Annotated in this window: 47 protein-coding genes and 1 riboswitch (2 of these 48 cut by a window edge); of the genes, 12 read left to right on the forward strand and 35 right to left on the reverse strand. The window is 32.0% G+C overall.

Annotation, left to right across the window (positions count from 1 at the left end):
- Positions 1-302, forward strand: partial view of a GNAT family N-acetyltransferase gene (locus tag AC2D8K_RS08335; protein ID WP_002452177.1) — the 3' portion only. 331 nt of this gene lie to the left of the window's left edge; only the last 302 of its 633 coding nucleotides appear in the window; the start codon falls outside the window, past its left edge; it ends in the stop codon at positions 300-302.
- Between the two features lie 21 nt (positions 303-323).
- Entirely contained in the window at positions 324-1,484 is a 1,161-nt protein-coding gene (locus AC2D8K_RS08340; RefSeq protein WP_002452176.1) for an acetoin utilization protein AcuC, read from the forward strand.
- Positions 1,485-1,519: 35 nt separating this feature from the next.
- Here the strand turns inward: AC2D8K_RS08340 and ccpA are convergent, their stop codons facing one another.
- The 10 genes from ccpA to AC2D8K_RS08390 form a co-directional block, all read right to left on the reverse strand.
- Positions 1,520-2,509, reverse strand: a complete 990-nt coding sequence (gene ccpA / locus AC2D8K_RS08345; RefSeq protein ID WP_002452175.1) for a catabolite control protein A — start codon at positions 2,507-2,509, stop codon at positions 1,520-1,522.
- 305 nt (positions 2,510-2,814) lie between these two features.
- Positions 2,815-3,906, reverse strand: a complete 1,092-nt coding sequence (locus AC2D8K_RS08350) for a bifunctional 3-deoxy-7-phosphoheptulonate synthase/chorismate mutase (RefSeq protein ID WP_484698462.1) — start codon at positions 3,904-3,906, stop codon at positions 2,815-2,817.
- A 338-nt stretch (positions 3,907-4,244) separates the two neighbouring features.
- Entirely contained in the window at positions 4,245-5,699 is a 1,455-nt protein-coding gene (locus AC2D8K_RS08355; protein WP_484698464.1) for a smooth muscle caldesmon, read from the reverse strand.
- Between the two features lie 77 nt (positions 5,700-5,776).
- Positions 5,777-6,268 carry a DUF948 domain-containing protein gene (locus AC2D8K_RS08360; protein ID WP_484698466.1) on the reverse strand — a complete coding sequence of 164 codons (492 nt, stop codon included), beginning with the start codon at positions 6,266-6,268 and terminating at the stop codon, positions 5,777-5,779.
- 74 nt (positions 6,269-6,342) lie between these two features.
- A complete protein-coding gene (gene murC, locus AC2D8K_RS08365; protein ID WP_484698467.1) occupies positions 6,343-7,656 on the reverse strand; it encodes a UDP-N-acetylmuramate--L-alanine ligase in 1,314 nt (437 codons plus the stop codon).
- A gap of 21 nt (positions 7,657-7,677) precedes the next feature.
- Positions 7,678-11,526 carry a DNA translocase FtsK gene (locus AC2D8K_RS08370; protein WP_484698469.1) on the reverse strand — a complete coding sequence of 1,283 codons (3,849 nt, stop codon included), beginning with the start codon at positions 11,524-11,526 and terminating at the stop codon, positions 7,678-7,680.
- Positions 11,527-11,546: 20 nt separating this feature from the next.
- Entirely contained in the window at positions 11,547-12,149 is a 603-nt protein-coding gene (ytpR, locus tag AC2D8K_RS08375) for a YtpR family tRNA-binding protein (RefSeq protein WP_002452169.1), read from the reverse strand.
- Between the two features lie 14 nt (positions 12,150-12,163).
- Positions 12,164-13,024, reverse strand: a complete 861-nt coding sequence (locus AC2D8K_RS08380) for a DUF1444 domain-containing protein (RefSeq protein ID WP_002452168.1) — start codon at positions 13,022-13,024, stop codon at positions 12,164-12,166.
- Positions 13,025-13,123: 99 nt separating this feature from the next.
- Positions 13,124-13,435, reverse strand: a complete 312-nt coding sequence (locus tag AC2D8K_RS08385; protein WP_037552591.1) for a thioredoxin family protein — start codon at positions 13,433-13,435, stop codon at positions 13,124-13,126.
- An 18-nt stretch (positions 13,436-13,453) separates the two neighbouring features.
- Complete coding sequence (locus tag AC2D8K_RS08390) at positions 13,454-14,530, reverse strand: M42 family metallopeptidase (protein ID WP_002452166.1); 1,077 nt, start codon at positions 14,528-14,530, stop codon at positions 13,454-13,456.
- 85 nt (positions 14,531-14,615) lie between these two features.
- On the opposite strand from AC2D8K_RS08390, the gene AC2D8K_RS08395 reads away from it, so the two are divergent.
- Positions 14,616-14,930 (forward strand): PepSY domain-containing protein, encoded by a 315-nt coding sequence (locus AC2D8K_RS08395; protein ID WP_037552589.1) that lies wholly within the window; start codon positions 14,616-14,618, stop codon positions 14,928-14,930.
- 91 nt (positions 14,931-15,021) lie between these two features.
- On the opposite strand, the gene AC2D8K_RS08400 is transcribed toward AC2D8K_RS08395, so the two are convergent.
- From AC2D8K_RS08400 to AC2D8K_RS08435, 8 genes are all read right to left on the reverse strand, one after another.
- Positions 15,022-15,858 carry a YtnP family quorum-quenching lactonase gene (locus AC2D8K_RS08400; RefSeq protein WP_002452164.1) on the reverse strand — a complete coding sequence of 279 codons (837 nt, stop codon included), beginning with the start codon at positions 15,856-15,858 and terminating at the stop codon, positions 15,022-15,024.
- Positions 15,859-16,033: 175 nt separating this feature from the next.
- On the reverse strand, positions 16,034-16,678 hold the full coding sequence (gene trmB / locus AC2D8K_RS08405; protein ID WP_002452163.1) for a tRNA (guanosine(46)-N7)-methyltransferase TrmB: 645 nt from the start codon (positions 16,676-16,678) through the stop codon (positions 16,034-16,036).
- A 13-nt stretch (positions 16,679-16,691) separates the two neighbouring features.
- Positions 16,692-17,483 carry a phosphotransferase family protein gene (locus AC2D8K_RS08410; RefSeq protein ID WP_243590400.1) on the reverse strand — a complete coding sequence of 264 codons (792 nt, stop codon included), beginning with the start codon at positions 17,481-17,483 and terminating at the stop codon, positions 16,692-16,694.
- Between the two features lie 360 nt (positions 17,484-17,843).
- Positions 17,844-18,692, reverse strand: coding sequence for a D-amino-acid transaminase (gene dat / locus AC2D8K_RS08415; RefSeq protein WP_002452161.1), 849 nt, complete (start codon positions 18,690-18,692; stop codon positions 17,844-17,846).
- Positions 18,693-18,695: 3 nt separating this feature from the next.
- A complete protein-coding gene (gene pepV / locus AC2D8K_RS08420) occupies positions 18,696-20,105 on the reverse strand; it encodes a dipeptidase PepV (protein ID WP_002452160.1) in 1,410 nt (469 codons plus the stop codon).
- 169 nt (positions 20,106-20,274) lie between these two features.
- Positions 20,275-20,700 (reverse strand): YtxH domain-containing protein, encoded by a 426-nt coding sequence (locus tag AC2D8K_RS08425; protein WP_002452159.1) that lies wholly within the window; start codon positions 20,698-20,700, stop codon positions 20,275-20,277.
- A gap of 21 nt (positions 20,701-20,721) precedes the next feature.
- Positions 20,722-21,414, reverse strand: a complete 693-nt coding sequence (locus AC2D8K_RS08430) for a pseudouridine synthase (RefSeq protein ID WP_002452158.1) — start codon at positions 21,412-21,414, stop codon at positions 20,722-20,724.
- Entirely contained in the window at positions 21,411-23,072 is a 1,662-nt protein-coding gene (locus AC2D8K_RS08435) for a putative polysaccharide biosynthesis protein (protein ID WP_002452157.1), read from the reverse strand. Before AC2D8K_RS08435 ends, AC2D8K_RS08430 begins: the two co-directional genes overlap by 4 nt.
- A 318-nt stretch (positions 23,073-23,390) precedes the next feature.
- Between AC2D8K_RS08435 and AC2D8K_RS08440 the strand changes: the two genes are divergently transcribed.
- Positions 23,391-24,659, forward strand: coding sequence for a BaiN/RdsA family NAD(P)/FAD-dependent oxidoreductase (locus AC2D8K_RS08440; RefSeq protein WP_484698475.1), 1,269 nt, complete (start codon positions 23,391-23,393; stop codon positions 24,657-24,659).
- A gap of 43 nt (positions 24,660-24,702) precedes the next feature.
- On the opposite strand, the gene AC2D8K_RS08445 is transcribed toward AC2D8K_RS08440, so the two are convergent.
- The 5 genes from AC2D8K_RS08445 to AC2D8K_RS08465 form a co-directional block, all read right to left on the reverse strand.
- Positions 24,703-30,240: a DUF1542 domain-containing protein gene (locus AC2D8K_RS08445; protein WP_484698477.1), complete on the reverse strand. Its 5,538-nt coding sequence runs from the start codon at positions 30,238-30,240 to the stop codon at positions 24,703-24,705.
- Between the two features lie 250 nt (positions 30,241-30,490).
- A complete protein-coding gene (locus AC2D8K_RS08450) occupies positions 30,491-36,835 on the reverse strand; it encodes a SasC/FmtB family protein (RefSeq protein ID WP_484698479.1) in 6,345 nt (2,114 codons plus the stop codon).
- A gap of 304 nt (positions 36,836-37,139) precedes the next feature.
- The gene (locus tag AC2D8K_RS08455; RefSeq protein WP_002452153.1) at positions 37,140-37,451 is read right to left on the reverse strand and encodes a rhodanese-like domain-containing protein; all 312 of its coding nucleotides are present in this window, start codon (positions 37,449-37,451) and stop codon (positions 37,140-37,142) included.
- Positions 37,452-37,475: 24 nt separating this feature from the next.
- Positions 37,476-39,890, reverse strand: coding sequence for a leucine--tRNA ligase (gene leuS, locus AC2D8K_RS08460; RefSeq protein WP_002452152.1), 2,415 nt, complete (start codon positions 39,888-39,890; stop codon positions 37,476-37,478).
- A 283-nt stretch (positions 39,891-40,173) separates the two neighbouring features.
- Entirely contained in the window at positions 40,174-41,364 is a 1,191-nt protein-coding gene (locus AC2D8K_RS08465; protein ID WP_049425515.1) for an MDR family MFS transporter, read from the reverse strand.
- A 106-nt stretch (positions 41,365-41,470) separates the two neighbouring features.
- Between AC2D8K_RS08465 and mnmL the strand changes: the two genes are divergently transcribed.
- Both mnmL and mnmM read left to right on the forward strand, forming a co-directional pair.
- Entirely contained in the window at positions 41,471-42,424 is a 954-nt protein-coding gene (gene mnmL / locus AC2D8K_RS08470; RefSeq protein WP_002452150.1) for a tRNA modification radical SAM protein MnmL/YtqA, read from the forward strand.
- The gene (mnmM, locus tag AC2D8K_RS08475) at positions 42,421-42,984 is read left to right on the forward strand and encodes a tRNA 5-(aminomethyl)-2-thiouridylate-methyltransferase MnmM (protein WP_002452149.1); all 564 of its coding nucleotides are present in this window, start codon (positions 42,421-42,423) and stop codon (positions 42,982-42,984) included. Before mnmL ends, mnmM begins: the two co-directional genes overlap by 4 nt.
- Positions 42,985-43,036: 52 nt before the next feature.
- Here the strand turns inward: mnmM and AC2D8K_RS08480 are convergent, their stop codons facing one another.
- Both AC2D8K_RS08480 and AC2D8K_RS08485 read right to left on the reverse strand, forming a co-directional pair.
- Positions 43,037-43,438, reverse strand: a complete 402-nt coding sequence (locus tag AC2D8K_RS08480; RefSeq protein WP_002452148.1) for a transcriptional regulator, SarA/Rot family — start codon at positions 43,436-43,438, stop codon at positions 43,037-43,039.
- A gap of 402 nt (positions 43,439-43,840) precedes the next feature.
- A complete protein-coding gene (locus tag AC2D8K_RS08485) occupies positions 43,841-44,668 on the reverse strand; it encodes an alpha/beta fold hydrolase (protein ID WP_002452147.1) in 828 nt (275 codons plus the stop codon).
- Positions 44,669-44,899: 231 nt separating this feature from the next.
- Here AC2D8K_RS08485 and AC2D8K_RS08490 point away from each other — a divergent pair, with 231 nt between their 5' ends.
- Positions 44,900-45,901, forward strand: coding sequence for a proline dehydrogenase family protein (locus AC2D8K_RS08490; protein ID WP_002452146.1), 1,002 nt, complete (start codon positions 44,900-44,902; stop codon positions 45,899-45,901).
- A gap of 266 nt (positions 45,902-46,167) precedes the next feature.
- Here AC2D8K_RS08490 and ribH read toward each other — a convergent pair whose 3' ends face one another.
- The 7 genes from ribH to AC2D8K_RS08525 form a co-directional block, all read right to left on the reverse strand.
- The gene (gene ribH, locus AC2D8K_RS08495; protein WP_002452145.1) at positions 46,168-46,626 is read right to left on the reverse strand and encodes a 6,7-dimethyl-8-ribityllumazine synthase; all 459 of its coding nucleotides are present in this window, start codon (positions 46,624-46,626) and stop codon (positions 46,168-46,170) included.
- Positions 46,627-46,638: 12 nt separating this feature from the next.
- Positions 46,639-47,820 carry a 3,4-dihydroxy-2-butanone-4-phosphate synthase gene (gene ribB, locus AC2D8K_RS08500; RefSeq protein WP_002452144.1) on the reverse strand — a complete coding sequence of 394 codons (1,182 nt, stop codon included), beginning with the start codon at positions 47,818-47,820 and terminating at the stop codon, positions 46,639-46,641.
- A 14-nt stretch (positions 47,821-47,834) separates the two neighbouring features.
- The gene (gene ribE / locus AC2D8K_RS08505) at positions 47,835-48,467 is read right to left on the reverse strand and encodes a riboflavin synthase (RefSeq protein ID WP_002452143.1); all 633 of its coding nucleotides are present in this window, start codon (positions 48,465-48,467) and stop codon (positions 47,835-47,837) included.
- Positions 48,468-48,473: 6 nt separating this feature from the next.
- Positions 48,474-49,517, reverse strand: a complete 1,044-nt coding sequence (ribD, locus tag AC2D8K_RS08510) for a bifunctional diaminohydroxyphosphoribosylaminopyrimidine deaminase/5-amino-6-(5-phosphoribosylamino)uracil reductase RibD (RefSeq protein WP_002452142.1) — start codon at positions 49,515-49,517, stop codon at positions 48,474-48,476.
- A 161-nt stretch (positions 49,518-49,678) separates the two neighbouring features.
- Positions 49,679-49,809, reverse strand: a riboswitch (FMN riboswitch).
- 201 nt (positions 49,810-50,010) lie between these two features.
- Entirely contained in the window at positions 50,011-51,507 is a 1,497-nt protein-coding gene (locus AC2D8K_RS08515; protein ID WP_243590396.1) for an FAD/NAD(P)-binding protein, read from the reverse strand.
- Between the two features lie 317 nt (positions 51,508-51,824).
- Complete coding sequence (gene sagB / locus AC2D8K_RS08520) at positions 51,825-52,679, reverse strand: peptidoglycan release complex glucosaminidase SagB (protein WP_002452140.1); 855 nt, start codon at positions 52,677-52,679, stop codon at positions 51,825-51,827.
- Between the two features lie 260 nt (positions 52,680-52,939).
- Entirely contained in the window at positions 52,940-53,164 is a 225-nt protein-coding gene (locus AC2D8K_RS08525) for a hypothetical protein (RefSeq protein WP_002452139.1), read from the reverse strand.
- 192 nt (positions 53,165-53,356) lie between these two features.
- Between AC2D8K_RS08525 and AC2D8K_RS08530 the strand changes: the two genes are divergently transcribed.
- Positions 53,357-53,845, forward strand: coding sequence for a sigma-70 family RNA polymerase sigma factor (locus AC2D8K_RS08530; protein ID WP_002452138.1), 489 nt, complete (start codon positions 53,357-53,359; stop codon positions 53,843-53,845).
- A 4-nt stretch (positions 53,846-53,849) separates the two neighbouring features.
- A complete protein-coding gene (locus AC2D8K_RS08535; protein WP_002452137.1) occupies positions 53,850-54,296 on the forward strand; it encodes a competence protein ComK in 447 nt (148 codons plus the stop codon).
- On the opposite strand, the gene AC2D8K_RS08540 is transcribed toward AC2D8K_RS08535, so the two are convergent.
- Complete coding sequence (locus AC2D8K_RS08540; protein ID WP_002452136.1) at positions 54,271-54,726, reverse strand: hypothetical protein; 456 nt, start codon at positions 54,724-54,726, stop codon at positions 54,271-54,273. The two genes, AC2D8K_RS08535 and AC2D8K_RS08540, sit on opposite strands and share 26 nt — an antisense overlap.
- 204 nt (positions 54,727-54,930) lie before the next feature.
- Complete coding sequence (locus AC2D8K_RS08545; protein ID WP_002452135.1) at positions 54,931-55,644, reverse strand: transaldolase; 714 nt, start codon at positions 55,642-55,644, stop codon at positions 54,931-54,933.
- A gap of 255 nt (positions 55,645-55,899) precedes the next feature.
- Here AC2D8K_RS08545 and AC2D8K_RS08550 point away from each other — a divergent pair, with 255 nt between their 5' ends.
- The 3 genes from AC2D8K_RS08550 (at position 55,900) to AC2D8K_RS08560 (ending at position 57,062) form a co-directional block, all read left to right on the forward strand.
- Positions 55,900-56,205, forward strand: coding sequence for a hypothetical protein (locus AC2D8K_RS08550; RefSeq protein WP_002452134.1), 306 nt, complete (start codon positions 55,900-55,902; stop codon positions 56,203-56,205).
- A gap of 138 nt (positions 56,206-56,343) precedes the next feature.
- Complete coding sequence (gene crcB / locus AC2D8K_RS08555) at positions 56,344-56,706, forward strand: fluoride efflux transporter CrcB (RefSeq protein WP_037552583.1); 363 nt, start codon at positions 56,344-56,346, stop codon at positions 56,704-56,706.
- On the forward strand, positions 56,706-57,062 hold the full coding sequence (locus tag AC2D8K_RS08560) for a fluoride efflux transporter FluC (protein WP_232133553.1): 357 nt from the start codon (positions 56,706-56,708) through the stop codon (positions 57,060-57,062). Before crcB ends, AC2D8K_RS08560 begins: the two co-directional genes overlap by 1 nt.
- 58 nt (positions 57,063-57,120) lie before the next feature.
- On the opposite strand, the gene AC2D8K_RS08565 is transcribed toward AC2D8K_RS08560, so the two are convergent.
- Positions 57,121-57,671: the 3' portion of an aldo/keto reductase gene (locus AC2D8K_RS08565; protein ID WP_002452131.1), read on the reverse strand. The gene runs 286 nt beyond the window's last position; the window shows 551 of its 837 coding nt (coding positions 287-837); the start codon falls outside the window, past its right edge — the gene reads right to left on this strand; its stop codon occupies positions 57,121-57,123.

Below are 57,671 nucleotides of genomic sequence, written 5' to 3' on the forward strand. Positions count from 1 at the left end.
ATCTAGGTGGTCGATTAATACAACTTAGTCTCTCTGGAGACGAGTTTGAAGATTTTATTGTACTTACTACTGAATATTATTGGCATTGGGATTTGAAATATGCACAATTAGACGTATTCGAATATAAACGACTCATGCAGAAGTTAATGCAAAAAGGTGATCTAGAAGTGTTTGCTACTGATGATCCTGAAATTACCAGTCACCCCGCTAATTGTTTAATGGCAAGAATTGGTAAACGTATTACTTTGGATCAACAACATGCATTTGATGATATTAGATTTCAAAACCGCTTCTTCTATTAGTTGTTTGAAAGAGATGAGCTTATGAATACTAAAAATAGAACAGGTTATGTATATTCAGATGATATTTTAAAATATAGATTTAATAACGAGCATCCTTTCAATCAAATGCGTTTAAAATTAACGACTGAGTTGTTGTTAGATGCACAATTTTTAACAAATGAAAATATTTTAGAACCAAGAATTGCGACAGATGATGAAATTGGTTTGATTCATAAATATGATTATATACAAGCCATCAAACATGCATCTCATGGTATATTAAGTGCTGAAGAAGCCAAAAAATATGGATTTAATGAAGATACTGTACCATTTAGGCATATGCATCGACATTGTGCACGAATTGTCGGTGGTGCGCTCAATTTAGCAGATAAAATAATGGATGGTACTTATATCAATGGTTGTCATTTAGGCGGCGGCTTACACCATGCCTTAGCAGGCCGAGCAAATGGATTTTGTATTTATAACGATGTCGCTATTACAGCTCAATATCTCGTTCATCATTATAATCAACGTGTGATGATAATAGATACAGATGCACACCATGGAGATGGAACTCAATGGAGTTTTTATACTAGTAATGATGTTTTAACTTATTCTATTCATGAAACAGGTAAATTTTTATTTCCAGGATCAGGTCATTATACTGAACGTGGTGAAGATATAGGATATGGTTATACAGTCAATGTACCATTAGAACCCTATACAGAAGATAAATCATTTCTAGAATCATTCAAATCAACAGTTGAACCTGTTATTGCTGCATTCAAACCCGATATTATCTTAAGTGTTAATGGCGTGGATATCCATTATAGAGACCCATTAACACACATGAATTGTACCTTAAGTTCGTTATATCAACTGCCATATATAATTAAAGATTTAGCTGAAAAGTATACAGAAAATAGAATAATTATGTTTGGTGGCGGTGGTTATAATTTATGGCGTGTTGTTCCACGCGCATGGAGTCATTTATATTTAAGTTTAATTAATGAACCGATTCAACAAGGCTATTTACCTCTAAACTGGATTAATAAATGGAAGCATTATAGCTCAGTTACATTACCTAAAAGATGGGAAGACCGTTTAAATGACTATACTTATATTCCACGCACTACTGAAATTTCAGAAAAAAATAGACGTATTTCAAAATTAGTTGCCAGTTGGTATGACCTTTCAAATTAAAAGCACACCGCATAAACGGTGTGCTCTATTTTTAATTATTTAGTTGTTCCTCTATATTCAATTCTATGTGGTAGAATCACGTTTGGTTCATCAATTTCTTCTTCGTTCATATATTTCGTTAGTAATCTCATACCAACAGCACCGATGTCATATAATGGTTGAATCACACTAGATAATTGTGGTCGAACCATTTCAACTAAACGCGTATTATTGAAACTTACAATTTGTAATTCTTCAGGTACTTTAATACCTGCATCTAGTGCACCATGTAAAATACCTATCGCTTGTTCATCACTAATTGATAAAACGGCATCAGGTAGATTATCTTTAATTTTATCAAAGACTTTCATACCTTCTTTGTAGCTTTCAGCTCCTGATAAATGAAGTGAATCATCTAATTGTAATTGATTTTTAGATAATACTTTATTTAAGCCTGAAAGTACGTCTTCTTGTGCCTTTTTAGAGTAATCGCCACCTACTAATGCAAATGACTTAGCACCTTGTTCTATAAGTTGTTGCGTAACTTCTTCAGCTGCTTTTTCAAAATCAATATTTACAGATGCAACATGGTCATCTTTACCATTTGTACCTGATACAACAACTGGAACTGAAGATTGATTGATGAGCTCTTTGATTTCCTCTGAAATTGTACCACCTAAGAAAATAATGCCATCAACTTGTTTACTTAAAAGGTTATTAAATATCTCTTTTTCTTTTTCTGAATCATTATCAGAATTTGAAATAATAGAATGATATTTGTACATCGTTGCAATATCTTCTAAGCCACGAGCAAGTTGAGAATAATAAACATTAGAAATATCTGGGATAATTACACCTACAGTTGTTGTACGTTTACTTGCTAGTCCACGTGCAACAGCATTAGGTCGATAGTTTAATTTTTTTATAACTTCGTTTACCTTATTTCTAGTTTCTGGTTTAACATTTTGATTTCCGTTAACTACACGAGAAACCGTTGCCATCGACACTCTAGCTTCTCTAGCTACATCATATATTGTTACAGTCATAGTATCCTCCTTGAAAGCGCTTTATACACTTTGGTATCATGTTTTCATATTATTTTCAAAGTTTACCATATTTGGAGATTCAGTGAAATAAATTTGTTTTGACGTTCACATTTCTGTCAGATTTTAAGTATCATTACTCATTTATTGAATTACGTCATTTCAAGGACTAGAAACACTGTCAAAACTTAATATAGTAATGATAATAATATTATACATAAAGAAGAGGTTGAGATATAATGTTTCTACTCTGGGAAACCGATTAACATCGTCCCAACAGCAAAACTATATCCCAACCTCTTTTTGCTTTATTTTAGTTTTTTATCATTATATAAGTCAGCTAAAGGTTTTAATTCTTTATAGAATTCATTGAATTCATTTAAATCCATTTGTTGGCCTGCATCACTTAAAGCCACTGAAGGATCTGGATGCACCTCAGCCATAACGCCATCAGCGCCAACCGCTAATGCTGCTTTTGCTGTTGGTAACATAATATCTTTACGACCTGTACTATGTGTTACATCAACCATAACTGGTAAATGTGTCCCTTGTTTTAAAATAGGTACTGCAGAAATATCTAATGTATTTCTAGTCGCTTTTTCATATGTTCTAATACCACGTTCACACAGAATAATATTTCTATTACCTTGAGAGGCAATGTATTCTGCAGCATATGTGAATTCTTCTATCGTTGCTGATAATCCACGTTTTAAAAGAATTGGTTTATTTGTACGACCAGCTTCTTTTAATAATTCAAAGTTTTGCATGTTACGTGCACCAATTTGGAAAACATCAAGATATTCGTCAGCAATTTCAAAGTCATTTGGATTCACGATTTCACTAATGACATTTAAATTAAACTTATCTTTAACATTTTTTAAGATCTTAAGTCCTTCAACACCTAAACCTTGGAAATCGTATGGTGATGTACGAGGTTTAAATGCCCCTCCACGAATGAACTTTTCACCTTTAGCTTGCAAATCTGCTGCTACAGCATCTACTTGCTCTTGTGATTCAACTGAACATGGTCCGAATACAAAAGATTTATGTCCTTCTCCGAACATGCCACCATTGTCAAAATGAACAATTGTATCTTCAGGTTTTAATTTACGAGATACGTATAAATGCTTTTCATTTTCTGATTTTTGTAAGTCTGTAGAGGCTTTAAAAATTTCTTTAAATAATTGTTTAATAACATTGTCGTTGAATGGCCCTTTATTTTTATCTAAAAGATCATTAATCATTTCTTTTTCACGTTGTGGATCATATACTCGTGTTCCTTGCTTGATTTTTTCTTCACCAATTTTTTGTGCTAATTCGCCTCGACGGGATAGCAATTCTAAAATTTGATCGTTAAGGGAAACAATTTTTTGTCTGTACGTTTCTAATTTATTACTCATAGCTACTTCACCTCTATCTAATAGTTGCACATTTATATGTATCACTTTAAAGCGATAAATTAAATGTATTTACGAATCATTCTAACAATTAACATTTTATAGTTCAAGCTCTAATTGTTAGAATTGATTAAATTTTCTAAAAATATACTAATATTCTAAAGCGATGTGACTTTAATTTTTCTAAAATAAAAAGAGCAGAACGTCATCTATCCTGATATTGAATAAATGATGGGTCCCACTCTAAAATGATACATTTAATTTCACTTTAAAAATCAAATACTAATCAATGAGTGCTTATATTTATATCATAATATTAACTGATATTAAATACAAACCAATTAGTCATTGAAGGTACGTTTTTCAATTTTGCTAGTCGTTTTTTCTACTTTTTGTTGTTTTTTACCTTGTTGCTTTTGGTTTTTATTTTGACTAGGTGTTTTTGTTGATTGTTTAGACGATTTTGTTTGGGTCTTAGTTTTGTTATTTGATTTAGTTGATTGATTATTTTGACGTGTTACGACACCTTTGTCAAATTGTGCTTTATTTTGTTTTTTTGAAGGTTGTTGATTAGTTGTTTGACTAACATTATTACCTTTTGTTTCATTCGTTGAAGATTTAGTCACTAAGTTAGGCACTTTTGTCATTTTAGATTTTGCAATAGGTGCCTCTGCTAATAAAGCGTTTGTTAATTGTGATTCTTTAGAACCTTTAGTTAACTTCGCTTGTTTTTCTTTGGCTGCTGTAGCTAATCTATTAGCAAATGAACCATCATTTGCTTTTGATGCATTATGATTTGATTGATTTAATAAGTTTGGTGTAGTTTGTTTGTTGCTTTTAGCTACGTCTTGTTCTTTAGTTAAATCGCTAGTATCTGATAATACTTGTGAATCATTGTTCATTTTTTGTTTCTTTGTGTGAGCTGCACTAGCTAATTTATCAGCACTAGATGTTTGAGCTGCTTTATCTTTAGTTTGAGATGGATCTGATAACGATGATTCTTCTTTAATAGCAGATTGTGCCATTGCAATTTCTTTATCAGAAACATGCTTATTATTGTCAATATTAGAATCTACTTGAGTACTTTTAGCTTCAGCTTTTGCTTCCTGGATTTCTTTTGCCTGTGGTGATTGATCTGCTAATGTGTCATGATTCGATTCTGCTTGAATCGCATTCTGTTGTGCTGCAAGTTCCTTTGATGAAGGTGTTGCAGTTTGTTGATCATTACGCTTAGCTTCAACTTTTGCATCTTGAATTTCACGCGCTTGTGGTGATTGATCTGCTAATTGGTCATGATTTGTTTCAGATTTGATTGCATTTTGTTGTGCTGCTAATTCAGTCGCACTCGCACCAACTTTAGAATGAGCATCAGCTTCTAATTTTGCTTCTTGAATCTCTCTCGCTTCTGGAGATTGGTCTGCTAGATTATTATCACTTACTTCTCTTTGAATCGCTACTTTTTGAGCAGATAATTCATCAGAAGTAACACCATTATTAGATTTATTTCTAAAGTTTTCTACTCGTGTTTTAACAGTTTCAATATGATGTTCAGCTTGTGATTTATAATTTAACGCTTTTTCACGTAATTCTTTTTCTTTTGCAATAGCTTGATCTGCTTTTTCAAAGACTTTCATCTTATAGTATAAACCTAAAGCAGACCCTACAATTGCTCCTGTAATAAAGCTAACTACGAAATCTTTACGTTGTGGTGTTTGATCATTTATACGAGTATGTCGGCTGTATAAATCATTTCCAGTATTATTTCTTTCAAAATCATCACGATTATAGTGTTCCATGATTTATTCCTCCCTATAACAAATGCACTTAAACAAGTAACAACCTCATTTAAGTGCATTTAGTTCATTCTTATTAATTATTTATCAACACGAGTAGTGTAACTATGATCTGTATCATTTGTTACTGTGTTTGCTTTGTAATTTGCACTTCCTCGACGGTAGTGTCTATTTTGCCATTTGTCAGCAATTTCCATTGCTACATTTGACCATTGTACTACTTGAGAAATTTTATCTTCGTTTTGAGAAACATTGTGCGTAATTGAGTTAGTTACACGGTCAACTGAACCGTTTAATGTTTGAACTGAGTCACCGATACCTTTAACAGCATCAACTACAGAATTCAAACGATCAACTTTACCTTGAATGTCTTCAGTTAAACGGTTTACTTTGTGAAGTAAGTCCGTAGATTCTCTTGTAATACCTTGTACTTGACCTTCAACACCATCTAGTGTTTTAGCCACGTGATCTAAATTTTTCTTAACAGAAATTAACACTACAACGATACCGATACATAAAATTAAGAACGCTATCGCAGCGATAATTCCGGCAATTGGTAAAATCCAATCCATTAAAAACGCCTCCTAAATACCTAATTATAAAATTCATTAATATTTAATACCCTTGAGAAATCATTATAAACATATTAGAAATCTTTTTTTACACCAATTTTATTTAAATACGCTTTTTGCATTTTTTGAATGTCACCAGCGCCCATAAATAAGATAACTGCATTTTCAAATTTTTCTAATACATCAATACCACTTTCATCAATTAATTCTGAACCATCAATACGGTTAATTAAATCTTGTATTGTTAATTCACCAGTATTTTCTCTTATAGATCCAAAAATTTCACATAAGAAAACATGATCAGCTGCACTTAAACTCGTTGCAAATTCTTCTAAAAATGCTTGAGTTCTAGAAAATGTATGTGGTTGGAATACTGCAATAACTTCTTTTTGTGGATATTTTTTTCGAGCTGTTTCAATTGTAGCATTAATTTCTCTTGGATGGTGAGCATAATCGTCTACTAATACTTGATTTGATACTTTTGTTTCATTAAAACGACGTTTTACACCACCAAATGTTTCTAATGCCTCTTTAATATTATCAACATTCATTTTTTCAAGATAACTAATCGTAACAACCGCTAATGTATTTAAGATGTTATGGTCACCATATTGTGGTGATAGGAATTGACCATAGAATTCACCATTGATGTAAACGTCAAATTGAGAACCTTGTTCTGTAATTTGAATATTTTTAGCATATACATCGTCTGTTTCATTAAATCCATAATAATAAATAGGCACATCTGCTTCTAATTTTCTAAGGTGTTCATCGTCACCCCATGCAATAATTGCTTTTTTAACATTATGAGCCATTTCTTGGAATGCATCAAATACATCATCAACATCTTTGAAGTAATCTGGGTGGTCGAAATCAATATTCGTCATAATTGCATAGTCAGGATCATAACTTAAAAAATGTCTACGATATTCACATGCTTCAAATGCAAAATAATCACTACCAGGCAATCCCATTCCAGTACCATCACCAATTAAGAATGATGTCTTTTTATCACCATTCATAACATGTGATAGTAAACCAGTTGTAGATGTTTTACCATGTGCACCTGTAACAGCGACAGATGTGTATTGATTAATTACATGTCCAAGAAAATCATGGTATCTAATCACATCTAATTTAAGTTGATGTGCTTTAACAATTTCTTCATGACTATCAGGAAAAGCATTCCCTTGAATAATCACCATGTCTTCTTTTATATTATTCGCATCGAACGGTAGAATTGTTATGCCTTTGTTTCTTAGAGCAACTTCAGTGAATACATAAGTTTCAATATCTGAGCCTTGCACCTCATGTCCAAGATCATGCATAATTTGTGCTAATGAACTCATGCCGGAACCCTTAATACCGACAAAATGATAGTGTGTCATTATAAAACTCCTTACTAAATTTTAATCTTGATTTAAATCCGCCTCAGTAATATAAACATCTCTAGGTTTAGAACCGTTAGCTCCAGAGATATATCCCAATTGTTCTAACTGATCTATGATTCTCGCTGCTCTATTATACCCAATTTGGAAATGTCTTTGTACTAATGAAGTAGATATATGTCCTTCATTAATCATGAACTCACACACATCATCAAATAGATCGTCCTGTGCTTGAGTTTGTGTTTTCTTTAATAATTCCTTTTCTTCAAATAAATACTCTGGTTCACGTTGTTGTTTAATGAAATCTACAACGTCATCTATTTCTTCATCTGAGACAAATGTACCTTGAACACGGATTGGTTTATTCATACCGCCTCCTAGATATAGCATGTCACCATATCCTAATAGACGTTCTGCACCACCGCTATCAAGTATAGTTCTAGAATCTACACTAGATGATACCATAAATGCAATTCTAGTTGGAATATTAGCTTTTATTAATCCTGTAATGACATTTACTGATGGACGTTGAGTGGCTACTAACATGTGAATACCACATGCGCGCGCTTTCTGAGCAATTCGTGCTATGGATTGTTCAACTTCTTGTGGTGCCATCATCATTAAGTCGGCTAATTCATCTATTACAATAACAATTTTAGGCATTCTTTGTTCATAAGATGCTTTTTTATTAAATGCAGTAATATTTCTCACATGATATTGCGCAAATAATTTATATCTGCGTTCCATTTCTTCAACTGCCCATTTTAAACTTTGAGTGGCAGCTTTAACATCTGTAATAACGGGTGATACTAGATGAGGTAAATCATTATACGGTGCTAATTCCACCATTTTTGGATCAATTAATAATAGTCTCAATTCTTCTGGGTGATTTTTATACAGTAAGGACATCAAGATACTATTAATACATACAGATTTACCTGAACCAGTAGCACCTGCAATCAAGGCATGTGGCGTTTTCGCTATATCCATTAACAATGGCTCATTGTTAATTCGATATCCCATGGCTACTGTTAATTTAGATTCTGCGTTTTTAAATTGTTCTGAATCTACAATTGATCTCAAATTCACTTTAGCTGGGTTTTGATTAGGCACTTCAATACCAACAAGGCTTGTTCCTGGTATTGGTGCTTCAATACGAATATCTTTGGCAGCTAGCGCCATTTTAATATCATCTTGTAATGCAGTAATTCTTGATACTTTTACACCTTTTTCAACTGACAGTTCAAAGCGTGTCACACTTGGACCTTCAGTGACATTTTGCACTTCAGCTGGCACATTGAAGTAATATAATGCATCGTTTAATTCTTGTTTCTTATCATCGATCCATTCTTCATTGACTTCATGCGGCTCGGGTTCTTCAAGTAAATCAAAACTTGGCAGCTTAATATTAGGCCCTTTTCGAATTGTAGGCTTTTGTACTTCTGTTTCTTCTGAATGATTTGGCGTCTGTTTCTTATGATGTTCATTCATTTCAATTTGACTATTATCTTGATGATTATTTGTGAAATCACTGTCATTAGCATATGATGCACTATTTTGTTTGTTTATCACAGAATGATTTTCATCGGAATGACTTGTTTCTGTAGTCACTGTATCTTCAGATTCAGAATGAGTAATTGGTGTTGAATGACTCGTTTGAACACTTTCAGAAGAATGACTTGCTTCCTGATTAGAAAACGGCTCCGATGTACTAGTATGATGTGACGATGATGTTGACTTAGTATCTTCGCTAGAATGAGTTGCTTGTTTCTTATCTTCTGGCGTTAATTCAGGAACATTAACTCTTTTACCTTTATTCTTATCCATCATTCGCTTTTTATCTGATGGTGTCATTACAACATTAAACGGTTTACCACCTGTAACACGCTTCTTAGGTGAACGAGATTGCTGAGCTTGTAGTGAGTTGGATTGTTTATCTGAACTACTTGTATTTTCAGAATTTGATTCAACTTGTTCTTTAGTACTAGATTGTATTGATTCAGATGTTGAATGATGTGAAAGACTGTCTAGATGACTACCATCATCTGAAGGACTCATTGACTCATATTGATGTTCTGATGAATTTACCATATCCATTGGCTTAGTTGATGACATACTTGTATTATCATTAGAAGTCTCGTCATTATTTTCAGTTGAGTCACTTTGATTTTCTGAAGCGCTATCTGGTTCTGATGATGTTTCACTTTTTATATCGGATTGACGTTTACGCTTCTTAGCATATTCAGTTTCATGATCAACACTTTGTGTAACAGCATTATGTCCGCTTCTTTGTTGCCATTGTTGCTCATTAGGTTTTTGTTGAGATTCACTCAATTCTTGTGACGATGACATTGGTTCTGAAGTTACATGATTTGATGATGGGATACTTTCATCTATTTCACGATAATCTGCATCATCAACGTTATTAAGTGATTTAGATGTGTTATCATTCGTTTCAAAATCTCTGTATCCACTGTCAAAATTTTGCGTGTTGGACTCAAATTCTTGATTCACTTTTCCATCTTCAACTGTACTATCTGTTAAAGCATACTCATCTCTACCTTGAGCTGAATCATTTTCAATATCAGAATCGTGATTGACAGCGTCAGAAACCGTAACATCATCATGATTTACTTCGTGTCTTTGAGTGATATCGCTTAAATTTATTTCTTCGTAATTATAGTGATGTTCAGATTTTTCTTGGTTATCTATGTCTAATTCAGTAGCGTCATTTGATACATTTTTATCTACATCGCTATTTATATTCTCAGTGCTATCTTTAAGTTCTTCTTGATCATCAATGTCTAATGAACTATCACCTACGTATTGCTGAGCTTGTTTAGCATACATTTCATCTATTGCTTTTTGGATACTATCTTCATTAGATTCTTGATTTTGTTGTCTCTTTTCTTGTAATGCCTTTTTAAATCGACGTTTCTGAAGGACTTTACGTTCACGTTCTCTACGAATTTCTTCGACAATTTGTGATGCATAGATATTATTAATATTTATTGTATTATCTTTTTTAGAATGATTAGGTGTAGTCGTTGTTTTTACATTTTCATCATCTGTAGATAAATCATTATTAAAAGTATTATGATTTATTTCTTGTGACTTTTGTTTTTCAGGTTGAGATTGTGTCTTATAACCGGATGAAACCTCTCTTGAATTACTATTTAACTTATCACTATCACTTCGATTATCTTCCGTTACATGTGCGCTACTTTTCTCACCATCTTTAGGCGGTATAACACCATTTTCAATTGGACGTCTTTGTTTAGTACCGAAAATAGCAGATGGTACTTCAGATGCTCTAAAATCACTTTTGTGATATGTATACTCAGATTGAGTCTTATAGTTTGATTTAAATCGCTCTGATTGTAACTTCATTCTAGGTTGCGTATTGGATGATGTTTTATGATTATTCGTACTTGAACTCCCAAGTGATGTAGGAGAAATTTGACGGTGTGTTGATGTCGTAGTATAAGGGTTGGAATCTTTTTTCTTTCTAGATTGGTAACCCTTAGATTGATAACTAGAATCAGCAATACCATCATCATTGGCATGATTTCTTCTACGACGATGTCTTTTATTGTCTTGAGTACGAAATTCCTCTATATCATGATTGACATTAGACTGGTACACATCTTGAGTAGTTGTGTTTTCAGACTCCGCATTTCCTGATTCAAAACCTTCCATAGGAAAGCGAAACTTCCCTTTTGGACGATGATAGATATCATTATTTTGTGGCAGTAATGAGTCATGATTAGTATCATTCGATTGATTTGCCTGGCGTCTTTTATTTTTATTGCGCAATATATCTTCATTTGAATCATTATCTTCGCCAAATAATTTATCAAACCAGCTCATACTTTCACTACCTTCCTTTATTATTCAAAAAATGCTTGTCCAATTTCATAACTATCATCTAATACCATGATGCCTTTTTCTTTAGGTGCATTTGGTAAATTGAGTTCTTTCATAGAACAAATCATTCCACTAGATGCAACGCCTCTAAGTTCTGCATCTTTAATTACCATACCGCTTGGCATAACTGCACCAACTTTTGCAACAACCACTTTTTGGCCTTGTTCAACATTTGGAGCACCACAAACAATTTGTAATGTATCATTCCCCACATTGACATTTAGAACACTTAATTTGTCTGCGTCAGGATGTTTTTCCTTAGTTTCAACGTATCCAACTACAAATTTAGGTGATAAATCTGCATTCAATTCATATGTGAAACCATTATTTTTTATCATTTGTTGTAATTGTTCCACAATATCTTCAGTTAATTTGATATGACCATTACCCTCAATTTGAATGTGATTTGAAATATTGAAGAAATTATATCCAACTACTTGGTTATCATCTTCCTTAGTAATTTCTACAACATCGTTATTTTTTCTATAATTAAATTCACCTTCTGAAGGTTCAATTTGTAAGAAAGCAACGTCTCCTACACCTTTGGGGTTATAAAATAAATTCATACTTTTTCTCCTTTTTATTTATTTTTATCATTAAATTTTTTACGATTTGCTTCTAATCTTTGAATCACGTTTGGGTCTCTTTTTTGTTTATTATTTTTACCTAAAATGAATATAGGTTCAAGATGACCTTTATCATAACCAAATGATAGTGACGTGATAGGCACAAGACCTTTAGTGAAAAATTCCATAGTTAAATGTGCCATAACATCATAGCCTGTTTTATTACGAATGTCCGCAATAACTAATACATCTTGATGAGGCACTGCTACTAACATTTCACCTTCACATTGATCTTGAATGTCATTTAAAAATGATGTGTTTAAAATACGACTTGCATCATAGCCATCATTAGAGTTAATAAAATAAAAGATATTACCCTTAACTTCATCTGTACTAAATTGATTGTTTAACTTTCTAACATTGAATAAAGACATTTCTTTCACTTGTTGCTTTGTCATATTTAATGTTTCTAACATACTCTCTTCTATGAGTCGATAAGATTTACCTAAATCTAATGCATAGTAAATATTTGTTTCTGCGGTGTGATGTTCAAAAATGAAAGCATTGCCCTCTTTAGTCTTCTTGTCGAAACTTGTAGCACGGATTACTGGCATAATTTGAATATCTTTTAGTTGTTCAAGCCCTTGATCAGCCATTTGTTCAATAGCTTCGTCTATATAATAAATAATTTCATCGACTATTTTTTCTTCTTTTTCTTCATATTTTGCGACAATAGCATTTAGTTTAATTGTGACACCTTTATGATTGTCTTTTCTATAAATTCTTAATGTTTCGTCTTCACGATCAAATTTATAATTGACGTCTAAATGGTTTAAACGCTGTTTAATTTTATCTCTCATTTGAAAGACATTCATCTATAACACTCCTATTTCGCACCTCTTAATAGTTTACAATAAAACAATGGATAGTAACAGAAAAAAACAGGTTTTTAAATATATTTTTCAACTAATCAATTAAATATATTGTGATAAAAATGTATCGATTTGTTCGATGGATTTTCTTTCTTTACTAATATAACTTCCTAACAATTCACCATTTCTATAAACTAAGAAACTCGGAATTCCCATAATACCATTATCAATACAAATATCTATAAATTGATCTCGATCTACTGAGACGAATTTAAACGAGGAATATTTTTCTTCTAATTGTGGTAATTCAGGTTCAATAACTTTACAATCTGGACACCAATCAGCAGTAAATTCAAATACCGTATTGTTTTGTTTTAATTCTTCAAATTGTTGTTCTGATTCTAGTTTTAACATCATCTTCACTCCTGTTAGTTAATAATATTGTAATGTTTCAATTTGTGTTTCATTTAAATTTACGATTGCTTTATTTAATAGTTGTCTTGCTGCAAAGTAATCTCTAATATCAAATACAGCATCTGTGCTATGAATGTAACGTGCACAGACACCTATAACGGCTGTAAGAATTCCTGTATTCGCTTTATGAATCTCGCCCCCATCAGTTCCGCCTGGAGACATATAATATTGATGAGGAATATCATATTGATTGACTAATTGAAGTAAATAATCTCTGAATGATGGTCTAAGAATCATTGTTCCATCTTTAATACGAATCAATGTCCCCTCCCCTAACGCACCAGACAACTGATTAGGACCTTTAATATCATTTGCTGGAGAGCAATCAACTACAAATGCAACATCTGGTTGTACAAGTTCAGCAGATGCTTTAGCACCACGTAGCCCAACTTCTTCCTGTACATTTGCCCCAACATATAAATCTACATCTAACTCGATGTCTTTCAATAATTCTAATATCTCAATCGCGATGAGACAACCATATCGATTATCCCATGCTTTAGCGCTAAATCGATACTTGGATAATTGAGTGAATGTAGTATCTGGTACAATCGTATCGCCTATTTCAATACCTCTTTGTCTCACTTCATTAGCCGATGTCGCACCAATATCTAACATTAAATCACTAATTTGTGGAACAACTTCGTTTCCTGTTCTAAAATGTTTTGGGATATTAGATACAACTCCTGTAATTTCTTCGTTGTTACGATTTTTTACTTTGAGTCTTTGTCCTTGCCAAATATCATTAGCAACGCCACCAAGATTTGTAAATTGGATCATACCATTTTCAGTAATATGTGTAATCATAAAACCAACTTCATCCATATGTGCAGCTACCATTACACGTTTTGCATTCGGCATAGATGATTTTTTCACTCCAAAAAAGCCACCCATTCTGTTTTCTATAAACTCATCCACAAATGGCGTCATTTGATCTTTCATATATGCTTTAATATCATCTTCAAAACCTGGCGCACCATGTAATTCAGTAAGATGCTGTATTCTATCTATTGTTTTACTTTCATTTATAGTCATTTAACGCTTCACTCCTTATAACTTATTATATCATCTTCATTATGGTAAACTAATAATATGAATTATGAAAAAGGGAGATACAATGATGAAGTGTTTAAATTGTAAAAATTTATCTATCATAGGTGCTTGTACGGTTGTAATCATTTCAGCTGGTGTCATTACATACCTAGCTAAGAAAAAATATTATAATCCCGATAAATTATTAAATGAAGTTAAAACATATTTTATGGACGTTAAAGGCTCTTATATCGTACATCAACCTCTTAATGATCCTAACATTAATGCTCACAAACCAGTTTATCTCGGTGGCATAACTGCATCTAAAAATGGACAACTCGTAGATTATGATTTTTATGCAGATGCCTATTCAGGTGAAGTATTAAATATTATAGAGTTATAAATTACTCATTTATATAAAAATTAAAGGTTATAGTAAGTTCATGCCTCAATTTTGAGATTCTTGAACAAAGCTATAACCTTTTTTCATTGATTTAATATTGTCTATATGCACGTTTAACTGTCTCTTTAACGTTGTGTTTATCTAAATCAAATTTAAGTGCAAAGTATTCCTCGTCATGATAAAACAAGAACCAATATTCATTAAAAATATAATAAGGAATGCATCTTTCCTTTTCTTCAATCGATGTCATTGGGTAATCATCATATGCTGTAACCCATAATGGATTACGATGTGCTAAGGTTGGGAAAATATCAGCCATATGTACTGCTTTTTGCCCTTCGCTTTCAATAGTTATGATACAGTGTCCATTACTATGTCCACCTGTATGTATCATTCTAATACCTGGAACTGGTTCGATGTTATCTTTAAATAAAATAACTTTTTCTTCGTAATCTCCTTGATTTTCCTTCCAATACGTCGCCTGACTACGTATATTCGGTGCTAAAAATTCATGCCATTCATCTTGTTGAATATAGTGTGTAGCATTTTTAAATAGTGCATGCCCATGTTCATTGGTAAGTCCCGCAGCATGGTCAAAGTGTAAATGAGTCATTAAGACCATATCTATATCATCTGGTGTCAATCCAAAATATGCTAATTCCTCTTTAATAAAACTTTCTTGTGTAACACCACTATTTCTTTTTTGCTTGTCTGTTAATTTATTATTACCAATACCTGCATCTATTAAAATATTGTAGTCTGGGTGTTGAATAAGAATTGGATGCGTAGGCGTATGAACCTGATTCTTGTCGTTTACTTTATATTTTCTTGTCCAAAGTGGTTTGGGTACAACACCAAACATCGCGCCACCATCTATATGCGTATTGCCTCCATTTATATCATCTATTGTCAATGCACCTAACCTCATCAAATCACTTCCCCATTTTAGTCTTGAAACAGTCAAACTTAATTATAATCTATAATATTTTTAGGACATTAGCAATAATTGACATTGCTCTATTATGGTTAAATACCGTGACGACTCTGAACATCTTTGATTCACACAAAAAGACAAGCACCAGTTAAGGTGCTTGTCTTTTTCATTATATATTTTTATGAAATTTAGCTTCCATTCGATAGATTCTAGAACCTTTTTCAGAAAATTTCTGTTCATATTCTGTTAAAATATTATCTTCGTCATCTTCTTCATGTAAGTTTAAATTCATCTTTGTAAAGTACATGCCAAATTGAGACATACTTTCTAGACTGTACGCAAAAAGACCTCTATTATCTGTTTTAAAATGGATTTCTCCGTCTTCAACTAAAATCTGTTTATATAGTGCTAAATATGTATGATATGTGAGTCTTCTTTTAGCATGACGTTTTTTAGGCCATGGATCAGAAAAATTAAGATAAATTCTTGAAACTTCACCATTTTTAAAGTATTCGTTAAGTTCTATCGCATCATTACAAATCATTTTCAGATTAGACAAGTTTTGTTCTTTAACTTTATCTAATACCTTATACATGACGCTTTTTTCACGTTCCATTGACACGAAATTAATTTCTGGATGTTGTGCGGCAAGTGTTGTGATAAATTGCCCCATTCCTGAGCCAATTTCAATATAAATCGGTTGCTTTTGTTCAAACCATTCATCTATATGTCCAGCATGCGAACCATCCATGTCAACTAAGTCTGGATGGTCTTTCAAATAATCTTCCGCCCAAGGTTTGTAGCGAACTCTCATACTCAATTTCTCCTTATATAAATAAGTTGCTATTCATCACTTCATTTAAAAATTCAAGCCATGTATTCATATCTTTAAAACGCTTTTGTTCTTCATACCATTGAACCATACCAATAGATTGAATAACCGTATACCACTTCATACGTTTGTTTAGATTTAAACTTTCTTGAACACCATATGTTTCAAACCATTTAGACCATTTATTTTCAGGAACGTAGTTGTAAAGCAGCATGCCAATATCAATAGCAGGATCTGCAATCATTGCACCTTCCCAGTCTATTAAAAATAGCTCATCACGATCTGATAAAAGCCAGTTATTATGATTGACATCACCATGTACAACAGTGAAAAATCTTGAATCTAAATTAGGTATATGCTCTTCTAAATACGTTAATGCTTTTCTAACAACATGATGTGTTAAAACTTCTCTTGAAAGAGATGCATTGATTTTATTTAGCATAATATCTGGTGTAATTGGTTCCATTTCCATTCTTTTTAGCATGGTCAATAATGGTTTAGAATTATGGATTTTTTTCAGTATTTTGGCTACTCTAGGCTGTTGCATTTCGTTCGCTGTTAATTCGCGACCGTTTTTCCAATGTTGCGCCGTTACGACTTCACCAGTTTCAATTCTTTTCGTCCAAACTAACTTAGGTACAATACCCTCTGCAGATAAAGCTGCTATAAAAGGATTAGTATTTCGTTTTAAAAACAACTTCTGACCATCTTGTTCAGCCATATAAGCTTCACCAGAAGCACCGCCAGCTGAATCTAATGTCCACCCTAACTGATAAAACTGCTCCAACACGTTCACCTCACTTTCAATTAGAAAATGGCTCCAGAAATATGTTTTTCAAGAGCCATATATTCTAATTTATAGAAACCGTATAGTCATTTCTACACGCTTGTTTAAATTTATTTTACAGTTTTGTGAGTTGGCTAATTTTTATATTTTTGTCCCTAAAAATACGCTTTAAAATTGCGTCCTCATTTTTTATCACTCATAGAAGATTTTATAATTTTTACCATTACATTTCAACTAAAAATGAGAAACTAAAAGACACATTTTACTAGTCCACTCGTTTAAAAATTATAAAACTACTTTGACTTAGATTATAACATATTTAGAGTGAGATAGTTGGAGAAATTTTGATAATTATTCAACTTATAAACTATGTGTTTTGATATATTCGTTAAATCCATCTTGAAGTTGTCTCGTAACTTCACCTACATTGCCATTTCCGACATCTTCTCCATCAATCTTAACTACAGGCATGACCTCAGCTGATGTACTAGAAATGATCACTTCATCTGCATTTTTTAGGAAATCAACAGTAAACGTTTCTTCAATAAATGGAATATTTTTATCTTCAGAAATCCATTTAATAACTTTTCTTGTAATACCATTCAAAATAAAGTTATTCACAGGATGCGTGTACACTTTTCCATCTTTGATAGCATAGACATTACTTGAAGCACCTTCTGTAACTGTTTCACCACGATGTTGAATTGCTTCACTAGCATTATATTTTACAGCAAATTCTTTAGCTAATACATTTCCTAAAAGATTCAAACTTTTAATGTCACAACGTAACCAACGAATATCTTCTGTTGTAACGGCATAGACACCTTTTTCTAAATCGTCGAACGGTCTATCATAACTCTTTGTAAATGCCATCAATACAGGTTTTACCGGTGGTGTTGGGAAAGAATGTTCTCGTGGTGATGCACCACGTGTTGCTTGAATATAAATCCCACCATTTTTAACACCGTTAACCTCTAATAATTTACGCACTAATTCGATTAATTCATCGACTGTATAATTCAGATCTAATCCAATTTCATTAGCACTTCTTAAAAATCTTTCAAAATGTTCTTTAACTGTAAATAACTTACCTTCGTATGCACGAATGTATTCATAGATACCGTCACCAAACACGTATCCTCTATCTTCATATGATACCTTTGCTTCTTCTTGTTCTAGGAATTCACCATTAATAAAAACTTTTGTCATAAATTATCCCTCCACACATAATGAGTATATCGCCTCGAGATATATACTCGTTGCATTAAATAGTTGTTTTTTCGTGATGTATTCGTTTTTCTGATGCATTAAGTCTTCAGAGTCGCTAAACATAGCACCAAAAGCGACACCTTTGTCTAAGTTTCTTGCGTAAGTACCGCCACCAATTGTATACGGTTCTGTCATATCTCCAGTTTGGTTTCTGTATGCAGTCACTAATTTTTGAACAAATGGATCATTTTTATCCACATAATGAGGTTTTTGTACTTTACCCATTTCTATTCTAAATCCTAATGTTTCAATCTCTTTTGAGAAACGATCAATAGCTTCTTCAAATTCAAATCCTTGAGGATATCTCAAATTCACACCAAAGCGACCAGCATTTTCATTATCATAAGTCATCACACCAATATTTGTAGTGACATCACCCATAATATCAGTATGGAATTTCATTCCCATTTTTTCTCCAAAGTGAGATTCGTGTAAATATTGGTTGCTAAAGTCCACAAAATCTTTTGCACTTTTATTTAAATTCAACGTAGCTAAGAATTCTAAAAGATAAAGTCCTGCATTAATTCCTAAAGAAGGGTCCATACCATGAACAGCTTTACCTTCAACAGTTAAAATAAGAATACCACTATCTACAGTGCTTTCACCTTGTAGATGATGTGTTTCTAAAAAGTATTCAAAGTTCTGTATCACATCAGTCATGTGTTCTTTGACTAATACTTTAGCTTCTGCATGATCAGGCACCATGTTATAACGTTGTCCAGAATTAAACGCTAATAATTCATAATCTGGTTCATCTACATCTTCAGCCATTTCATTTTGTACTAAGTCAAATGTCGTAATACCTTTTTCACCGTGAATCGCAGGAAATTCAGCGTCTGGCGCAAATCCTAATGCAGGCATTTCTTCAGTTTGAAAATAACGATCGGTACATTTCCAATCAGACTCTTCATCTGTACCAATAATAATATGAATACGTTTCTTCCAATCTACTTTCATATCATTTAATATCTTCACAGCATAGTAGGCCGCAATCGTAGGTCCTTTATCATCTAGTGTGCCTCTAGCAATGATAGCATTATCAGTAACTACTGGTTCGAACGGATTTGAATCCCATCCATCACCAGCCGGTACAACATCAACGTGACAAAGAATACCTAATACATCGTCACCTTGGCCTGCTTCAATTCTACCAGCTATATGATCAACATCATGTGTAGAAAAGCCGTCTCTTTCTGCAATTTGATACATATAATTTAATGCTTCTTTTGGGCCTGGACCTACTGGTGCATCATCGTTTGCTTTACTGTCATCTCTTACACTCTCTATTGATAATAATCCATTTAGGTCTTCAATGATTTGGTTTTCGTATTCTTGAACTTTTTCTTTCCACATTCGAATTCGACTTCCTTTTTTAATAAGTTATTTTCCATTTTACATGAAGTTACTGCGAAACTACAGTAAGATGTTAGAAAAATTACTAAATTTTCTAAATTTTTATTACAAAAAAACACCTATACACGATTTCTTCGAGAAATGTGTATAGGCGTTTAGCTTATTAAAATTATTTTTTATCTTCTAAAGCATTTTTATTATTTTTTAGATCTTCTTCTGATACGACACGTAAATTATTATTAGCTGTAGCGCCACCTTCATCATCAAATTTACCTTCTTCTAAATCATCAGCTTTATTTTCATCTAAATTTGTGAATCTAGTTTTTTCTTCCTCGAAGAATGCTTTAGGGTCATTTTTAATTCTTTCTACGTAACCTTTTGGATTACTTTTAACATCTTGAATTGTTTCATTAGCTTTAGAACTAATTTGATTTGCGAAGTCTTTAGCATTCGCTTTATATGATTCTGGGTTTTCTTTGTATTGATTATATTGATCTTTTAATTTATCTCTGCTTTCTTTACGAGATAATAGAACTGCTGCTGCAGCACCACCTAAACCTAATACTACTCTAAATAAATTTGTTCCTTTTGCCATATTCAAACACCTTCTCTTTCTTTAGTTTAAAAGTAATTTAAAATCATTTTCTGTTAATAAACGAAATTCGCCTAATTTAAGAGATGTATCCAACTCTAAATTAGCAATTTTAATACGTTTTAATTGTAATACCTCATTTTCTATCTCATGAAACATTCTTTTAACTTGATGATATTTACCTTCGTATATCGTAACACGTGATCGTCGATTTTCAATGATTTCTAATTGTGCAGGTTTTACTAACCCATCAGACAATTCTAATCCTTCTTTAAATCGCTCTACATCGCTTTGTGTTACATCATTTTTTGATACTACTTCGTAAGTTTTAGGCACGTGTTTATTTGGACTCATCAAATCATGGTTAAATTGACCATCATTAGTGATTAGTAGTAAGCCTTCTGTATCTTTGTCTAACCTACCTACAGGGAAAATCTCCAAGTGTTGATACTCAGGGATTAAATCTATAACAGTTTGATGTTTATCATCTTCAGTCGCTGATACTACACCAGATGGCTTATTTAACATGATATACACTTTATCGATATATATTATTTTTTCATCATTAACTGTAATGATATCTTCATTAGGATCAATTTGCGTTTTTGGAGACTTGATCACTTCATTGTTCACTTTAACGTAACCTTTTTTTAAACTTTGCTTTACTTCATTACGTGTACCTACGCCCATATTAGCTAAAAATTTATCTAGTCTCATCTTAAGAAACCAACTTTACGTCTGATTTTCTCAGGAATATCACCTAAAAACTCATCTGCAAATTTAGTCTTAATTGTAATACCGCCGTATATTGCTGCACCTACAACCACACCTACAGCAATAATAATTAAATAGCCTATTTTGCTAGGAGCTAGGAATAACTTTCCAATAAAGAATACTAACTCTACACCTAGCATCATAATAAATGAGTATAAAAAGATTTTACCGAAATGAATCCAACTGTAACTAAACTTGAACTGTGCATATTTCTTCAAGATGAAGAAGTTACATCCAATTGCAAAGAGTAATGCAATGGATGTACTTAGTACAGCTCCTGGTGTATGGAATAACATAATAAGTGGATAGTTAAGGATTAATTTTATAGCAACTGCACCTAAAATTACATAAACTGTTAACTTCTGTTTATCAATACCTTGTAACATTGACGCTGTAACACTTAACAGTGAAATTAGAATTGCAACAGGTGCATAGATAAACAGTAATCGACTACCATCAAAGTTAGGATCATGACCTTGAACTACTGGATCATATCCATAAAAGACTGTAAATAATGGCTGTGCCAATGCCATAATTCCAATACTAGCTGGAACTGTAATGAACATCAGTACACCAATTGACGTTCTGATTTGTCGATGCATTTCTTCAAAACGACCTTCTTCATACGTTTTGGTAATATATGGAATTAAACTTACTGCAAAACCAGCACTTAATGACGTTGGAATCATAACAATTTTATTTGTCGACATATTTAACATATTAAAGAAAATGTCTTGCAATTGTGATGAAACACCCACTACAGATAATGCACCATTGTGTGTAAATTGATCGACTAAATTAAATAATGGGAAATTTAAACTTACAATTACAAATGGGATACTATATTTTATGATTTCTTTATACATATTGCCATAAGAAACATTGATATCGGTATAATCTGACAATACCATTTTATCAATATTTTTCTTACGCTTTCTCCAGTAATACCATAAAGTAAGAATACCTGCTATAGCACCAATAGCTGCAGCAAATGTTGCGATACCATTAGCCATTAATACTGTTCCATCAAATACATTTAATACTAAATAACTACCTACTAAAATGAAAATCACTCGAGCTATTTGTTCAGTTACTTCAGATACAGCTGTTGGTCCCATTGATTTATATCCCTGGAAGATACCTCTCCAAGTTGCTAATACCGGTATGAAGATAACTACCATACTGATGATTCGAATAATCCAAGTGATATCTGCGACAGACCAGCCATTTTTATCTGACGCATTACGAGATAAAGTTAACTCTGAGATAAAAGGTGCTAGGAAATATAGAATTAAGAATCCTAATACACCTGTTATACTCATGACAATAAAACTTGATTTATAAAATTTCTGACTGACCTTATACGCACCTAAAGCATTATATTTAGCTACATATTTTGAGGCTGCAAGTGGTACACCTGCTGTAGCTACAGCTATCGCAATATTATACGGTGCATAAGCATACGTGAACGGTGCCATATTTTCTTGTCCACCTATTAAATGGTTAAATGGAATAATAAATAGTACACCAAGAACTTTGGTAATTAAAATACTAAGTGTAATTAAAAAGGTCCCTCGAACCATTTCTTTACTTTCGCTCATTAACTATCTTCCTATCTTTAAAAGTTTATTAAACCTAGTTGAACTCATGTTGTGTTCGTTATCATTAGCTTACATTATTATAAAATATATCACAAAAAGACTAACATGGGGATTGATTTTATAATAATTTTAAATGTTTAAAAGATGAAAACGAATTAATCCTTTATTATCCGTTTGAATAGATTATGTATCTAAGATACTTCAAGTTTTCTATTATAGTTATTATTTTATTCATTGTCATCTAATTATACAACTTCTATAGCATATATTTTTTGATTCATATACAATAGTGTTGAATATTCATTGGAGGAAGTTAATATGTATCAAACAATCATCATCGGTGGTGGCCCAAGTGGTTTAATGGCTGCAGTAGCTGCTAGTTCTAATAGTAATCAAGTTCTTATATTAGAAAAGAAAAAAGGTCTAGGTAGAAAATTAAAAATATCAGGTGGTGGTCGTTGTAATGTTACCAATCGCTTACCCTATGCAGAAATAATTAAAAATATACCAGGTAACGGTAAGTTTTTATATAGTCCTTTTTCAATATTTGATAATGAATCCATTATTGATTTCTTTGAAAGTCGTGGCGTTAAATTAAAAGAAGAAGACCACGGACGAATGTTTCCTGTTTCAAATAAGGCCCAAGATGTCGTTGACACGTTAGTAAGCACAATTAACGAACAACAAGTTACTGTTAAAGAAGAAACAGCAGTGACTCGTCTATCTGTAAATGACAATGGTATCTTTACGGTTGAGACATCACAACAAACATATGAAGCAAATAGTGTGATTATAGCAACAGGTGGCACGAGTGTTCCACAAACTGGTTCGACAGGTGACGGTTATCGCTTCGCAGAATCTATGGGACATACCATAACTGAGTTATTCCCTACCGAAGTGCCAATCACATCCCCTGAGCGCTTTATCAAAGATAAAACTTTAAAAGGATTAAGTTTGAAAGATGTAGAATTATCCGTTTTAAAGAAAAATGGCAAAAAACGAATTAGTCACCAAATGGATATGATTTTTACACATTTTGGTGTCAGCGGTCCTGCCGCCTTAAGATGTAGTCAATTTGTATATAAAGAACAAAAGAATCAAAAGAAAAACGAAATTCTAATGTCTCTTGACGCTTTTCCAAAGTTAAATCAAGAAAAACTTACGCAACAAATTCGACGTATGTTAAAAGAACAGCCAGATAAATTCATTAAAAATAGTTTACACGGTCTGATCGAAGAACGTTATTTATTATTTATATTAGAACAAGCTAATATTGATAACGAGACAACGTCGCACCATTTATCCAATCAGCAATTGACTACAATTGTTAATTTATTAAAAGGGTTTACATTCAAGGTTAACGGTACCTTACCTATTGATAAAGCCTTTGTTACTGGTGGAGGCGTTTCATTAAAAGAAATAGAGCCTAAAACGATGATGTCTAAATTAGTTACTGGGCTATTTTTATGTGGTGAGGTGCTAGATATCCATGGTTATACTGGCGGATATAATATCACAAGCGCGTTAGTCACTGGTCATGTTGCTGGTTTAAATGCTGGCAAACATAATACTTTAAAGAACAATTAATAAAACAGAGTCTAGATTCCTCTAGACTCTGTTTATATATTATTTATTTTAATTTATCTTTCTTTTGAACCATTCTTCTACTAACTAAGGCAGCACCTGCAGCAAATGTGATACCCGCTAATGGTAATTGATTATCATGTTGTCCAGTTTCAGGTAATGTTTCTAAACTATTTTGTTTATCAACTTCTGTGTCTGTTTCAACACTTTCATCAGACTCAATTTTAGTTAATGCGTTTGATTCATCGTTACCTTCGTCATTTCCATTTGCTTCTTTAGTAGGATTAGAGCCTACATCAGATTTTTGTGGACTTTGTTGTTCTGTTTCTGGAAGAATTGCTTCAATTTGTTCAATAGCTTCTTCTTTCACTTTAATAACTGCTTCATTTGTATCAGCAGCGTCTAGTTGATCAGCAATAAGTGAAGCAAGACGATCTAATTGACTTAATGCTTTATCTTTTTGTCTTTGAGAAACATCAGCATTATTGATTATTACTTTTTGCTGTTGGATATGCTTATTAATTTCTTTTTCTGTTTCATCTTTGATTGACGCTTGTGCTTCGATTTGTGAAATTTGTTGTTCAGCGTCTTTTACAATCGTTTTCACTTCAGAATCAGATGGTGTTGCTTTAATAAGTTCAATCGCATTTTGTTCGATTGGATTTAATTGTTCAATCGCTGCTTCTTTCTCTTCTTTAGTTGCTTTAGGAGTTTGATTAATTTTATCGATTTGTTTTTGAACAAGATTTGCAATTGTATTTCTTGCCTCTGGTTTTACCACCGCAACGACATTAATTGCTTTAAGTTGTTTTAAAGCACTTTCTTTTACTTTAGTAATGTCATCGTTAGTATCTTTAGCATCAATATCAGATAGACCTTGTTCTAAAATATCATTTAGTTGTTCTTCAGCTGCTAATTTTTCAGTTTCAGTAGCATCATCATTGGAATCAATCATGTCTTGAACCTTGTCTGCTTGTTCTTTAAGCGCATTAGCAGCAATTGCTTTTTGTTCAACATTTACTACGACTGCATTTAAATCATTCATTGCATTGGCTTTGATTTGAGCAATATCAATATCAGAAGTTACATTGGCAATTTCAGTTTTAGCAGATTGTACGATTTGATCGACTTGTTGATTAGCTTCATTTAATTCATCAACTGTTGCACCAGGTGTATTTGCAAATGTTTCTTTTAATTGAGTTGCTAAATTATCAATTGAATTAATCGCGTTTGGTTTAGTTACAACTTCTGGATTAATACCATTAATTGCAGTTTCTCCGTTAGTTAAGGCATCCTCAACTTCTTGATTTGTTTCACCATTATTAATATTGATTTCAGCAATTTCTAATTGTTCATTAACATTTTGAATAGCTGCTTCTTTTTCTTGTGCTGTAGCAGTAGCATTTGCATTAATTTCATTTTCTTTAGTTGTAGCAACTTGTTTAATATGAGTGAGTGCTGACGGTTTTTTAGTGAATGTTACATCAAATTGATTCACATTTTCTATAGCATGTTCTTTTGCAGCAGTTAATCTAGCTACGTTAATGGCTTGATTAATAGATGCTTCAGCTTGAGTTTTAATTGCTGCTAAATCTGCAAGCGCAGCGTTCACTTCTTCTTGTGTTCCATCAATATCTGTCTCTATTTCACTCACTTTATCATTATAGACATCAGTAAATTCTTCTAATGCAGCTTGTCTAAGAGTTCCAATTGGTTGGATTGCTTTAATTTCAGATACACCATTTGCCTTAGCGTTATCTACATCTTGATCAGTTTGAGCTTGAGCAACTTGATCTTTTGCTGATGTTAATGCATTTTGAACAGCTTGTTTAGCTTCCGCTATATCTTCTTGTGTTGCATTAGGTGTTTTATCTAATTCCTCTTGTTTTAAATCAGCTGCATTATCTAGTTCTTGTGTTGCAATTGACTTTTTAACAATAGATGGTACAAATTGATTAATTTGAGTTGTACCTTCATTTTTAGCTTGATCTACATCATTATTTGTATTTGCATGATCAATATTACCTGTCACTTGATTCGCAATATCATCTAATTTATTAGATGCTAATTGTTTTTCTTCATTTGTAGCTTGAGGGTTTTGATTTACAGCATCTTTTTGTTGATTAATGCTATTTTGAATATCTTGTTTTGCATTGTCTTTAACAGTTGTTTCTGGTTGAACTGATTGAATAGCTTGATCAGTTGCTTTAACAGCATTATTTACATCAACAATACTTTGAGCATTAGTCACATCTGTTAAACCTTGTTGTAACGCATCATCAACTTTTGTATTTGCAGCTTGTTTTTCTTCTTCCGTAGAACCATTATTATTAGCTATTTGTTGTTTTTTATCGTTAGCTTGATTTTGTAAATCTGTTTTAATTCCTGTATCAGCAGTAATCTGACCTATACTATTAATGCCTTCATTCTTTTTAGCCTCAACATCTGCAGCATTTTCTGCATTTACAATAGCTTGATTAGCATTATTTTGTGTGCGAGCTACCAGTTGTTTAGCTGCATCTTTTTCTTCTGTTGTTGCATCTTGGTTTTGATCAATAGTGTTATTTTGATTTGTTGCTGCTTGATCAACTTCATTTTTAGCATTTGTCTTAGTTTGAGTTTCAGGAACAACATTACCAATATTTGTTTCACCATTTTGAACTGCTGTGTCAACTTGTGCATTTGTAGTTGCAGCATTAATTTCATCATTTGCAGTTGTCACTGCTTGAGTTAATGTTTGTAATGCCGCTTCTTTTTCTTCTGTTGTTGCATTAGGTTCGTTGTTAATAATATATCTTTGTTGATCTTGTTTAGTTTTAATATCAGCTAATGCTGTTTCTTTTTTAGTATTCGCAGGTATAACTTGATTAATTTCTTGAATCGTTTGATCTTTAATTTGATTTACTGCTGCGTCAGTTTTAGCTTGGTTAATTTGTTCATTTGAAGCTGCAACGAGTGCATCCACATTATTTGTTGCTGCTTCTTTTTCCTCTGTTGTTGCATTATTATCATTAGGAAATGTCGCTTTACGTTGATCTGCAGCTTGAGTAATTTCGTTTCTAGCATTAGATTTAGTTGTTACAAATGCTTGAACTTGATTAATAGTATTAATACCATCATTTTTATTACTATCAACGCTTTGTTTATTCGCAGCTTGATAAACGTTGGCACTACCTTGACCTAACATACGATCTACTGAATCATTGGCATAATCTCTTTCTTCATTAGTCATATCCGGGTCTTGTGTCAAATCGTGTTTACGTTGATTTGCTACATTTTCTAATTCAGCTATCGCATTATTTTTATAATCTTTAGATGGTGTAATGGCTGCAATTTTTGCAATTTGTTCATTCTTAACATTTTCAACATCTGCATTAGATTGTGCCGCATCTATTGCTTGGTCTGCTTCTGTTTTAGCATTTTGTAATGCTTGTTGAGCTTCATTTTGTTCTTCTGTAGTTGTACCACGCGTATTTTGGATGACACCTTCTTGGTCAGTTACTTTTTGAGCAATTTCAGCTTTTGCAGCCGGTTTAACTTGTGCTTCTTGTTGAATTTGATTGATATCATTTTGATTAGTTGTTACAGCATTGTCAACATCATCATTACTTGCTGCTTGGTCAATGTCGTTATTAGCTTTAGTAACAGCTGCATCAACATTTGCATTAGCTGCATTATGTTCTTCTGTTGTAGAGTTTGTATCTTGATTAATTAATCGTTTTTTATTGTCTGCATCTTGTGCAATTGTTGATTTCGCTTGTTGTTTCTTATCTGTTGATGGCGTTACATCATTAATTTGATTTATACCATTAGTAACCGCATTAGCAACTTCATCGTTTGTTAATGCTTGATCAATATTATTATATGCTTCATTCTTTCTAGGGTCTAAAACATTCATTGCATCATTTTTTTCTTCTGTAGTTGATTGATTTGAGTCATTAATTGCTTGTTTCTTTTGTTCATATGCATGATCAATTGTATTTCTAGCATCTGGCTTTTTAACTTCATCTGGAGCAACATTTTGTAATTCTTGAAGCGCATGATCTCTAGCTTCATTCACTTCATTTGTTGTATTTGCCGCACCTATTGCAGTATTTGCTTGATTTACAATTTGATCTACTTGATTATTGGCAACATTAATCTCTTCTGTTGTCGCATCCATATAGTTATTTGTATTATTATTTCTAATTTGTTCAGCTGACTGATTCACTTCAGCCTTTGCTTCGTCTTTAACTGTAGTAGCTGGCGTAACTGCATTAATTTGATTTATACCTAATTCTTTGGCTTGCGTTACATCTTGATTATTAGACGCGTCATTAATATTAGTAGTTGTATTTTGAACTAAGCCATTAACTTGTTCTTTTGCCACAGCTTTCTCTTCATTTGTAGCATTTTGATTTGCATCTATGTCACCATTATGTGTAGCAGCAGCTTGATTTACTTCTGCAATTGCATTTGGTTTAGCTGTTGAAGCAGGTACAACATTACCGATTGCATTAACATTTTGTGTTTGAATGCCGTTAATCTCATTTTCAGTATTAGCTGCATTAATATCTTTTAATGCTTGTTGTTCTGTTTGATGTACTTGGTTAACTGCTTCTTGTTTTTCTTCATTCGTTGCATCTGGATTATTATTAATTGTTAAAATTTGATCTGCAACTTTTTGAACTACTGCATTTCTTGCTGCATCTCTTGTACGTGCTTGTACATTTATAGCATCAATGGCTGCAATACCATTATTTTTAGCTGTTGTTACATCGTCCGTTGTGTTTGCTTGATTGATATTATTATTAGCATTAAATTGTTGATGTGCTACATCGTTTAAAGCTAATTGTTTTTCTTCTTGAGTGGCTTCTGTTGTGTTATCAATTGCTTGATTTTTATCAGTAGCTTTTTGATTAATTTCATTTGTTGCACCTTGTTTCGCATTTTCTAATGCTTCATCTTGAGCATTAACAGGTTGGTTCTGATTAGGTGCTACATTATTACCATTTTGGTCATCACCCACATCACGTTTATTACGTTTTTTAGGTGTTTGATTATTTTCAACAGTAGCAACTGGTTTGCTTTGTTTGTTTAATCCTTCATTCGATTCAATGGGTGACTCTTTATCTTGTTTTTCTTTTGGCGTTTCTTGAGCTTGCTCTTGATTAGACTGTGGTTGAGCTTGTTCTTGATTACCTTCATTTACTGGATTATCAATAACTGCATTAGGTTGATTGGCATCATTATTAGCTTCTGTTGCTTCTGGATTAGCGATTTGCTCATTATTTGTTTCAACAGCATTTTTGTTATCATTTTGTTGTTGATTTTGTTCTTGAGCTACAGCATTTTGAGGTGATGTTTGTTCATTTGCAGGATTATCATTTCCAGCTTGATTTTCATTTGGTAATGTCTGATCATTGGGCTGTCCCTGATTAACGACATTATCTGTCAATGGGCCATTAACATTGACATTATCTTGTTCAGCAGCATCTGCACTATTAGGATTAACGCCTAAAAATGCTACCGTTGCTATTAATGCTGAAAAAATACCAACGTTAAACTTACGAATACTAAATTTTTGTTGCTTAAATAAATTCATAATGACTATCCTCCTAGGTGTATCAATCGTGATGTTGAGTATTAGAAATTTATTTCTATAACAAATAGGTTGTACGCATATAATAAATTCATACAACCTATTTATTTATTATTGATTTTATCATCAATATATTTTTAAATCTAGTCCATTAAATAAAATTTTTATTTCAAAGTTGTTACTATTATTTTAATAATTATCATTGGTGCAAACTTAATAACTCATTCATATTTCAATGAATTCATTTCAAATCTTAACTAACCTTTTTTCTTCGTTTTAAGCTACTTACAAATATACTTATACCAAATGTAAACATAATAGGAACGATTGGATGTTGATAATTAGTTATACCTGTATTAGGCAACTCTTGCACAGATTCTTCCTTAAAATTACAAGTGTTCTTTACTTCTTTTTCTACGAAAAATTTATTATCTCTAGTATTACAGAATACAACTGGTTCTATTTCTTTCTCTAAAGTAACTTCTACTTCAGGTTCCGCTATAGGTAATTGAATTGCTTTTAATTTTTCAATTGTTTCTTTAACAATTTGTGCTACTTCATCATTTGTTTTTGCATCTTTAATTAATGCATTAGCTTCGTTTAAAATATCTTCAACTCTATTTAAAGCATTTTTTACTGCTTTTGGATTAACATTTTTAAGTTGATTTATTTTATCTTTGACTTCATTTGCAACAAGATTGATGTCATCTTTAGCACTAGGTTTCACTTCAATTACTGGTTGAATATGTTCAATGAGTTGCACTTCTTTAAGTTTTATTTGCGCTACTTCTTCATTTGTTAATGCTTTCATTACTAATATTTTGGCTATTTCCAATTCTTTATGAACCTTCGCAATGGCTTCATCTTTCTCTTCTTGTGTGGCTTCAGTTATACGATCAAAATCTTGAATAACTCGTTGAGCAATTGATGTTAATGCTTCATTTGCTTCTGGTTTCACTTTAACAATTGGCTTAATACTCTTTATTAGAATTTCCCATTCTATTTTAGCTTTAGCAACTTCCGCATTAGTTAATGATTGGTCTACTGTATCAATACTATTTTTTAAAGCTTCCTCCAATTGATTGATAGCGTCATTTTTTTCTTCTTGAGTTGCCTCATTTGTATCATTAATATGTGTTTTAATTTGACTTGATAATTCTTTTAACACTTTAACCGCAGCAGGCTTCACTTCAATATTAGGCATAATCTGTTCAATATCTTTTAACGCTTTTGAAAGTACGTCTGCAACATTTTGGTTTGTTTGTGCACTTGATACCTCTTTAGTGTATTGGTTTACTGCTTGATTTAGTTGCTGTAATGCTAATTCTTTCTCTTCAGTCGTCGCTTCATTTGTTAACTTAATTACTTGGTCTTGTTTTGTGAAAGCTTGATCAATTTCATTAATTGCTTCAGGTTTTTTTACGATATTAAGTTTTACATTATTAATATCTTCAATTGATTGAGTCTCTGTTTGATCAACTTGTTGATTAGTTTGATCTGACTGTAAAGCATTTAATGCATTTTGAAGAATTGTCTTTAATTGTTGAATCGCGTCATCTTTTTCTTCAGTTGTTGCTTCACCATTATTATTAAACAATTGATTTTTAATTGCTTCAGCATTAGTGATCGCGGCTCTTGCATCAATCTTTTTAACTACATTAACTTGAACGTCATTAATTGATTGGACACCTTGTTGCTCCGTTAGGTTAACTTGATTTGTAGTTTTATCTTGATTAATTTGTGCTAAGGCTTGATTTAATAGTTTTTCGACTAAGGCTTTCGCTATGTTGATTTCCTCATTAGTAGCATCAGGTGTTAGTGATAAAGCATTCATTTTTGTTTCTGTAGTTTGATTTAAGGCATCTCTTGCATCTCTTTTCACTTTAGTAGACGGTAAAATTTGTTTAATATCATTAATTGCTTTATTTTTAGTATTTTCTACTTCAGTATCATCTGTAAATCGATTAATATCATTTTTAGCTTTATTAACAACAGTATTGACATCATTTATAGCTGCATCTTTCTCCTCTACTGTTGCATCTTTAACGCCATTGATGACCTTATCTTGATTATCCGCAGTTTGGTTTATCATTGATCTAGCATTTTCTTTGACAACAATATAAGGTAATATGTTGGGAATTATATCATCGCTTTTTGATTGGATTTGATTAACTTGTGCATTCGTGTCTGAGCTATTGATATCAGCTAATAACTGATTGTTAGCATTCTGCAATCTATCTAATGCATTATTTTTCTCCTCATCGGTTGCATCTTTGGCTTGATTAATAATTTCTTGTTGATGTTCTACAAGCTGATGTAATGCATCTCTAGCATTTTGTTTCACAGTCGGCTTGAACACAGTTTGATTAATCTTTTCTAATCCATTGTCTTTTGTATTAGCAACTTCTTGATTGGTATTATCATTAGTGATTTGTTGATTTAAATCATTTAATATATTATTCAAATTATTAATGAATGCATCTTTTTCGTCTTGCGTTGCTTCTTTATTCTCTAGTGCCTCTTGTTTTTTATTATTTATAGCATTAAATAATAATTGTCTTGCATTTATTTTAACAATCGTTTCTGGCACAATTTGTTGTATTTCTTGGTTTCCATTTGTTACAGCATTATTAACGTCTTGATTTGTTTGTGCCTGGTCAATATTTTGAAGAGCTTGATTTTTAGCTTGTGACACCAATTGTTTTGCAGCATCTTTTTCTTCAAGTGTTGATTCACCATTACTATTGATTACATTATCTCGTTGATTCGCTTCTGCTTCTATATTTTTTCTGGCATTATTTTTTACGAGTGTTTCAGGTAAAGTCATATTGATTTGCTCAATTGCTTGTTGTCGTCTATCTTCTACATCTTGATTGGTCTGTGCTTGATTAATTGCTTCATTCGCTTGATTAAATATTTGTTCTAACTTTTGTAAAGCTACATTTTTCTCTTCAATAGTGGCATCAGGTGTCTGATTAATTTGAGCTAATTTATTATTATACTGTTGATTGATGTCATTTATCGCTTCAGGTTTTTTAACAACATGTGCTTGTATTTGATTAATATTATGATCACCATTTTGTTGTGCTTGATCGACTTGCGCATTTGTATCAGCTTGGTTTACTTGTTCAATAGCTTGGTTAAGTGCTTGATTCACTTGTGTAATGGCTGCCTCTTTTTCTTCAGTAGTTGCATCAGGTGTTTGATTTATATTTTGTTTTTTAGCTGTAGCATTATTATTCAATATGCCAATTGCTTCTTGCTTTTTCGTTACGTTTGGTTGTACATTACCGATATCATTAAGCGCAGTATTTTTAATTTCTTCTACCATTGGTGTTGTATTAACAGTATTAATATCATTAATAGCGCGATTCAATAATTGATTCACTCTACCAACTGCCTCTTGTTTTTCTTCTCTAGTTGCACCAGGTGTTGCGTTAATATTTGTAATCGCTTCATTCGCTTTATTAGTAACTGCATTTCTAGCATCCGTTTTAACTTGTGTTGAAGGTTGAACATTACCAATCTCATGCAATCCATTATTTTTCGCATCTGCTACTTGTTGATTGGTATCAGCGTTATCTATATTTTGTATAGCCGTGTTTAATGCCTGATCTAATATAAGTTGAGCTGCTTGTTGTTCTTCTACAGTTGCTTCGTTGTTATTAAAGATAATATTATGTTGTTCTTGGGCTTTTTGATTTAATGCATTTTTAGCGTTTGATTTAACGATAGTTGCAGGTGTAATAGCTTGTATTTGATTTAATGCATTATTCTTAACCATATCAACATCGTTATTAGTATTAGCCTTTAATATATTATCATTTGCTGTCGTAACCGTTTGATTCACTAACTGAATAGCAGCTTCTCGTTCCTCTAAAGTCGCTTCATGATTGGCATTTATATCTGCAATCTTTTGTTGAGCATTATTAGCGATCGCCTCTCTTGCTGCTTGCTTAACAACTGGTATAGGTGAAATATCTAAGATAGCATCTAATCCTCTATCTTTAGCATGATCGACATCACTATTTGATATGCCTTGATTTATATTTTGAATCGCTTGTTCAGAAGCCTGATTAAGTTCATTCAGTGCAGTATTTCTTTCTTCTTGTGTTGCTTCATGGTTTTCATCAATTTGCTCACGTTGTTTGGCCGCTGCTCGATTGATCGCTGTAATTGCGTTTGCACGATACGTATTTTCTGGTACATCAGAATTAATATCGCTCACACCATTATTTTTAGCTTCGTTTACAGCATTATTTGTATGTGCTTGATTAATATTGTTCAGTGCAGTTGTAACATGATTATCAACTTGTGCATTAGCAGCTTCTTTTTCTTCTTGTGTTGCAATACGGTCTTGTTGAATTTTTTGTTTTTGCTCATTTGCTTTTTCATTTATAGTTTGTCTTGCATTAGGTTTAATAACAGGAACAATATTAACTTGTTCAATTTTATTGATGCCCGCTTCTTTCTCTCTTGTGACACCATCGTCCGTAGTTTGATCATCTATATGATTTAATGCTTCGTTTTTCAAATTAGTAATTTGACCTCTATAAGCGTCATTTTCATCATCTGTTAAATCTTTAACATTATCTACTTCATCCGATCTATCATCTGCTTTTTGACCAAGTTCACGTGCGGCGTCTACACGAGAAATAAGTGTGTGTTGCATTTGCTGTAATAATTGATCAGTTGTAGCTTGAGAAACTTGTTGATTTAAAGGCACATGGTTACGATCTTCATTTAATATCGTTTGCGCTTGTTGTTTTAGACGATTATATTCTTGATATGAAGCATAAGTATAATCTGATGGTACTACGCCCCAATTATATTGAGCTTGCAAATCATCTTTGTTCATGACAATATTCACTTGATATGGAACACCATTCACTATACTTTGTGGTGGCTCTCCATTCAAATAAGTTTGTGTATAAGTTTTAGATTTAATGGCATCTGAGAAAGTCACTTCTTTTGGGTTAGCTACGTTATTAACTCTTAAATTAAATGTTACATTTAATGTTTTATTGGCTAATAAGCTAGTAGGTTCTCCTTGAGTAGGTGTCGCAGAAGTGATTCCGTTACTTGTAAAAGTGAGCGTTCTAGTTCCTTGGTCATAGTTTTCTGTTAAACGATTCATCACATCATTAGGCCCGTTTCCATCAGGAAAACTCGTTGTTATAGAATTAGGAACATATTCAATGCCTTCTGGTAATTGCATAGAATATTCAAAAGCTCCTGGTAACATAGAAGCGCCAGACTTACCATTATTAGTAATTTGTGTTGTTACAGTAAAGTTAGTATTATTTTTCACATTATTTTCTTTATTTCTTCCACTTATATATAAATGTGATCCTGAACGGATACCGACATTATCGATAAAGTCATAATATCTATAGCCATCTTGGTTCTTTTCAAGTCTTCTTACATTTCCCATGATATCGTTATTAGGTATTAATTGAATTTTGATGTTCGATACATTATCAGGCACTTTAAATAAACGAAGCATATCTCCAGCTTGTATATCACCGTTTCCAATGACAGTGTCGGTATTCGCATCTTTAATTACTAAGTTTGTACCACCTTTACCGTTACCTGCAGCCATAGTATTAAAATCAAAAATAATTTCTGAATTAGGATTTACAGTTACATCTTTTTCAATACCATTGAAATCACCATGATTATTTGGATCATTACCTTCTACTCTACCTAATGCAAGGACAGTACCTTGTGCTTGTTTATTATTTCTATCACCCGGATGGAATACTTGTGTTCTTTCTAAAACGGCATTAAGCACCCCTACTTTACCACCATTAATCAAATTAAATCCCGGTAAGCTATTTAATACAATCACTTGTGGGTTATTTCGATTATCACTAGGTTTAACGCCTACATCCTCAAAAGTAAAACGGTAATTTAATGTATTATTTCCAGTATTATTAATATTTGGATCTATCGTTGCATCATCTCTAGAATATTCCCCATTGGTACTTTGAGGTGTCCCATTTCCATTTTGTGGACCGGTACCACCAGCAACTGTAGGTGTGTTATTTACATCACGACGTTGTCTTTTCTTAGGTTTAGTTGCGGGTTCTATTACCGCATTCATGTATTGAATTTTTCCTTCAGCCTGTTGCTTAGGTTTAACTGACATATGTTCAGATGCAGGTTTTACATGGTTTACTGTCGTATTATTATCAATCGGAGTCTTACTTTCAATCGTCGTATTCAATTCATTATTCGGTGATTGTGTCTCTTGGATAACTGTATTGTCTGTAGTTTCAATTGTTTCTATTTGAGTCTGTTGATTATTTGTATTTACAGAATCATTATTGGAATTAGCTTGGTTTGAAACATCAGAAACCCCCACTTCGGAAAGTGTTTCTTGATTATTATTGAGTTCTCTATTGTTATCCAATTGTCCATTACTAGTTGTTTCTTGTAGTTTTTGCACATCATTTACTGGTTGTGAGTTTATTTCATCTGCCTGTGCTATATGTGTAATTGGTGATGACAAAAAAGCTACAGTAGCAATTAACGTAGAAAATATACCAACTTTAAATTTTCTAATACTAAAGGTTTCTTTTCTAAATAAATTCATTAATTGTTCCTCCTTGTTGCACTTCTTGTTGTTTTTAATTAATGAACATTTTTCGTGTATGTATCTTAAATGAATTAAATCTCTATTTAAACCATTCGCTCAATTAATTAATAGTTATTTTGATTTTAACACCAATATTATTCTAAATCTAGTACAAAACATTAAAATAAAATAGTGTACGTTTTTATTCATAAATCGATGTATTTTAGAGATTTGAATATGTAAATATCTTTATACATAAAAAAGCTAGATTAAAGTGCTATTACTACATAGCATTTAATCTAGCTCAATTGATAAGTTCATTTTAAATATTATTAATTTCTAAACCTTCTGTACCCCACTCATTCATGCCGCCTTCTACATTAACAGCATGAATATTTGAGTCCTCTAAATATTGAACGACTCTAGCACTTCTAGCACCTGCAGCACAAATAATATAATAAGTTTGATTTGAATCAAATTCATTTAAATGGTCAGGAATTTCATTCATTGGAATTGTTTTCGCACCGGGAATGATACCCATAGCTGTTTCATCATTATTTCGTACGTCTACAATATTAATTGGATTTGAGTCCAATATTTTCTCTTTTAATTGATCTATTGTAATTGATTCCATTTTTTAAAACTCCTTTAAAATGATTTATTTAGCAACGATATTAACAAGTTTTTGCGGTACAGCAATTACTTTTTTAATCTCTTTACCTTCAATACTCATTTTAACATTTTCATTTGCTAATGCTAAATCTTGCATTTCCTCTTTAGATAAATCTTTTGGTATTTCAATCTTAGCTCTTAATTTACCATTAACTTGAACAACGATTTCAACTTCATCATCAACTAATAATGATTCATTATAAGTTGGCCATGGTTGGTACGTAATGGTATCTGAATGACCTAATCTTTCCCATAATTCTTCGCCAATATGAGGGGCAATTGGTGCTAACATTGTTACAAAGCCTTCAATATATGGTTTATATATTTCATCCGCTTTATAGCAATCATTGATAAAGACCATCAATTGACTAATCGCTGTATTGAAGCCTAGTGTATCAAAATCTTCAGTTACCTTTTTAACAGTTTGGTTATAAGTTTTATCTAATGATTTATTATTAGAATCTACTATCTTATCTGATAATGAGCCATCTTCTTTTACAATTAATCGCCATACTCGATCTAAGAAACGACGTGAGCCATCAAGACCTTTATCACTCCATGCAATGGCAGCATCTAAAGGTCCCATAAACATTTCGTATAAACGAAGTGTATCAGCGCCATGTGAATTAACAATGTCATCTGGATTGATTACATTTCCTTTAGATTTACTCATTTTTTCATTTCCTTCACCTAAAATCATACCTTGATTGTATAATTTTTGGAAAGGTTCTTTAGTTGGGACTACACCTAAATCATAAAGCACTTTATGCCAGAAACGTGCATACAATAAGTGAAGTACAGCATGTTCGACACCGCCAATATATAAATCTACTGGTAACCAATGTTTTAATTTTTCTGGATCTGCAATCATTTTATCGTTATCAGGATCGATGTATCTTAGGTAATACCAACAACTACCTGCCCATTGCGGCATCGTATTTGTTTCACGACGACCTTTCATACCAGTCTTCTCATCTGTGACATTAACAAAATCATCAATGTTAGCAAGTGGTGACTCACCAGTACCTGATGGTTTAATTTCATCTGTTTCAGGTAGTAGTAAAGGTAATTCTGACTCAGGTACAGTTGACATTGATCCATCTTCCCAATGAATAATTGGAATTGGTTCTCCCCAATAACGTTGTCTACTGAACAACCAATCACGTAATTTATAATTAACTTTTTTCTCACCAGCTTGATTCGCTTCTAATAACTCAATCGCTTTTGTAATGGCTTCTTCATTATATAAACCATTTAATTCGCCTGAATTCACATGTGGACCGTTACCAGTATATGCTTCTTTTTGTACGTCTCCACCTTCAATGACTTCAATTATAGGAAGATCAAACTTTTCTGCAAACTCATGATCACGTTCATCGTGTCCTGGTACTGCCATAACTGCTCCAGTACCATAAGTTGAAAGCACATAATCAGCAATCCATATTGGAAGTTGCTCACCTGAAACAGGATTGATTGCATAAGCACCTGTGAAGACACCTGTCTTACCTTTAGCTAAATCTGTTCGTTCCAAGTCAGATTTTTTTGATGCTTCAGTTTGATAAGCTTTTACTTCTTCTAATTTTTCATCACTTGTAATTTGATTTACCAATGCATGTTCTGGGCTTAATACTAAGAATGATGTACCAAAAATCGTATCAGGTCTTGTTGTGAAGACTTCTACTTTTTCATCATAATCTTTGATATTAAAAGAAACTCTAGCCCCTTCTGATCGACCAATCCAATTACGTTGCATATCTTTAATAGATTCAGGCCAATCTAATTCCTCTAAATCTTCGAGTAAACGATCTGCATATTCAGTAATTTTAAGTACCCATTGTTTCATTGGCTTTCTATATACTGGATGACCACCACGTTCTGAAACGCCGTCAACAACTTCTTCATTTGATAATACTGTACCTAATGCTGGGCACCAGTTGACTGCTACTTCATCTACATATGCTAATCCTTTATTATAGAGTTGAATAAAAATCCATTGTGTCCATTTATAATAGTTAGGATCTGTTGTATTTACTTCTCTATCCCAATCATAACTAAACCCTAATTCTTGAATTTGACGTTTGAATGTTTGAATATTTTTTTGAGTAAATTCACGAGGATCGTTCCCAGTATCTAAAGCATATTGCTCTGCAGGTAAACCAAATGCATCCCATCCCATTGGATGTAGCACATTGTAACCTTGCATACGTTTATATCGTGAAATGATATCTGTCGCAGTATAACCTTCTGGATGACCTACATGTAGACCCGCACCTGAAGGATATGGAAACATATCTAATGCGTAAAATTTCTTTTGACCTAAATTATCTTGTGTCTTAAATGTTTTGTTGTCTTCCCAATACTTTTGCCACTTTTTCTCGATTTCGTTATGATTGTAATTCAATACGTTTCCTCCTATTCAATAAAAAGACACCCCTCACTAGTGATTAAGGGACGACCATAGCCGCGTTACCACCCTTTTTCGCATTTTCTGCGCACTTCATTCAATAGTAAGAGATGTCATCATTAAATTCGTTATATGTTTGATAATGTTATTTATAGTCCTTAACACTAGTTCTCACCATACTAGTTCTCTGTAGAAAAGCGTCTAATAACACGTTATTACAAATTAATAGTATTTGATTATGCGTATGATTGCAAGAGGTTAATAACAATTTTTCATTATTCTAATTTGTTTGATGGTTTAAATATTTTTTAGCCGCCTTACTTTTCGCAAAAAGGCTTAAAATGATAATAGCTACGCCTAATAATATAATCATGGTTAAAAACATCATTCGCATATTAAATAAATCTACAAGTAAACCTCCAAACAATGGGCCTAAAGCTTTCCCAACAGTTGATGCTGAATTAACAATACCTTGATATTGCCCAACTTTTCCTTTAGGCGCTAACTGATTTGCTATGGTAGGTACTGCTGGCCAAACAAACATTTCACCAAATGTTAATATCACCATACCGATAACAAACATTGAAAATTGATGTGCAAAACTAGTTACTAAAAACGAGCTCATAAATATTAAAATTCCTACAAATATTTGCTTTTTCAAGTCACCTTTTAAAAGTATAATAACAGGTCTGATTAAAGGTTGCGCTACTAAAATCATAATACCATTAATGGTCCATAATACACTGTATTGAGACATTGATATATGAATAGATTGTGTAAATGAAGCAATTGTTGTTTCCCACTGTATATAGCCAATCCAACAAATAGCGAATACGACACAAACTAATAATAAAGAGATAAATCTACTGATATTCTCTTGATTATTTAAATCGATATTATCTTGTCTTTTAACTTTAGCATTAATTTCTAAATTAAATTGTGAGATAGCTACTATGGCGAAAAGTACATACATAACTAGATTAGCTATAAATATATAATTAAAACTTAATTCTGCAACAAACCCACCTAATGCCGCACCTAATGCAACGCCAATATTTTGTGCTAAATAGATAGCATTAAACGTTTGTCTTCCTCCATTCGGCCATACTGCTCCAGCCATTGCATAAATAGCGGGGATGATCATACCCCCACCAAATCCTAGTAATACAAGCCAAACAGCATACCAAGGCCAACCGTGAAATATATTTAATAATGTGGTACTAATTAAACAAGTAAATGTTCCGATAAGTATGGTTTTATAACCACCAAGTTTATCGAATAATACACCGCCAAGTAAATTGCCTACAACCATACCTAAAGAATTAATTAATAAAACAATACCAGCAATTGTTAAACTCTTATTAAGTTCTTCTTTCATGTAAATCGTATTTAATGGCCACAAAAAGCTGGCGCCCGTAATATTTAAAGCCATACCTATTACAAGCCACCACACTGATTTTGGTATATTCATTTCTTGAGGTCTCCTCTTTATATTTTTCTCAATCTATAATAGACACTATAACATTAAAGTATGTTAAAATCTTTATTTAGATACAAAACAGAAAGGAAAATGTCTTATGGGTAATTTCTTCCCGTATGCTTTTGAAGATAAAAGATATCACACTTGGAATTATCATTTAAAAAATAAATTCGGTCGTAAAATATTTAAAGTTGCTTTAGATGGTGGTTTCGACTGTCCAAATAGAGATGGTACTGTAGCTCATGGTGGTTGTACGTTCTGTTCAGCTGCTGGCAGTGGTGATTTTGCAGGGAATCGTGCTGATCCTATTGAAGTACAGTTCCAACAGATTAAAGAAAGAATGCATGAAAAATGGAGTGAAGGTCAATATATTGCTTACTTTCAAGCCTTTACAAATACACATGCACCTGTAGAAGTACTAAAAGAAAAATATGAACCCGTCTTGAAAGAAGAGGGTGTTGTAGGTTTATCAATAGCTACACGTCCTGATTGCTTACCTGACGATGTCGTTGAATATTTAGCAGAATTAAATCAAAGAACATATCTATGGGTAGAACTCGGATTACAAACTGTGCATCAAACTACTTCGGATTTAATTAATCGTGCACATGATATGCAAACATATTATGAAGGTGTCGCTAAATTACGTAAACATAATATTAACGTTTGCACACATATCATTAATGGATTACCAGGTGAAGATTATAATATGATGATGGAAACTGCACGCGAAGTTGCACAAATGGATGTCCAAGGTATTAAAATTCATTTATTACATCTATTGAAGGGTACGCCAATGGTGAAACAATATGAAAAAGGCATGTTAGAGTTCATGTCACAAGAGGATTATACTAATCTCGTATGTGATCAACTTGAAATTCTTCCACCTGAAATGATAATTCATCGTATTACAGGCGACGGTCCAATTGATTTGATGGTTGGTCCTATGTGGAGTGTTAATAAATGGGAAGTACTAAATGAGATAGATAACGAATTAGCACGTCGTGATTCATATCAAGGTAAAAAGTTTGAGCATAAGGTGAAATCATGAAACTTGAACGTATACTCCCCTTTTCAAAGAGTTTAATTCAAAGTCATATTACTGTTTCTAGTATCGTAATCGACGCCACATGTGGTAATGGAAACGATACTTTATACTTAGCACAACATGTACCTAATGGTTTTGTATATGGTTTTGATATTCAACAATTGGCTATCGACAATACTAAAATGAAAGTATCTACCTATTCAAATGTAAAACTGATTAAAGATGGTCATGAAAATGTAAAACAATATATTAGTGAGGATCATATTGGCAAAGTTGATGCTGCTATATTTAATCTCGGTTATTTACCTAAAGGCGATAAATCTATCGTGACTACACCTCAAACTACCATTAGCGCAATCCAAAATATTTTTGATATATTGAATGAAGAAGGTATCATTATATTAGTAATTTATCATGGTCATGACGAAGGTAAAATTGAACGAGATGCATTAATGGATTATTTAACGCAATTAGATCAAAATCAGGCACATGTACTACAATATCAGTTTATTAATCAAAAAAATAATGCACCATTCATTTGTGCTATCGAAAAAAGAGATTAGATTTATTAATACCAAAAAGAAGGGACCAATTAAGGCCCCTTCTTTTTTGATATTAAACAGCTAAAATTGATTTTAAGCTTGTCTGCATAGGTTCTGATTTAGATGTAATTGTTTCACCAATAAAATCTAGTAAACCAGCTTTTTGTTTTGCTAATTTTTCATTAAAATGAATAATTACCGTACGTTCATCATCTTGCGGACGCTCTTTGTATATCCACTCTAAATTAACTAAATTATTGTAAGTTCTTGTTCGTTTATACGGCTTAATTTCAACAAACTCGTCCATCTCTTTTAAAGTCATTGAACCTTTTTCCCATAGGTTTAATAAAATTAAAATTTCTTCTTTAGACATATCATATTCTTTTTGGATTGTTTCAAAAATAGAATTAACATCGGCTAACAACTTGTCTAACTGTAAAATACCATAAACTCTTTCATTTTCATTTTGATTCATAGTTAACATCTCCCAAATAACAAGTTAAATTTATCATTTTCTAAAATAACCGACTCCCAAATTTCTACCATCGGTTAATTGAAAAATTGTCAATATTGCTTGTCCATATTAACAGAACATTTGATAAATGAAATGCTTAGTTAAGACTTGTGTATTTTACTATAAATGTGACATATAAAAATATAATTTTACAAAATGGTTCAATCTCAATACACAAAGCCTTATTACATATTAAAATTATATTTTTAATCCAAACAAAATATATCAATATTACATTAAAATTGCAACTATAAATTAAAAAAGTTTTTACGTATTTATCTCCACTAACCTTATAAAAAAGTTTTATCGTTTTATACTACATTTTCACAAGAAAACCAGGCTGTTTAAACAACCTGGTTCAAATCAAATATCTTCTATTTCATCTTCTTCAACAATAAATCCCATAGTATTCACGCTATTATTAAGAAACGTTAATACATAACGCATCACTTGATCTCGCTCTGGTTCGTTATGTATCTCATGATATAAACCATTCCATACTTTATAATATAACTCATTCGTTACTAATTTATCTTTAAACGTTTCAGTCGCATTGATTTCTGAAATGATATCTTCACTACCTGTCATAATTAAAGTTGGTAACGGCTTAATATCCTTGATATGCTCCATTGTCTCTTTCATCATTTCATTAATAAGGTTATACCAATGATATGTCACTTTCTTCAACATTAATCCATCATTTACTGTATCTTCAATTACTTCTTCATTACGTGTTAGGTCTTGAGCAGTGATACCAATTTTAAAGCGAGCATCTTTAGATACTTTACCAACATTAGAAAGTAATTTATTCTTTCTATCTTTACCAGATTGTTTAAATTCTAATAGTGGTGAAATAAGCATTAAACCTTCTACAGGTAATTCTACTCGCTCTAATAAGTTAATTAAAATTAAACCACCTAAACCTACACCTAGTACAAACGTTGGAATCTTATACTCGTTAGCAATTTTAATCCATTCTAATATATTCTCATGATATTCATTAAAATCTTCAATTTGACCTTTATTAGCTCTAGAAGTTTGGCCCTGTCCAGGTAAATCACCCATAATGACATGATAACCATTTCTTCTTAACATCGTAATAACATATGCATAACGACCAGTATGTTCTAATATATTATGAGCAATGACAACAACGCCTTTTGCGTCATTTTCAGTTTCCCACTTCCACATTCTTAAATTGCCCCTTTTTCAATAATCTTCAATAGCATAATTATAGCAAAACAATACAATTAATTGCCATTTTAATCTATTAACTTAAACGCTTAGTATTTTCCTATCTTCAATCGTGTAATTTTACTAAAAACATTATTAAATTCTTTATGTAAACGCTTTCTTGAAAATATGTTTCATGATACACTATTTTAAAAGTACCAATGATATTTGGTTATGGAGGTATGTACGATGGGAGTTTTCAAAAATGTATTTATAGCTTTGTCTAATAATAGTTATTTAAATAATGCTGCAAAACAAGTGGGTCCAAGACTTGGAGCCAACAAAGTAGTAGCCGGTAACACAATTCCACAATTGATAGAAACAATTGAATATTTAAACGAAAACAAAATTTCAGTTACCGTAGATAACTTAGGGGAATTTGTGACGACAGAGCAAGAAAGTCAACAAGCTAAACAAGAAATACTAGAAATTATGGAAGCCATAAACCAATACCAAGTTGATGCGCATATGTCAGTTAAATTAAGTTTATTAGGTAGTGAGTTTGACTTAGAACTTGCATATCAAAATTTGAGAGAGATTTTACTTAAAGCTAATGAATATGGCAATATGCATATCAATATAGATACCGAAAAGTATGATAGCTTACAACAAATTATTGAAGTGTTAGATCGATTAAAGGGAGAATTCAAGAATGTGGGAACAGTGATTCAAGCATATCTATATGATGCTGAAAAACTGATTGATAAATACCCTGAATTACGTTTAAGACTCGTTAAAGGTGCATATAAAGAGGATGCCTCTATTGCGTACCAAACTAAAGAAGAGATTGACGCAAATTATATTAAAATAATTGAAAAAAGACTATTAAATGCACGTAATTTTACTTCAATTGCAACGCATGATCATAATATTATTAACCATGTGAAACAATTCATGAAAGAAAATCATATCGAAAAAGACCAAATGGAGTTCCAAATGCTATATGGTTTCCGTTCAGAATTAGCGCAATCTATTGCTAATGAGGGCTATCATTTCACAGTATATGTTCCTTATGGAGATGACTGGTTTGCATACTTTATGAGAAGATTAGCAGAACGCCCACAAAATTTATCTTTAGCAGTAAAAGAATTTGCCACACCAGAAACATTGAAAAAAGTCGGTATTTTCTCAGCTATTGGTATAAGTGTTGTTTCTCTTGTAGGGTTATCTACGAAGTACTTACGTAAATAAATTTAGCATCAAAAACTGCCCACAAAATATTAATTTTGTGGGCAGTCTATCAGTTTAGAACATAAATATATTTCAAGTTATATTCATATTTAGGCAGTAGTTGACTGTAAAGTCATTCTATTTCTTTAGAAATTAGTATTTCTTATGCATGAGTTTCACTCTTGTATTCCTATTTTAAAGTACACATTAGCTGTAGCTAATGCGTAAGAACCACTACATAATAAATGATTAGTGGTTCTTTATTATTTCTGTCCCACTTCCTTTATTTAAAATTGTTTCATTAAATTAGCCATTTCAATGGCACTTACTGCTGCTTCAGAACCTTTATTACCTGCTTTAGTTCCTGCACGTTCAACTGCTTGCTCGATACTTTCCGTAGTTAAGATACCGAAGATAACAGGAACATCTGTAGATTCATTAGCTTTGGATACGCCTTTTGCAACTTCATTACATACATAATCATAATGAGATGTAGCCCCTCTTATGACACATCCTAAAGTAACTACTGCATCATATTTACCTGTTTGAGCTAACTTTCTAGCTACCATAGGAATTTCAAAAGCACCAGGTACATAAGCAACATCAATATTGTTTTCGTCAACATCGTGACGAATAAAAGTATCCTTAGCACCCTCTAACAAACGTCCAGTAATAAAATCATTAAATCTACTAACTACAATAGCAACTTTTAAATCTTTACCAACTAATTTTCCTTCAAAATTCATTTTATTATCCTCCTAAATTAAATGTCCCATTTTTTCTTTTTTGGTTGTCATATAGTCATGATTATATTGTGTTTCAGGTACAATCACTTCTATACGTTGTTGGATATTAATACCATATTCTTTTAATCCTTCAAATTTCTTCGGATTATTACTTAATAAGTTAACCTTTTCAATAGCAAAATATTTAAGAATTTGTGCAGCGATATTATAATCTCGTAAATCTTCATCGAATCCTAACGCTAAATTTGCTGTAACGGTATCATAACCTTTTTCAATTAATTCATAGGCACGTAATTTATTCATGAGTCCTATGCCACGCCCTTCTTGAGGTAAATAGATAATCATTCCACGGTGTTGTTCTATATAATTCATCGAAGCTTCTAATTGAGCACCACAATCACATCGTTGGCTATGGAAAATATCACCCGTAAGGCATGCAGAATGGATTCGTACATTTTCATGTGATCTAATATCACCTTTAGTTATAACGACGATTTCTTCTTCACTATAATCAGTTGTAAAACCATACATATCAAATGTACCAAAGTCTGTTGGCATTTTTACTTTTGCATTGAGTTTTACATGTGATTCGTTAACTTGACGATATTCTATTAAACTTTCAATCGTAATCATAACTAATTGATGTTTATCTTTGAATGCTTGGAGATCTTCACCTTTAGCCATAGACCCATCATCATTCATAATTTCACAAATCACACCTGCTGGTTTAGCACCTGTTAATTTAGCAAGATCTATTGCCGCTTCGGTATGACCATTTCTTTCTAACACACCATTATCTTTAGCAATTAAAGGAAATAAATGGCCTGGTCGGTTAAAATCTGAAGCTTTCGCATGTTCATCAATCAGTGCTCTAGCAGTTAGTGTTCTCTCGTTCGCACTGATACCGGTTGTTGTATTCTTATGATCGATACTTACAGTAAAATTAGTGCCAAACACATCTGAGTTATTTGATTCCATTGGATGGAGATCTAGTTGTTCACTAATGCTTGAACTGATAGGTGTACAAATTAACCCACGACCTTTTTTAGCCATGAAATTAATCGTATCGTCTTTCATCCATTCAGTTATTGCTATTAGGTCTCCTTCATTTTCTCTATCTTCATCATCAACTACAATAATACTTTCACCTTGTTTTAAAGCATCTAAGGCTAATTCAATACTGTCGAATTTCATGTTTATTGCCTCCCCTAAAAACCAAATGCTTTTAGTTTTTCTTCTGTTAAACTTGATTGATTTTGATTTAAGATATTTTCAACATATTTGAATAACACATCTGATTCTAGATGTACGTTATCGCCCACTTTTTTACTTGATAAGATTGTGGAACGTCTTGTTTCAGGAATCAAATGAATATCAAAAGCATCCGAATGAAGATCGAAAATCGTCAAACTTGTACCATCTACCGTTATCGATCCTTGCTTAACCATTTGATTAAGTAGTGTTTTGGATGCTTTTATTTGGATAATCATTGAATTGGCAGATTCATTAATTTTAGATATTGTTCCTAAATCATCAACATGACCTAACACAAAATGACCGCCAAACCTGCCGTTACCACTCATTGCTCTTTCTAAATTAACTTTCGTATGGCGTTGTACATCTGAGAGGTAGGTTTTATTTTCTGTGCCTTTAATGACTTGCACTGAAAATGTTTGGTCATCGAAATCAATGACAGTTAAACACGCACCATTTACACTAATTGAATCACCAATATGCATATCTTCTAATATTTTTTCAGCAGTAATTACTAATGTTCGAACTGAATTTTGATTACGAACTTCTTGCACCGTTCCTATTTCTTCAATGATGCCTGTAAACATTTGCAATCACTTCTTTCTCAAAACTAATTTAATATTTTGTTGAATTAACGTGGAATTAACAATTTCAAATTGAGTTGTATCTGGTAAAGACACTATCTGGTCAGTTTGGAAAAATTGATACTTACCAGAACCACCTATTATTTTCGGGGCAAAATAAAGTACAAGGTGATCTAAGTGATCAGATTGGAGAAATTCTGAAGTAATTTCGGGACCTGCTTCGACTAACAGTTTCCCGATACCTTTTTGATATAAATCTTTCAAAATAGATTTAATATCGCATTGTTCCATATAAATAATAGTTACATTACTATTGTCTACTTTTAAATTTTTATTTTCTGTATAAATCCAAATAGGAGATGCATAATCATGGAATAGTTGTTGATTAAAGTCTAATTTACCACTCTTACTAAGTATGACTCGAATTGGATGTTTCCCATCAGCTATCCTTGTCGTGTATAATGGATCGTCAGCTTCTACTGTTTTACGTCCAGTCAATACTGCATCGTGACTATGACGTAATTGATAGACGTCTTTTTTTACTTCTTTATTAGTAATCCACTTACTCTCGCCATCATCGGTAGCTTGTTTGCCATCTAAACTAGCTGAAACTTTAACCGTTAATTCGGGAATACCATTTCTTTTTGCAGTGAAGAAATCTTGATAAAGTTGCGCTGCAACGGCATTATATTGAAATTCAACTTCGATGCCTGCATTTTTCAAAATGTCATCGCCTTTTGAAATAAGGGTAGTATCTTTAACAGCATAGATGACTTTGTGAATACCAGCTTCAATGATTTTATCTACACATGGTGGTGTTGAACCATGGTGTGTACATGGTTCTAATGATACATAAATGGTAGCACCATTGGCTTCTGATTGTGCCATGTCTAAAGCTTGAACTTCAGCATGTTTATCACCTTTTCGTAAGTGTGCACCAATACCAACTATTCTTCCGTCTTTGACAACAACTGAACCCACTGGAGGATTAACACCTGTTTGTCCATCAACCATTTGTGCAAGTTGTATAGCATAATTCATAAATTTACTCAAAATATCACCTCTAAAATTAAAAAGCCTTACACCAATGAAATTGTATATTTCAAGGCATAAGGCGAATCATATATCTTCAAATAAGCATATTTATATCTAAAAATATAAACATACTTATTAATACACATACTTATACAAATATATGTTAATGTCGATAAACGTCATTCTTTCTCCCATCCAGACTTTAACTGTCGGCTCTAGAATTTCACTAGATCAGCCACTAACAAATGTTAGCAGGTCGCAGGCTCATATCACTGCCGGTTGGGAATTCCACCCTGCCCCGAAAGAATTTTATATGAAATTGTTAAAGGTTAATTGAGTATTGTAGTCTAATTTACTACAATTCAAATCATACTACACCTTTTTCAAAAATACAATTACTATACATTGTACTTAATTAAAGTAATACTTTTAAATTAAATCATCGGATTTTGTTTATCTTTTAAATAAAATATAGATTTAAAATACGCCTAGATATAATTACTTAACGCTTTTAGCTTTCTTCTTTGATATTTTCAAAGTCTTGTTGCGTGTCATATAATCTATCCACCGCATTAGCCACTTGGTTAACAATCATTTTAACACCGTTTCTAAGTTTATTGACGCCATTTGTCATTTGTCCAATCGCTATCACATTAGTTAAAGTACCAAACCTCGGACTAATAACTTGGTTCGTTTCAGGAATAATTTGTATACCGCCTAAAGGATGTGATTGTACAATTTGCCTATTTTCTAAATTAAGAATTAATTGGTCATCTTCATCTAACTCAGATAAATGATTTTTAGATCCAGTTGCATTAATGACTACATTAAAATCTTCAATGTCATTCTCATTTTCATATTGTAAATGGAATAATCCGTCCTCATGATAAACATTTTTTAAATTTTTACGGATAATCAATGCCTCTTGTTCTAATAATTCAATAAGTAATTTCGCAGTTCTAGGAGGCATTGGATTAGAATTAAGTTGAATTATTTTAGTATATTTCTTTTGGAATTGTTGTTGATCTTCAAAGCTAAAGCTATTCCATATCCAATTTAAATTTTCCTTTAAATATTCAATTATACTTTGGAATATTCCCATTTCCATTTCATGTTCTAAATCAAATTTTAAATCATTAATATGATTACCAGTTCTTCTATTGATAAGTTTTTCAAAATCTATACCGTAGTCGCTACATTCTTTTAAAAATAAATCTACTGCAACATCTAAAGGTACATTCCCATAATTTTGTGCCTGTAAATCATTAAATTTTTGTTTTGTTAAATGTGTAAATTCTATATCTACCATTTGACCTCTTACACTTGGTAAATTGGCTGATCGACTTGTCATTAAAATAGGTAATCTAGGGTGATGTGCAGTCACATATCGAATGACATCTAGACTAGCGAGACCAGTTCCAAGAATGGCAATTCTATCATCTTCATTTACATCATCTAATGAATTGTATGTAGGATAAGGTGTCGGTTTAAACCCTTTTATACCTTTTAAATGATATGGATCGTGATAGGCAAATGTACCAAATGTTAAGAATAAGTAATCGTATTCTCGCCATTCTTTCATATCATCTGAGGTACATACATAATATTTTAAATTCGTTTCATCCACTTTCGATGTTGTAAAAATCTCGTGTACTTTATGATTGATAATAGTAATATTTTCATATTGCTCATCGAATTTGGATAAGTATGATTTCATATAATGTCCAAATACAAAACGTGGTAAGTAAGTAGGATTATCGAAATCAAATACTTGTTGATGTTGATACCATTTCCAAAACTCTTCATCATCATCTAAATTTAAGCTCATCTTTTTAGATGGCATATTAATGAGTAATTCACTACTATCATTTTGAAATGGAACACCCTGTCCCATATTATTGCGGTCATCATACACATCTACTTTTAATTTTTCAAAATGGTCGTGTTTGACTAGTTGACGTAAAACACTCACACCTGCTGTGCCCATTCCTATTATAGCTACTCGCATGATTAAATCATCCTCTTTCTACAATCTATTTCCGTGATGAACTTTATAAGTGTAGTCATTTTTAAGTTCGCTCATTATCAAAAATTATATTTTCATATTTACTCATATATATCCTAATCTTGAACAATTTAATCCTTTAAAATTTGTGATAAAATCTTTCTTTGAGGTGATGAAATGAAATTAGTTTCGAAAATCATAGCACTCACTATTATAATGTTTTTATGGATAACACGTCATAATAAAGCTGAATAATAATAATGATGAATACAAAAATGCCTGCAACCGTTATTACCGTTGCAGGCATTTTTTAACATTAATTATTTCTTCAAATGGTCTTTATCATCTTTATAAACATATAATTTGAAGTATTTACCTTCCGTTTTCATATCTTTATAAAAATCCGCGATGATAGTGGCATTACTTTCAGCCCATTTAATGTCAGTTGCATATTGATGTTCACCAGAATTCTTAGGATTCCATCTCATACTGTATAGTGTATCTTGATCTTCATGTTTTAAGAAATGATTATGAATGAAATCAGCACCACCATAAATGGCTTTTTGAGGTGTGTCCCAACCATGTTTTTTAGCATATTCAGCACCTGTCTTAACAGGATCTTTGTCTAATGCACCTACACCATAAAAGTTGTAGTATTTCTTACCATCAATTTCTACACCTTTAGATAATTCACTCTTAGCAGCGCCAGTTTCTAATAACGCATGTGAAATTAAATACACTTCGTTAACATGTTTATCTTTCGCTGCTTTTGTAAAGTCATCCGTATGTTTCAGTAAAGTTGGTCGATCAACTAACATACGTTTAATTCTTTTTTCATCAATACCTTGATATTTAGATAAATCTAAAAATTGATATTTTTGTACGTCACTATCGATAAATTGACTACTATCCATAGCTGATTTTATTTCAGTTGATGATGCATCTCTCCACGCATCATTGTTTTTATTCGATACTTGTTGACTCGTATAGTTATCTATTTGTTTCTTTGCAGCTTTATCTAAAGTTACATCTAATTTCTCAATTTTCTGTTCTTCTTTTACATGTTTAAAGAAAATTTGGTCTGAAACCATTGAGAAAAAGATAATAGCACCAACTACAAAGATAATCAGCAATCCTAAAATTGCAACAATAGATCCCTTTTTGTGCTTCGTCATATTCACACCTCTTAGGTCAATGTTGTTATACTTTTGAATTGTATTACGATAATAAAGTTTAACATTATTAATTCTGATTCACAATTTAATATATACTTTGTTACAAATTCATAAATAAAAAGTAATAAAAATGAAACTTTTGAGATGAAAAAGATTTAGACAACAATATAGACACTATCTAAATAAAATGTTGCACGCATAAAAACATGCAATCTACATATGATAGTGTCAATACCATTTCTAAGTCTAAATTATTACTTTTATTTATTATGTTTTTTATATTCCATCATGATGAAACTAACAGCTTGTGATCTATTTTTATAAAAATATTGATTTAAATCAATTGTACCTTCAATTTCACCATCTCTATATTTCATTTCATTAGTAAAATTATTAATCATCACAAAATCTGAGCGATCTTTAATTCGATCTAAATCATCATTGCGTGCGAAAAAATGTTCTAAATTTAAGTGTGCGTAGTCCATACGTACCTCCTATCAAACTTTGCTCTATTTAAACAATAAGACAATGTAAATGTAAAAATTAAATACCTAGTTATTTTCTATGTTTACTATTTAACACCTATTTTTACAATTAAGCAAATGAAATTTTTTATTACATATTTTAAATTCATTTTATCCGGAAAAACACTTTATGTACATAAATAGGAGAAAACTTTGGAATTCAATAAAATTTATCAAGAGTACAACAAAATCATACATTATTTGTTAAAAAGATATCAAATCACTTATAATTATGACGAGTTTTATCAATTACTGTTAATCCAATTATGGCACTTAACTCATCATTATCAACCCTCACAATCTAGCAAACTATCCTCTTACCTATTTATTAGGTTAAACTATTACCTTATCGATATATTTCGCAAAGAAAACAAAAAAATACCTACTATCAATATCGATACACCTATCCACTCAAAAAATGAGCCCATACAGTTTTTAGATGAGGATGCATTACTTTTGCAAGACATTTATTATCTATTAAATAATCAAGAAAAACAATGGTTAGATTTAAAATTACTAGGATATAAACAATACGAAATCGCAAATATGATGCATCTTTCTATATCAACCATTAAGAAAATCAAAAAGATAACTCAATCCAAAATCATGCAGCATTTACAATACAACCTGGAAAAGGAATGACAACATGAATCAAATTACAACATCTCAATTATTATATATTCAAACAGGAATAGGTCCGAAAAGTGTTACGCAATGTCATTATCAACAATATGATATTTCACTTCCTATTACAATTAATCATACATTAATATTTCTATTAGAATTACATCAAAAATCATTACCGCTTCAAAAGAAACTCGCTAAACGATTACTTCAAATTAATAAAAAGATACCGCTTTTCATTAATGAGACGCTCATCTTATTCCCTCTTAAACATCATCGAGCTCCCATTCAAATTTACGTGAATGCATACTATATTATAGGAATACAATCACAAAGCGATGCAACACTCATACAGTTTTCTAATTCTAAATCTCTATTAGTAGACGAACCTTATACTTTTATATTAAAAAAATGGCAAGAAAGCTTACTTCTTTGCCATTTGATTACACATTCGTATTCTGCTTATTAAATTTATATTCTAATAGCTTTTTAGTAAAAAATGCAGTTACTTTCTTAATTAAGAACAGAGAAACGATCATCAATAGAATAGCCCCTACGATAATTAAAGTCACTGTCATTGTTGATAGAGTTACTTGTGGGTTAATAAAATAATTAACAGCTGTGAGACTTGTGATTAATCCAAATAGAAAGCCACCTAGTAATATCACATATGTAAAAACGATTCCCATCAATAATAATACAAGACTGAATGAACTAATCATTTTTTGTTGAAAGACATGTGTTCTTAAAAATTGATTTGAAAATTTGACAGGTTTATTTAAAACATCCGTGTCATGTTCATTCAATTGGTTCAATTCTTGATTAAGTTGATCTTTTTCTGTTTTATTTAAGAACCATAATTGCTTTTTTACTCTAGCACTAAATGTATTTTTATCCATAGCTAGAATTGCACCTCTACTCTAATTGGTTATTTATATATCATAGATGACTTTGAACCATCAATCAATTCAAAATTAAATTTATTAATAAGAAAAGCCAATCCATCGTACATTGTTATCTTAAAATAAAATTTGAAAACATGTACGGGCGATTGGCTACTTCAATATCTTATACTTCAGCTTCGATATCACTTTAATGATTGCTTATAAAATAGATAATCCTGAACTTTGAATATCTTTAGCAAAACCTTTAACAGTATCAATAGATAGTTCTTCTACATCTCTACCTAAATTATTATTGACCTTCTTAACAACATCCGCAGGACATGTAATGATATCTGCACCAATTTCATCAGCTTGAATTACATTAAATAATTCACGGCAACTAGCCCATAATAATTTAACGCCTTTTTTACTATGTGTAATTTCGACGGCTTCTTTCATTAATGGTAATGGATCTACACCAGTGTCGGCGATACGACCAGCGAATACAGATACATATGTTGGTACACCTTCTGTTACAGCTTCAGTAATTTCTTTAACTTGTTCAATCGTATAAACAGCAGTAACATTTAGTCTTACTTGTTTAGCTGATAAAGCTTTAATTAATGGAATGGTAGAAGTACCATCCGTTGTAACAATAGGAATTTTAACAAATACATTGTCACCATATTGTTTTAAGATTTCAGCTTCTTTTTCCATTGTTTCTAAATCATCTGCGAATACTTCAAATGAAATTGAAGCATCAGGAATTTCTCTCACTGCTTCTTCAGCAAATGCTTTATAATCTGTTACACCAGCTTTTGCCATTAAACTTGGATTAGTCGTAAATCCATCTACTTGTTTATTTTTGTATGCAGCTTTCATTTCTTCGATATCTGCACCATCAGCAAATACCTCTACATTTAATTGTCTCATTACGAATTCCTCCTTAACCGATAACATTGCTTAAACATCAATGGTCACATTATTTAAGTATGTAAGCTTGATTATTTAACTTAACATCATTAATGATTTATAAATAATTTATAACATGCTTTTGAAATGTAAGCGAATTATTTGCCTATATCATAGGATTTCATATTTCACCATATTTTTTATATTAATTTATACTATTCTCATATCCTAAAAAATGGTAGTATATTGTAATGATAACCATCTAGGAGGATGCGCATGTCAAAATCTAAAATTTACTTTTATATTACATTACTACTATTAGCGATAAGCTTTTTCTTTAATACAAACAACCCATTTCTGAATAGTGTTTTAGGTTCATTCGTTAAATTGGTCATCGCATGTAGTGTGATCAATGTCATTATTTTGATTGCTTCTGTGATATTTGCAGATAAATCTATCAAACACGCGCGTGAAAAACAAGATTGGATAAGAATTGGTAGTAAGTTATTGCCTATTCTTATTTTCATTGTGATTATCATTCATATTTTATCTTCATTACATACATATGGTTTCCTTTTTTAAAGTATTTATGTAATGTGGACGTATACAAATCAACCTTTTCCATGAGAATTGGTTGATTTAGTTTTATATATGAAATCCAATCATTCTAGATATAGAATTATATATTTTGTGACTGACCAAATTGAAGGGATTAAAAAAATGCAATATTTATTTATTTTTATTGGTGGCGCCTTTGGTGCATTAATGAGATATCTGTTTTCTTTCTTTAATCATGGACATGACATACCTATAGGCACATTAAGTGTCAATTTAATAGGTGGCTTTTTTATGGGTTTTTTGTCGGCTTTAACTATTAAGTTATTTAACAATAATCCTTTATTAAAAAAAGCTGTCACTACTGGATTCATGGGAGCATTGACTACTTTTTCTACATTTCAATTCGAACTCGTTCAAATGTTTAATCAGCAACAATGGGCGTTATTAATCTTTTATGATTTGATTAGTTACATCCTATGTATCCTTTTATGTTTATTAGGCAAGAAATTAGGTGAGCAGATATGATAATGACAATGGTATTAGTTATGCTGGGCGGCGGTATTGGTGCGATGAGTCGTGCGTTGATATCAAATTACTTCAATCACTTTAATACCAGATTACCTGTTGGCACTTTGATAGTTAATATTGTTGGATGTATGTTAATTGGTGCCATATCAGGCTTATCACTTCACATCAAATGGATGAATCCATTCTTCATCACAGGTATTTTAGGCGGGTTAACAACATTTTCAACCTTATCTAATGAACTTGTAGGCATGGTATCACCTCAATTTAAGCCTATACCTTTTATTATTTATACGCTCTTGCAATTTGTTGGTGCCTTTGCAAGTTGCTATTTTGCATATCATTTATTTCAATAACTAATGATATTCATTAAAACCACGTCCCCTGTTCGATTGAGGACGTGGTTTTGTCATATTATTTCCCATTAAATTCTGAAGGGTCTGGCCCAATTCTTTTATTTTGATTTAGGTCATCTAATTTTTTCATTTGGTCATCATTTAATTCAAAATCTAATATATTTAGATTTTCGTCAATACGGTGAGGTGTTACTGATTTAGGAATTGTGACTACTTGATGTTGATAGTTCCATCTAATAATCACTTGTGCTGGCGTTTGCCCAACTTCTTGTGCTACTTGATTAACTACTTCATCATCTAATATTTGCGCGTTCATTAATGGTGACCAAGATTCCATCACAATATTTTGAACATCTAAATATTGTCTCAACTCTTTTTGAGTTAAGTATGGATGGAACTCAACTTGGTTAATTACAGGCTTAATAGATACTTGAGCTAGTAACGCTTCAAAATGATCTACATTAAAGTTACTCACTCCAATATTTTTAACACGCTCTTGTTTATATAAATCTTCCATACCTTGCCATGTATCTATCATTAGGGCTTCATTCATACCCGGCCAATGCATTAAATACAAATCTAGATAATCTAAATCTAACCTTTTCAAAC

The organism is Staphylococcus sp. 510, assembly GCF_057219715.1.

What these genes read in the sequence shown, in the direction of transcription:
- AC2D8K_RS08340 (WP_002452176.1), top strand. Translation starts at nt 324, where the DNA reads ATGAATACTAAAAATAGAACAGGTTATGTATATTCAGATGATATTTTA.
- ccpA (WP_002452175.1), bottom strand. Translation starts at nt 2,509, where the DNA reads ATGACTGTAACAATATATGATGTAGCTAGAGAAGCTAGAGTGTCGATG.
- AC2D8K_RS08350 (WP_484698462.1), bottom strand. Translation starts at nt 3,906, where the DNA reads ATGAGTAATAAATTAGAAACGTACAGACAAAAAATTGTTTCCCTTAAC.
- AC2D8K_RS08355 (WP_484698464.1), bottom strand. Translation starts at nt 5,699, where the DNA reads ATGGAACACTATAATCGTGATGATTTTGAAAGAAATAATACTGGAAAT.
- AC2D8K_RS08360 (WP_484698466.1), bottom strand. Translation starts at nt 6,268, where the DNA reads ATGGATTGGATTTTACCAATTGCCGGAATTATCGCTGCGATAGCGTTC.
- murC (WP_484698467.1), bottom strand. Translation starts at nt 7,656, where the DNA reads ATGACACACTATCATTTTGTCGGTATTAAGGGTTCCGGCATGAGTTCA.
- AC2D8K_RS08370 (WP_484698469.1), bottom strand. Translation starts at nt 11,526, where the DNA reads ATGAGCTGGTTTGATAAATTATTTGGCGAAGATAATGATTCAAATGAA.
- ytpR (WP_002452169.1), bottom strand. Translation starts at nt 12,149, where the DNA reads ATGAATTTATTTTATAACCCCAAAGGTGTAGGAGACGTTGCTTTCTTA.
- AC2D8K_RS08380 (WP_002452168.1), bottom strand. Translation starts at nt 13,024, where the DNA reads ATGAATGTCTTTCAAATGAGAGATAAAATTAAACAGCGTTTAAACCAT.
- AC2D8K_RS08385 (WP_037552591.1), bottom strand. Translation starts at nt 13,435, where the DNA reads ATGTTAAAACTAGAATCAGAACAACAATTTGAAGAATTAAAACAAAAC.
- AC2D8K_RS08390 (WP_002452166.1), bottom strand. Translation starts at nt 14,530, where the DNA reads ATGACTATAAATGAAAGTAAAACAATAGATAGAATACAGCATCTTACT.
- AC2D8K_RS08395 (WP_037552589.1), top strand. Translation starts at nt 14,616, where the DNA reads ATGAAGTGTTTAAATTGTAAAAATTTATCTATCATAGGTGCTTGTACG.
- AC2D8K_RS08400 (WP_002452164.1), bottom strand. Translation starts at nt 15,858, where the DNA reads ATGAGGTTAGGTGCATTGACAATAGATGATATAAATGGAGGCAATACG.
- trmB (WP_002452163.1), bottom strand. Translation starts at nt 16,678, where the DNA reads ATGAGAGTTCGCTACAAACCTTGGGCGGAAGATTATTTGAAAGACCAT.
- dat (WP_002452161.1), bottom strand. Translation starts at nt 18,692, where the DNA reads ATGACAAAAGTTTTTATTAATGGTGAATTCCTAGAACAAGAAGAAGCA.
- pepV (WP_002452160.1), bottom strand. Translation starts at nt 20,105, where the DNA reads ATGTGGAAAGAAAAAGTTCAAGAATACGAAAACCAAATCATTGAAGAC.
- AC2D8K_RS08425 (WP_002452159.1), bottom strand. Translation starts at nt 20,700, where the DNA reads ATGGCAAAAGGAACAAATTTATTTAGAGTAGTATTAGGTTTAGGTGGT.
- AC2D8K_RS08430 (WP_002452158.1), bottom strand. Translation starts at nt 21,414, where the DNA reads ATGAGACTAGATAAATTTTTAGCTAATATGGGCGTAGGTACACGTAAT.
- AC2D8K_RS08435 (WP_002452157.1), bottom strand. Translation starts at nt 23,072, where the DNA reads ATGAGCGAAAGTAAAGAAATGGTTCGAGGGACCTTTTTAATTACACTT.
- AC2D8K_RS08440 (WP_484698475.1), top strand. Translation starts at nt 23,391, where the DNA reads ATGTATCAAACAATCATCATCGGTGGTGGCCCAAGTGGTTTAATGGCT.
- AC2D8K_RS08445 (WP_484698477.1), bottom strand. Translation starts at nt 30,240, where the DNA reads ATGAATTTATTTAAGCAACAAAAATTTAGTATTCGTAAGTTTAACGTT.
- AC2D8K_RS08450 (WP_484698479.1), bottom strand. Translation starts at nt 36,835, where the DNA reads ATGAATTTATTTAGAAAAGAAACCTTTAGTATTAGAAAATTTAAAGTT.
- AC2D8K_RS08455 (WP_002452153.1), bottom strand. Translation starts at nt 37,451, where the DNA reads ATGGAATCAATTACAATAGATCAATTAAAAGAGAAAATATTGGACTCA.
- AC2D8K_RS08465 (WP_049425515.1), bottom strand. Translation starts at nt 41,364, where the DNA reads ATGAATATACCAAAATCAGTGTGGTGGCTTGTAATAGGTATGGCTTTA.
- mnmL (WP_002452150.1), top strand. Translation starts at nt 41,471, where the DNA reads ATGGGTAATTTCTTCCCGTATGCTTTTGAAGATAAAAGATATCACACT.
- mnmM (WP_002452149.1), top strand. Translation starts at nt 42,421, where the DNA reads ATGAAACTTGAACGTATACTCCCCTTTTCAAAGAGTTTAATTCAAAGT.
- AC2D8K_RS08480 (WP_002452148.1), bottom strand. Translation starts at nt 43,438, where the DNA reads ATGAATCAAAATGAAAATGAAAGAGTTTATGGTATTTTACAGTTAGAC.
- AC2D8K_RS08485 (WP_002452147.1), bottom strand. Translation starts at nt 44,668, where the DNA reads ATGTGGAAGTGGGAAACTGAAAATGACGCAAAAGGCGTTGTTGTCATT.
- AC2D8K_RS08490 (WP_002452146.1), top strand. Translation starts at nt 44,900, where the DNA reads ATGGGAGTTTTCAAAAATGTATTTATAGCTTTGTCTAATAATAGTTAT.
- ribH (WP_002452145.1), bottom strand. Translation starts at nt 46,626, where the DNA reads ATGAATTTTGAAGGAAAATTAGTTGGTAAAGATTTAAAAGTTGCTATT.
- ribB (WP_002452144.1), bottom strand. Translation starts at nt 47,820, where the DNA reads ATGAAATTCGACAGTATTGAATTAGCCTTAGATGCTTTAAAACAAGGT.
- ribE (WP_002452143.1), bottom strand. Translation starts at nt 48,467, where the DNA reads ATGTTTACAGGCATCATTGAAGAAATAGGAACGGTGCAAGAAGTTCGT.
- AC2D8K_RS08515 (WP_243590396.1), bottom strand. Translation starts at nt 51,507, where the DNA reads ATGCGAGTAGCTATAATAGGAATGGGCACAGCAGGTGTGAGTGTTTTA.
- sagB (WP_002452140.1), bottom strand. Translation starts at nt 52,679, where the DNA reads ATGACGAAGCACAAAAAGGGATCTATTGTTGCAATTTTAGGATTGCTG.
- AC2D8K_RS08525 (WP_002452139.1), bottom strand. Translation starts at nt 53,164, where the DNA reads ATGGACTACGCACACTTAAATTTAGAACATTTTTTCGCACGCAATGAT.
- AC2D8K_RS08535 (WP_002452137.1), top strand. Translation starts at nt 53,850, where the DNA reads ATGAATCAAATTACAACATCTCAATTATTATATATTCAAACAGGAATA.
- AC2D8K_RS08540 (WP_002452136.1), bottom strand. Translation starts at nt 54,726, where the DNA reads ATGGATAAAAATACATTTAGTGCTAGAGTAAAAAAGCAATTATGGTTC.
- AC2D8K_RS08545 (WP_002452135.1), bottom strand. Translation starts at nt 55,644, where the DNA reads ATGAGACAATTAAATGTAGAGGTATTTGCTGATGGTGCAGATATCGAA.
- AC2D8K_RS08550 (WP_002452134.1), top strand. Translation starts at nt 55,900, where the DNA reads ATGTCAAAATCTAAAATTTACTTTTATATTACATTACTACTATTAGCG.
- crcB (WP_037552583.1), top strand. Translation starts at nt 56,344, where the DNA reads ATGCAATATTTATTTATTTTTATTGGTGGCGCCTTTGGTGCATTAATG.